A 57,289-nucleotide genomic window follows, 5' to 3' on the forward strand; every position below is an offset into this window, starting at 1 on the left:
AAACTGACGCGTAATAAGGCTGAAACGCTCGCTGCTCTTGAAAAACAGATTAAAACCACCAGCGCCTCGTTAACGGAAACCAACCGTATGCTGGCTAATACTCAGGTAGGCTTAAACAAAATGCATACCAACCTAGCCAGCTATGATAAATACTTAAAGGATGGTCTGATAACTAAAGATCAGTATAACTATCAGCACTCGCTATATTTTCAACAGCAAAGCGCCTATCAATCCCTGGTGACCCAAAAGATGCAGCTGGAATCTCAGCTCACGCAAACCAGCAGCGATAAAATTACCAAAGCAGCAGACTTTGATAATCAGATTTCCAGCCAGCATAACCAAATCAATGATTATAAAAATCAGCTGGTAGAATCGAACGCTAACGGTAATCTGATTATTAAAGCAACGACCAACGGTAAGATCGAATCGCTGGCCGTGACTAAAGGGCAGATGGTAGAGAACGGCAGCAGCCTGGCGCAGATCAAACCTACCGGTGATATTGAGTATTATCTGATCCTCTGGTTACCCAATAATACCATCCCCTACGTGAAACCCGGGGACACCATTAATATTCGCTATGATGCTTTCCCTGCCGATAAATTTGGCCAATTTCCAGGTAAGGTTGTTTCTATTTCCTCGGTACCGGCGTCACGTCAGGAGATGGCAGAATATACCAATGTCAGCAACGGCACTAATCAGCAGGAATTAGCGCTCTATAAAGCAATTATAAAAATCAAGGACAAGACCTTTAGCTACAATGGAAAAACGCTCACGCTCTCTAACGGTCTGAAGGCTCAGGCGGTAGTTTTCCTTGAAGAACGCCCGCTTTACATGTGGATGTTTACTCCTTTCTATAAGATGACGCAAAGCGTGAGTGGCCCGATCGATGAATAAAGAACTGTTTAAAACCATTACCGATAAGCTTAATTTCTCATTCCGCCATAAAACGCCGGTTATTTTACAGTCGGAAGCCGCCGAATGCGGTATCGCCTGTCTGGCAATGGTTTGCGGCTTTTACGGACTTAATATCGACCTGTTCAACTTCCGCCATCGTTACGGTAGCCCTTCTCAGGGCGTTACGCTCATGTCGCTGAGCAAAACGGCGGAACATGCCGGTCTGAAAAGCCGGGCCCTCTCTCTGGATCTGGATGAAATCAAGCAGCTGAAGCTACCCTGTATTATCCACTGGGGAATGAATCATTACGTCGTGCTCACTAAGGTACGTAAAAACAGCTTTATTGTTCACGATCCGGCGCTGGGTAAGCGGGTTATTGGTATCCAGGAAATGTCCAATAACTTTACCGGCGTTGCGCTGGAACTATGGCCGGACCAAAACTTTCAGCAAGAACAGGCAAAATCACGCCTGCGTCTATTAGACCTGATGCGCAATATTGTGGGACTTAAATCGGTCCTGCTAAAAATCTTTGCCTTTTCGGTAGTGGTTGAAGCTATCGGCCTGCTATTACCTATCGGTACGCAGCTGGTGACTGACCATGTCATCATGGCGCACGACCAGAGCCTACTTTCGGTTATCTGTATCGGCCTGGTCTTCTTCACGCTTTTCCGCACCTTTATTAGTATGTTGCGAGCGTGGACCTCATTAACGCTAAATACGCTGACGAACATCCAATGGAAAACCACACTGTTCGATCATCTGACGAGCCTGCCGTTATCCTTTTTTGAAAAACGTCATTTAGGGGATATTCAGTCTCGTTTTTCGTCGCTGGATACTATCCGTTCCACCTTCACCAATAGCATTGTTACCGGCATTATCGACTCAATCATGACGATTGGCCTGCTGGTCATGTTAACGCTGTACGGCGGCTGGCTGGTTTGGGTCGTGGTTGGATTCACCTTATGCTATGCCATCATGCGCTTTGCCACCTACAGCTTCTACCGTCGCGTTGCCGAAGAGCAGGTTATCAAGGGCGCACGCTCCAGCTCGCACTTTATGGAGTCCCTATACGGTATTTCCACCATTAAAGCGCTGAACTTAAAAGAGCGTCGTTCGCAGCACTGGTTAAATATCAACATTGACGCCTGCAATGCCGGTATCAAACAGACTCGCTTTGATATGATGTTTGGCGGTATTAATACTTTTATTACCTCCATCGATCAGGTCGCCGTACTCTGGCTGGGCGCGATCATGGTCATTGATAACAATATGACTCTCGGTATGTTTATGGCTTTTAACGCCTATCGTGGGCAATTCTCCCAGCGCGCATCAAGCTTGATCGACCTGGTTATGCAGCTGCGCATGCTGTCGTTACATAATGAGCGTCTTTCAGAAATTGTATTTAGCGAGCCGGAAAAAGAGCTGCCTGCACGCCGGGTTTTTGCAGAAAATACTGGCGTGAAATTAGAAGTGAAGAATCTCAGCTATCAGTACGATCCGTTCTCACAACCTATTTTTTCTAATTTAAATATTACCGTTGAGCCCGGCGAATCCATCGCGCTGGTTGGCCCTTCCGGCGTTGGTAAGACCACGCTGCTGAAAGTCATGTGCGGTCTGTTAGCGCCCACCAGCGGTGACGTGATAGCGGATAACCTTGATATTCAAAAAATTGGCATCAATAACTTTCGTCTCGGAACGGCCTGCGTCCTTCAGGAGGACCGCCTTTTCTCAGGCTCGCTTATCGATAATATCAGCGGCTTTGAAGATAATGCCGATATGGACTTTATCGTTGAGTGCGCACGCAGATGTAATATCCATGATGAAATCATGAAAATGCCGATGGGGTACGAAACGATTGTCGGCGAGCTTGGCTTAGGTATCTCAGGTGGACAAAAACAGAGAATTTTAATCGCTCGCGCGCTCTATCGAAAACCCAGCATTCTGTTTATGGATGAAGCCACCAGCCATCTCGACCTGAAAAATGAATCGGTCATTAACCAGTCTATCTCTGGTTTAAGCATTACCCGAATCATTGTTGCCCATCGGCCATCCACCATTGCCTCAGCCGATCGCATCATTGATATGTCACAGCTCCATATGCAGGCACCAGCGTAACCACCAGGAAAAGGAGATCCGTATGCAAGGAACATTTATTGGTTTTAATACCGCATCTATTAAATATGATGACAAATTTTTGGCTTTAATGCTCAAAGTCAAACTGAGTAATCAACTCTGTCAGTCTTATTATCTTCAGGCGCCGATTCTTGCGGATCTCCTGTTAGTTCTGCAGCACAGAATGGCCATCGTCCTGCAGCGCTTAAATGCTGAAGGTGAAAGTTATAAGAATGAACTGGTGGCCTTTAATGAACGCCTTATAGAAAATACACCGGCGATCGATATACCTGAAGTACAGCACCCTAATCCGGAAAGACGTATTATGTCGATAACGTTAAAACCCGGCGACACCTGGTCAACGCTCATTCTGGTGCTGCAAAATGAGCAAATTGCTACGCTGCGTATTGATGATATGCAAGTTGAAGCGCTGCTGGTGGGCATTCAGCAGTCTCTTAAACACACGGGAGATAGCGATCTGATTAATTATTTAACTTCCTCGCTGGAAGGCCTGATGCTTTATGCGGTGGATTTAACGAATACCAGCAACGTTGATTATCAGCAGTATCTTCAGGATGAATGGAAGCTCAATCTGTTTTCCCATTATCTCGGCGTGTTGTACTGTTGTGACACGGAGGAAGGGCGAAAAATCATCTCCGGCGCAGTGATTAAAACCAATGCCGCTCATCCATCAGAACAGGAAAATATCGTTGTAATGCGCTTAATTGAGAGAAGCCCAAAGCTGAAAGAAGTGCATACCCAGCGCCAGCCCAGCCAGATTTTTAGCCAAATCATCCCTTCTCAGCCAGGAAGAATGATGACGCTGGAGGAGTGTCTGCGTCCTTTGCATGCGTTCTACCAGCAAACTCAGGCGCAACTCAGCAAGCAATAAAAAGAGATCAAGAGGGTGCCTCAATTTAGGCAAGAGAGGCACCGGTTAAATCAGTTCGGGCACTTATAAACCTGGCCGTTCATTTGGCTATCGGTCGGCACAAAGCTGGACAGCAGATTCTGCGTCGGGCTGCTGACGCCGTAAATGACGTTGCCACCCATCTCTGCGGCCTTGTTACGCAGGGCGTTTGCCGCGCCGCGCATGGAGCCGCCTTCGTCACCATTCTGTCCGGACAGCCAGTTGCTCTGCGTGCCGCTTGCGGTACCTAACAGCTGGCATTCAGAGCCTGGTTTATCTTCAACAAAGCGTACGTTCTGGCCACCAGAGGTCAATTCGTTGCTGGAGCTGCAACCTGCTAACAACAATGCTGCGCCGACAATCCCTGCTAAATATTTTACCTGCATGTTATTCCCCACGATCAATGAGCTGGACGCACTGGCCCGGATGTACAACCTTATACTAAAAAGACGACAAAAAGAAAAACCCCCGAGCATTTCTGCCCGAGGGTTTCTTTATATCTAAGGGGTATAGCGCACGATTACATCATGCCGCCCATACCGCCCATGCCACCCATGCCGCCAGCAGCACCTAAGTCAGGCGCGTCGCTTTTCGGCAGGTCGGTGACCATGCACTCGGTGGTGATCATCAGACCAGCAACGGATGCTGCGTACTGCAGAGCAGAACGAGTCACTTTAGTTGGGTCCAGAATACCGAAGTCGATCATGTTGCCATACTCTTCGGTTGCAGCGTTGTAACCGTAGTTACCTTCACCACCTTTCACAGTGTTCGCCACAACAGACGGTTCTTCACCGGCGTTGGAAACGATCTGACGCAGCGGAGCTTCCATTGCGCGCAGCGCAACTTTGATACCGACGTTCTGATCTTCGTTCTGAGCGGTCAGGCCAGCCAGTTTAGCGGCAACGCGAACCAGCGCTACGCCACCACCGGCAACCACGCCTTCTTCAACCGCAGCACGGGTCGCGTGCAGGGCATCGTCAACGCGTGCTTTCTTCTCTTTCATTTCAACTTCGGTAGCCGCGCCCACTTTGATTACTGCAACGCCGCCTGCCAGTTTAGCCACGCGCTCCTGCAGTTTTTCACGGTCGTAGTCAGAAGTTGCTTCTTCAATCTGCTTACGGATCTGAGCAACGCGGCCCTGGATCGCAGCTTCTTCGCCCACGCCATCGATGATAGTGGTGGTGTCTTTGTTGATAACAACGCGTTTCGCCTGACCCAGATCTTCCAGAGTCGCTTTTTCCAGCTCCATACCGATCTCTTCAGAGATAACGGTACCGCCGGTCAGAGTTGCGATGTCCTGCAGCATAGCTTTACGACGGTCGCCGAAGCCCGGTGCTTTAACCGCAGCGACTTTAACGATGCCGCGCATGGTGTTCACTACCAGGGTCGCCAGCGCTTCGCCTTCTACGTCTTCAGCGATGATAACCAGCGGTTTGCCCGCTTTTGCTACGGCTTCCAGAACCGGCAGCATTTCGCGGATGTTGGAGATTTTTTTGTCAGCCAGCAGGATGAACGGGCTTTCCAGTTCAACAGCGCCGGTTTCCGGCTTGTTGATGAAGTACGGAGACAGGTAGCCGCGGTCAAACTGCATACCTTCAACCACGTCCAGTTCGTCTTCCAGACCAGTACCGTCTTCAACGGTGATCACGCCTTCTTTACCGACTTTGTCCATCGCTTCAGCGATCAGTTTACCTACGGTTTCGTCGGAGTTAGCGGAGATGGTACCAACCTGAGCAATGGCTTTAGAGTCAGAGCACGGTACGGACAGCGCTTTCAGTTCTTCAACAGCGGCTACGACAGCTTTGTCGATACCACGTTTCAGATCCATCGGGTTCATACCCGCAGCAACGGCTTTCAAGCCTTCAGCGATGATAGCCTGAGCCAGTACGGTTGCGGTGGTGGTACCGTCGCCTGCAGCGTCGTTCGCTTTAGAGGCAACTTCTTTCACCATCTGCGCGCCCATGTTCTCGAACTTGTCTTCCAGCTCGATTTCACGCGCTACGGAAACGCCGTCTTTAGTGATAGTCGGCGCACCGAAGGATTTGTCCAGAACCACGTTACGGCCTTTCGGGCCCAGGGTTACTTTAACTGCGTCTGCCAGTACGTTTACGCCGCGCAGCATTTTCACACGAGCGTCGTTACCGAATTTTACGTCTTTAGCTGCCATTTTATCTTTCCCTTAAATTCGTATGTTCAGTGTCGTTCGCGGATTAAGCTTCAACAATTGCCAGAATGTCGCTTTCGGACATGATCAACACTTCTTCATTGTCGATCTTCTCGGATTTCACGCCGTAGCCATCGTTGAAAATTACGATGTCACCAACTTTAACGTCCAGAGGCTGCACGGTTCCGTTTTCCAGGATGCGGCCCTTACCGACAGCGATGATTTCGCCACGAGTTGATTTTGCTGCCGCAGAACCGGTCAGAACGATGCCGCCAGCAGATTTCGTTTCAACTTCTTTACGTTTGACGATCACACGATCATGTAACGGACGAATACTCATTGATAGCTCTCCTTTGAGAAAGTCATTATCAGTTATGGATGACGCCGGTCCGCACACGGTTTTCCGGCTAGTGCCCTGAGAGATGGGGGTGGGGTTTTACCGCTTCAAGGGGAAAAGTAAAAAAAAATTTGTCCTCGTGCTCAGACGCACACAAATTTGCCGCCGTTGCCTGACGTCATAAGCAAAAGCGATTGTGATACCATCCCTTTTTTGCCGGGCGCAGGGTTGAAACATGAGTGGTTTAAAACAGGAGTTGGGGCTTGCCCAAGGAGTGGGGTTACTCTCCACATCATTACTGGGAACCGGCGTCTTCGCCGTTCCGGCGCTGGCCGCATTGGTCGCTGGCGACAACAGCCTGTGGGCCTGGCCGGCGCTGATTTTACTGGTGTTTCCCATCGCTATCGTCTTCGCCACGCTGGGTCGGCACTTTCCCAGCGCCGGCGGCGTGGCCCATTTTGTGGATATGGCTTTTGGACCGCGTCTGGCGCGCGTCACCGGCTGGCTCTTTTTATCAGTGATCCCGGTCGGATTACCCGCGGCCCTGCATATCGCCACCGGCTTCGGTCAGGCGCTTTTTGGCTGGCACGATAGCCAGCTGCTGCTGGCTGAACTGGGAACGCTGGCGATTATCTGGTGGGTCGGCTCTCGCGGAGCCAGCTCCAGCGCCAATCTACAAACGCTGGTTGCCGTGCTCATTGTCGCCCTGATCGTCGCTATCTGGTGGCGCGGCGGGATCAACCCCACGCAGATCCCCTTCCCGGCGCCCGCTGAAATCGATAGTTCGCAGCTTTTCTCCGCACTTTCGGTGATGTTCTGGTGTTTTGTCGGTCTGGAGGCTTTCGCTCATCTGGCCTCTGAATTTAAGCAACCGGAGCGCGATTTTCCCCGCGCGCTGATGATCGGCTTATTACTGGCGGGTTCGGTCTACTGGGCCTGTACCGTGCTGGTCCTGCACTTTCATGCCTTTGGTGAGGAGATGGCCGCCGCCGCGTCGCTGCCCAATATCGTCGTACGCCTGTTCGGCATTCAGGCGCTGTGGATTGCCTGCGTTATCGGCTATCTCGCCTGCTTCGCCAGCCTCAATATCTATATCCAGAGCTTTGCCCGCCTGGTGTGGTCGCAGGCGCAGCATAAGCCTGAGAGCTATCTGGCCCGCCTGTCGCCGCGACAAATTCCGCGCAATGCGCTGAACGCGGTACTCGGCTGCTGCGTGATTAGCGCCTTGTGCATTTACGCGCTCAATATCAACCTGGACGCCCTGATCGTCTACGCCAACGGCATTTTTATTATGATCTATCTGCTGTGTATGCTGGCGGGCTGCCGGTTGCTGCATGGGCGTTATCGCGTGTTAGCGGCGTTTGGCAGCGTGCTGTGCCTGCTGCTGCTGGCGATGGTGGGCTGGAAGAGCCTGTACGCGTTTATCATGCTGGCGGTACTGTGGCTGTTTTTACCAAAGCGCAGGCTCGCGGAGAGAGTCACCAGGCCGGAGTGACCGGCCCGGACAATGCTAAATGTTAATCACGACGATCGTCTTTATGTTCGAGGCGGTCGCGCTCGTCATCTTTGCGCTGATATTCACCTTCAAAGGTATCGCCGCCACCGGTTCCGGCGCTAAACCCGCCGCCCGGCATCCGACTAAAGCGCAGATGCGGCATCAGTTTTAAGGTCAGATGTTTCTGTACCGGAGGCAGCAGCAGCAGCAGCCCCAGGAAATCGGTAAAGAACCCCGGCAGAAGCAACAGCAAACCGGCGATGATCAGCGACACGCTTTTGATCATTTCAGCGGCCGGGCTCTCTCCCGCCGCCATCTTCTGCTGCATCAGCATGAGGTTTTTAAAGCCCTGGTTTTTTACCAGCGATATCCCCACGACCGAGCTAAAGATCACCAGAATCAGCGTCAGCAGGACGCCAAGCACGTGGGCGACCTGGATAAAGATCGATATCTCAATGTAAACGTATAAAAAAACGGCAATTAACGGAATCCAACGCACCGGCGTCTCCTTCATTAACAGGCGCCAGCGTCGGCGCCCGTAGTCATAGATATGCTATTCGCATCGAAAAGATGTTGGGCCAAAACGTCGCTTTTCAATCGTAAAAAAAGCTTATTTTTTTCAAGAATAGAAAACCGGTGACTCATTTCACAGATTAATAATTCTTATAGGATTCACTACATAATAAGTGATCAGGGTGACTGATATTCGCTATTATCAGCATATGATCGTGGGCACCGGGCCGATTAAGGAAATAATCTGCGGCCAGAAAATGCGCGAGATCCCATAAATTCTGCGTATTTGGTGAATTCATAGGCAGCTTGAAAGAGAAGGTTCACATGTTAAACAACATTCGTATCGAAGAAGATCTGTTGGGCACCAGGGAAGTTCCAGCTGACGCTTACTACGGCGTCCATACTCTGAGAGCGATTGAAAACTTCTACATCAGCAACAACAAAATCAGCGACATTCCTGAATTTGTCCGCGGAATGGTGATGGTGAAGAAGGCCGCTGCGCAGGCTAACAAAGAGCTGCAAACTATCCCTAAAAGCATCGCCAACGCCATTATTGCCGCCTGCGATGAGGTGTTGAATAACGGCAAATGCATGGACCAGTTCCCGGTTGATGTGTTCCAGGGCGGGGCAGGCACCTCCGTTAACATGAACACCAACGAAGTCCTGGCGAACATCGGCCTTGAGCTGATGGGCCATCAGAAAGGCGAATATCAGTATCTCAACCCCAACGACCACGTTAACAAATGTCAGTCCACTAACGATGCTTACCCGACCGGTTTCCGCATCGCGGTCTACGCCTCCATTCTCAAACTGATCGATGCAATCAACCAGCTTGGCGAAGGTTTCCAGCAAAAGGCCGTTGAGTTCCAGGACATTCTGAAAATGGGTCGTACCCAGCTGCAGGACGCGGTGCCGATGACCCTGGGGCAGGAGTTCCACGCGTTTAACGTTCTGCTTAACGAAGAGACCAAATGCATTCTGCGCACCGCTGAGCTGCTGCTGGAGGTAAACCTCGGCGCGACCGCTATCGGCACCCGCCTGAACACTCCGGATGGTTATCAGCAGCTGGCAGTTCAAAAACTGGCGGAAGTCAGCAACCTGCCGGTTGTGCCAGCCGAAGACCTGATCGAAGCCACCTCCGACTGCGGCGCCTACGTGATGGTCCACAGTTCCCTGAAGCGGCTGGCGGTAAAACTGTCCAAAATCTGTAACGACCTGCGCCTGCTCTCTTCCGGCCCGCGCGCCGGCCTGAACGAAATTAACCTGCCCGAACTGCAGGCGGGCTCTTCGATTATGCCAGCCAAGGTAAACCCGGTGGTCCCCGAGGTCGTCAATCAGGTGTGCTTCAAAGTGATTGGTAACGATACAACCGTCACCATGGCTTCCGAAGCGGGGCAGTTGCAGCTGAACGTGATGGAGCCGGTGATTGGCCAGGCGATGTTTGAATCTATCCATATTCTGACTAACGCCTGCTACAACCTGCTGGAAAAATGCGTGAGCGGCATCACCGCCAACAAAGCGGTATGCGAAAGCTACGTCTACAACTCCATTGGCATCGTCACCTACCTCAACCCGTATATCGGCCACCACAATGGCGATATCGTCGGCAAGATTTGCGCCGAGACGGGCAAGAGCGTCAGAGACGTGGTGCTTGAGCGCGGACTGCTGACCGCGGCGGAGCTGGACGATATCTTCTCCGCGCAAAACCTGATGCATCCGGCCTATAAAGCGAAGCGGTATACTGATGAAAGCGAACAGTAAAGTTTCAGGTTAAACTAATCACGGGCATGTCAGCGATGACATGCCTTTTTTGTTCTTATTGATCTACTAAATTACAACAATCCAATATCAACTTGTTAATAAAACAAGGAAGGCATATATGTTTGGTGCAGAACTCGTTATTGTCCTGCTGGCTATTTATCTGGGAGCCAGACTCGGGGGTATCGGCATCGGTTTCGCCGGTGGCCTGGGCGTCCTCGTCCTGACCCTCTTTTTTCAAATTAAACCCGGCGCGATCCCCTTCGACGTCATCGAAATCATTATGGCGGTTATCGCCGCTATTGCCGCCATGCAGGTCGCCGGAGGGATGGACTACCTGGTCAGTCTCGCCGAACGTATGCTGCGACGTCACCCCAAATACATCACCTTTCTCGCCCCGCTGGTCACCTGGTTTATGACCATACTGGCCGGAACCGGACACACTGCTTTCTCTACGCTTCCGGTGATCACCGAAGTAGCGAAAGAGCAGGGTATTCGCCCCTCGCGCCCTCTTTCCATCGCCGTGGTCGCCTCACAGATTGCGATCACCGCCTCGCCGATTTCCGCTGCGGTGGTCTTTTTTGCCGGCATCCTTGAACCGCTGGGCGTCAGCTACCTGACTCTGCTGGCAATCTGTATTCCGGTTACCCTGATTGCCGTGATGCTCACCGCCATCGTCTGTAACTTCCTCGGCTGTGAGCTAAAAGACGATCCGATTTATCAGGAGCGGCTGGCGAAAGGGGAAGTCAAGCTGCGCGGCAGCCAGGTTTTCGAGCTTAAGCCGCACGCCAGACGCTCTGTGCTGCTGTTCCTGATTGGTATCGTCGCGGTAATGTTTTACGCCACCGCCATCAGCGACACCGTCGGCCTGATTAAAGATCCGGTTCTGCCGCGCAACGAAGCGATCGTGGTATTTATGCTGACTATCGCGACATTGATCAGCATCACCTGCAAAATCGACACCGGTGAAGTACTCAACGCCAGCACGTTTAAATCCGGCATGAGCGCCTGCGTTTGCGTTCTCGGCGTCGCATGGCTGGGGGATACTTTCGTTAAAGCCCACATCAGCGATATCCAGACGGTAGCAGGCGACCTGCTGCACAACTATCCGTGGCTGCTGGCGGTCGTGCTATTCTTCGCCGCAACCCTGCTCTATTCCCAGGCAGCCACCACCAAGGCGCTGATGCCCGCCGCGCTGATGCTGGGCGTAAGCCCTCTCACCGCCATCGCCTCATTTGCCGCCGTCTCTGCGCTGTTCGTTCTGCCAACCTACCCAACCCTGCTGGCGGCGGTCGAAATGGATGACACCGGCTCCACCCGCATCGGTAAATACGTCTTCAACCACGCCTTCCTGATCCCCGGCGTCATCGCCATTACGCTATGCGTGATCCTCGGGTTTATTTTTGGCGGCATCATGCTGTAAATCTCTTCAAATTCGGGCCAGATCCTGGCCCGTTTCGTTAATCCTCCCTATCTTGCGTGCTATAGTGCCTCTTTTCGCTGATACGAGGTTCACGATGACTACGCCTGATGCTGTTGTTGTACTCTGTACCGCGCCGGATGAAGCGACCGCCCAGGACCTGGCGGCCAAAGCATTGGCGGAAAAACTCGCCGCCTGCGCCACGCTCCTGCCGGGAGCGACGTCGCTCTATTACTGGGAAGGAAAACTGGAGCAGGAGTATGAAGTGCAAATGCTGCTGAAAACCGACCTTGCCCATCAGCAGGCGCTGCTGGACTGTCTGAAGTCCCATCACCCGTATCAAACCCCTGAACTTTTGGTTCTGCCCGTTATTCACGGAGACAATGATTACCTCTCATGGCTCAACGCATCATTACGCTGATCCTGCTGCTTTGCAGCACATCGGCCATTGCCGGCCTGTTCGACGCCCCCGGTCGTTCGAACTTTGTTCCTGCTGACCAGGCTTTTGCCTTCGATTTTCAGCAGAATCAACACGATCTCAATCTGACCTGGCAAATCAAGGAGGGTTACTATCTTTACCGCAAACAGATCAAGCTGACCTCCGCCGATGCGACGTTTATCGAACCCTCGCTGCCGTCAGGCGAATGGCATGAGGACGAGTTTTACGGTAAAAGTGAAATTTACCGCCAGCGCCTGACCGTCCCGGTCACTCTGACGCACGCCGCCGCTGGCGCAACCCTTACCGTCACCTGGCAGGGCTGCGCGGATGCGGGTTTTTGCTATCCGCCAGAAACCAAAATCGTGCCGCTTGGCAAAGCGCTGGCGCGCTCCAGTAACGATGCGCACGCCGGGCAACCCAGGCTGAACCCGCCGCTGCCGCTGGAAACGCGCCCGGCGCTGCCGGTCGAGTCGCCCGACCTTCCTTCTCCCGTCGCGGACAACCACAGCGCCGATCTCCCCTTTAGCGCGCTTTGGGCGCTATTAATTGGTATCGGCATCGCCTTTACCCCCTGCGTTCTGCCGATGTATCCGCTGATTTCCGGCATCGTGCTGGGCGGTCAAAAACGCCTCTCCACCGCCCGCGCGCTGCTGCTGGCCTTTATCTACGTTCAGGGAATGGCGTTAACCTACACCGCGCTGGGTCTGGTCGTCGCCGCTGCGGGCCTGCAGTTCCAGGCAGCGCTGCAGCACCCTTATGTGCTGATCGGCCTGTCGGTCGTGTTTATCCTGCTGGCGCTGTCGATGTTTGGTCTGTTTACGCTCCAGCTGCCTTCGTCGCTGCAAACGCGTCTGACGCTGATGAGCAATAAACGCCAGGGCGGTTCACCCGGCGGCGTATTCGCCATGGGGGCGATTGCCGGATTAATCTGCTCGCCCTGTACCACCGCGCCGCTGAGCGCCATTCTGCTGTATATCGCCCAGAGCGGTAATCTGTGGCTGGGCGGTGGAACCCTGTACCTCTACGCGCTCGGAATGGGGCTGCCGCTGATCCTGGTGACCGTATTTGGCAACCGCCTGCTGCCGAAAAGCGGCCCGTGGATGGCTCACGTGAAAACCGCTTTTGGCTTCGTGATCCTCGCGCTGCCGGTATTTTTACTTGAACGCATCCTGGGAGACCTGTGGGGCCTGCGGCTTTGGTCGCTGCTTGGCGTCGCCTTTTTTAGCTGGGCGTTTATCACCTCGCTGGGCGGCACGCGCCCCTGGCTGCGTCTCGTACAAATCGCCATGCTCGGCGCCGCGCTGGTCAGCGCCCGTCCGCTGCAGGACTGGGCTTTCGATGCACCGGTCGTGCAACGGCAGTCCCATCTCCAGTTTACCCGTATCCATAGCGTCGATGAGCTCAATCAGGCGCTGGCGCAGGCGAAAGGCAAACCGGTGATGCTTGATCTTTACGCCGACTGGTGCGTGGCCTGCAAAGAGTTCGAGAAATACACCTTTACCTCACCTGAGGTTCAACAGGCCCTGAAAGATACCGTTCTGCTACAAGTGGATGTCACGAAAAATAGCGCACAAGACGCGGCGCTGCTGAAGCACCTCAGGGTGCTTGGCCTCCCCACGATTCTGTTCTTCAACGAACAGGGCGAGGAGCAGCCCGCGCAGCGTGTCACCGGGTTTATGGATGCCGCGGCATTCAGCGCCCATTTGCGCGATCGATAACCGTGAGCGACACTTTAGGAGGGAAAATGGAGGAGAAGACCGTGCAACGTGAAGAAGTCCTGGGTGAAGCCATCCAAATCCTCGAAATCGAGGGTATCGCTAACACCACGCTGGAAATGGTCGCCGAGCGCGTGGCTTACCCGCTCAATGACCTCAAACGTTTCTGGCCCGATCGCGAGGCGCTGCTGTATGACGCGCTTCGCCATCTTAGCCATCAGGTCGATGCCTGGCGCCGTCAGCTTTTACTCGACGAGTCGCTAAGCGCAGAGCAGAAACTGCTGGCCCGCTACGCCGCGCTGACCACCTGCGTTAGCAACCATCGTTATCCCGGCTGCCTGTTTATCGCCGCCTGTACTTTTTACCCGGACGCTCAGCACCCGATCCATCAGTTGGCCGAGCAGCAGAAGCAGGCTTCTCTGGCCTATACTCACGAACTGCTTAGCCAGCTGGAGGTTGACGATCCGGCGATGGTCGCGAAGCAGATGGAGCTGATCATCGAAGGTTGCCTGAGCCGCCTGCTGATCAAACGTAGCCAGACTGACGTCGATACCGCACGTCGCCTGGCAGAAGATATTTTGCGTTTTGCCCAGTGCCGGATGGGCGGTGCGCTGACCTGATTCCGATATCTTAACCGATTCATCGCGCATATAATTCCCCACTCATCGATATGCTGACAGGGTTTGATATGCGCTCTCTTCTTTGGGCTGCCATTATGGGGCTGTGTTCGACACCGCTTCTGGCAGCCTCTCCGCAAGGTTTCTCTTTCGCGCATAAAGACTGGGAGCTCGCCTGCGACAACACCGGCACCTGCCGGGCCGCAGGCTATGGCGTCACCATGGGCGAAGTCAGCGTTCTGCTGACCCGCAATGCGGGCGCGGCGCAGCACGTCGTCGCCGTTGCGACCTTCGCGCAAACCGAACGCGATATTCCGCCCGACGCCACGGTCACTCTGTTCATCGACGATCGCGACAACGGCGCCCTCGAAGCCGTCGACGAGAGCCATTTTCGCTTTGATGATAGCCAGACGTCGGCCCTGATTCAGGCCCTGGAGCATAACGGCAAAATTGAGCTGGCGATTAACGGCGAGCGCAAGGTGCTGTCCAGCGCAGGCAGCAGCGCCGCATTTCTGAAAATGGATGAGTTCCAGCAGCGCCTGGGCACCGCCGATGCGCTGATGCGTCAAGGAGATGCCGGCGATGACAACGTTTTGCCGGCGGCGCCCGCGCCGGAAATCATCGCCGCGCCGGTCATTAACAATGCCGCTGCCGCGACGCTGACGGCAAAACAGCGGCAGAAGCTTCTTCCGCAGCTAACCCCCGTGCTTAACAGCCATTGCGACGACTGGCAAAACGCCGACATCCCGGCCTCCGAGCGTCAGCTCACCGCCACCCCGCTGGATAAAAACCACACCTTGATTCAGGCCCTTTGCTGGCGCGCGGCCTACAACGACGGCTACGCCATATGGGTGGTCGACAAAGCATTTATGACTCAGCCTCAGCTGATCGCTACCGACGCCTCCAGCTATGGCGATGGCGTGCTTACCTTTTTCAACAAGGGCCGCGGTATTGCCGACTGCATCAGCGGAGAAGAGCGCGTGTGGGACGGCCGGACCTTTGTTCAGAGCCTGAAATACACCACCGGCGACTGCCGGGAAATCGCCCCCGGCGGCGCATGGATGCTGCCCACTTTCGTCAGTCAGGTTATCCCCAGGCAGCAAAAAGAAGCCGATAATAATGCGCTGAAAGCGCTGTATAACGCCGTGTTAAAAGAGCAGAAGGTCAACCCTGAACTGGATCTGAATAAGATCGCCGAACAGTTTCCCCTCGGCGGCAAGGTCAGCCATTTTACGCTGACCTACGCGGACGACTCTCTGGTCTCGACGAGCAAACCTTCCGCCGATATCAGCGATGATGAGTGGCAGGCGTTTCTCCAGTCTGATATCAGCGCCGACTCCGAAAACGGCAAAGTCAGCTTCACCCTGGTGGATCTCGACGGTGACGGCAGACGCGATTTAATTATCGATAGCTACGTCGGCGGCACTGGACTCTTTAGCTATACCGGAGTCTTAAAACGCAACGACGACGCTTTCGAAACGGTCAACAGCGACGATAGCGGCAACGGCGATGATTTTGACGCAGGGGTTCCCGGCGCGCTTTTTTCCCTTAACGGCCGCGGCGCCAACCAGTGGAGCCAGTGGGTACGCATTAATGGCCAGGTTTATGCCCTCTGGTACAACGGTCAGTTTGGCGAAGATAATCTCTATTTATTGCGCCCGTTTGCCCCCTCGGGCAGTAGCGCGCCTGCGGTGACGATCCGCTATCGCTACACTCTCAATGACATCCGCTCGCCGGAAAAAGGCCAGCCGCTGACGCCCGCGTTAAGCGACGGGGAAAAAACGGATCTGCTGAAGTCGCTGGAGGTGATGCAGAGCAGCCTGCTTAAGGATAAGCCGCAGAGCGACGGCGAAGCGCCAATCTGCCCTATTCCCCCGGGCACGTCGGCCGACGATGCGGAAAGTTACTATAGCGGCGTGGCGTCTAACTATATTTATGAAACCGTCGCCTATATTCCGGTCTGGCTGAATGATAAATGTTTTATCGGCACCATCTTTAGCCACCACGGCGCATATCGTCACGGCGTCGACGCGGAAATTACCATCAGCTCGCCGCGCGATGACGAAGACGTCGTCGGCGACTACGCGATCTCCGGACTTCGCCGCGCGATCTCAGTGACCAGCGGCTGGAAGAACCGCGAAGGCGATAACGGCATGATGTAATTTCCCGCAGAATAGCGCGCTCAGACGCAGAATTGCCGCAAAGTTAAGCAACCGGTAGATAAATCGAGAAATTTGATTGACGGAGCGTACGGATTACGGTTTAATGCGCCCCGTTGCCCGGATAGCTCAGTCGGTAGAGCAGGGGATTGAAAATCCCCGTGTCCTTGGTTCGATTCCGAGTCCGGGCACCACTATTCAGAGAACCCAGCCTATGGCTGGGTTTTTGCTTTTCTGCGAGCGGACTCTCCATCGAACTTCGTTCGATTATTCGCCGCACGGCGGCTCACCCCTTCGGGGCCAGCGCGACAAGCGCGCTGTTCAACGCCTCTGGCGTTAGTCCGAGTCCGGGCACCACTATTCAGAGAACCCAGCCTATGGCTGGGTTTTTGCTTTTCCGCGAGCGGACTCTCCATCGAACTCCGTTCGATTATTCGCCGCACGGCGGCTCACCCCTTCGGGGCCAGCGCGACAAGCGCGCTGTTCAACGCCTGCGGCGTTAGTCCGAGTCCGGGCACCACTATTCAGAGAACCCAGCCTATGGCTGGGTTTTTGCTTTTATGCTTTCAGTTAAATATCGTCTTCCCTAGCTGATACCCCGCCTCAAGATGCGCTTTCGCCGTTTCCAGCTCCGGTAACAGCAGCAGCTGCGAACTGGCCACCGTCGCCCCGCAGTAATCAAAAATGCCGTGGGCGATCTGCGCATGAAAAGCAGCGGTAAACCCATGCTTATCATACGTTTTCTGATTGGCTGCGCCTAACGCAACCAGGTGCACTCGCAGGCGCCCGAGCTTCTTCACCACCTCGCCCCCGGCGGTTTCCTCATAGGCCCAGCCGTTGGCAAACACGCGGTCGATCCAGCCCTTCAGCAGCGCAGGCATCGACCACCAGTAAACGGGAAAGACCAGCACCAGTGCGTCGGCTCGATCGAGTCTGGCCTGCTCAGCAACCACATCGGGCGGCGTGGAGCCGGTTTGCAGAAATGCGGCGATATCCGGCTCAGTAAACACCGGGTTAAAGCCTTCCTGCGTTAAATCTGCTATTTCAGCAGTGTGCTGCTGGCCGGATTCGGCAATCCCTTGCGCAATAGCCGTCGCTACGCTGTGAGTCAGAGAAGTATTAAGAGGATGAGAAACCACGATTAATGCATGCATGACGGATACCCCAGTTGCGCGATAACGATATTGGACGTAGTCTAATATACTAACAGTAACCTACTCATGGTAACTTACCTTTGGTATATTAGCATGTCAACGGGAGAATCCTTTTATGTCTCAACCCCTCGTACGGCAGCGTTTAACGCGAGAAGAGCGGCGCAAGCAGCTAATAGACGTCGCCTGGCATATTATTCGCGAGGAAGGAACCGACGCCCTGACGCTGGGCTATCTGGCGACCCAGGCGGGGGTGACTAAACCGGTGGTTTACGATCATTTTGACAGCCGTTCGGGACTTTTCGCGGCGCTGTATGCGGAATACGACCAGCGCCAGAGCGTAAAGATGGATGAAATTCTGCGCAACACCGAACCCAGGGCGGAGACACTGGCTTCGGCGATCGCTAATGCCTACATTGAGTGCGTCCTGCTCCAGGGCCGCGAAATGCCCAGCGTGATGGCCGCGCTGGCCGGGACGCCTGAGCTGGAGAAAATCAAGCAGGAGTGCATAACCGCATTTACCGCGAAATGCCGGCAATATTTTTCGCCGCTTTGCGAGAGTGAAAACCTCAGCGAAGCAGCCATTCTCGCCATGCTTGGATCCGCCGACGGGCTATCGGCTGCGGTAGTAAACGGCGTCATCACGGAGCAGCAGGCGAAAGATGAGCTATTTCAGGTGATTATGTCGATGCTGCAGCGCTGCTGCCGTGGCGAAGAAGCGCTACCCGGTAGCGGCTAGCGCTTTATATGGCCGACAAAACTTATCAGATCATCTAATGATGAGTTTTCCGTGGGCGGCTTTAATTATCAGCCGCCCGCTTTCTTAATCGCCGCATCCAGCGAGGCTTTATCCGCCAGCCCAGGGAATACGGTGATCGCCGCCTCCGTGGCGCCGGTCGTCGGCATTACGATAACGCCGGGCGTACCGCTTAAACCGATCTCCTGCGCCAGCTGGTTGGTACTTTCCAGTACCGACTCAACGTCCGCCGCTTTCTTCGCATCGAAATTGACCTTCTTCGCCTGCTGCTGCACGTCAGCGGCGGTTAGCTTGCCTTCGTTATGCCCGGTGGAATAGATGCCGTTATGGTAGGTCAAATAGGCCTCTGCGCCCTTCTGCTGATAAATCTGCAGCCCAGTTTTCGCCGCCTCCAGCGAGGTTTCCCAACGGCTGCCAAAAATTGGCCACTCTTTGAAAGCAAAGCGGGTCTGCGGGTTCTCTTTAATAACCTGCTCCATGACCGGAGCCAGACGGCTGCAGTAAACGCATTGATAATCAAAGAATTCAATAACGGTCACTTTGCCCTCTTTCGGGCCATAGGTTGGGGTGTTTTTATCCTGCGTCAGCGCAGCCGCGTTCTTCAGTACCGCCTGCGTCGCGGCGCTGGCCTGCTGCTGTTCCTGAATTTGCTGCAGCTTCTGGCTGGCCTGCAGCAGCACTTCCGGATGCGCGACTAAATAGTCCGCGGCAATTTTGCCGATACGGGCTTCCTGTTCGGGCGTGAAGGTGGGTGCATCAGCGGCAGTTGCCATCACCGGAAGCAGTGCGGCGCCAATAAAGGCGAGTGTCAGTAAATTCTTATGGCCGGGCATGTGGGTAGTCCTTGCGATGGGTGAACGGCAGGTGTGTCTTTACGAACAAAATATCATCCTTTGCCCGCGAATCATCCCCGGACGAGGCAATGATTAGTAACTATATTTTTCAATAACTCAACGCGCCCTCGCGATTTAGCGGGTGGTCAACGCGCGTGAACGGGAGTACGCTTCGCCCCCTGCTTTTCCCCCCTGGGCCTCTTTTTAGTTAGATGAGTTAGGTATGAATGAGTTTTTCAGTCAGTGGGACGTAGCGGTTATCCTGCTGCAAATTATCGCTATCGACCTGTTATTAGGCGGCGACAACGCGGTGGTGATCGCGATGGCCTGCCGTAAGCTGCCGCCGCATCAGCGGACCAAAGCGATTATTATCGGCACCTTTGGTGCGATAGCGGCGCGCGTGCTGCTCCTGGCCGTGGCTATTTATTTGCTCTCATTGCCGTGGTTGAAAGTGGTTGGCGCTCTGATGCTGTTGTGGATCGGTATCAAGCTGGTCACCAATCAGGAAGAAGAGAATGAAATCAGCAGCTCCAGCAGCCTGTGGCGTACTGCGGTCACCATTACCGTTGCCGATGTCATTATGTCGCTGGACAACGTACTGGCCGTCGCCGCCGCCGGAAAAGGCCATCTGCTGCTGGTCGCGCTGGGGGTGCTGATCAGCATCCCGATTATTGTCGCGGGCAGTAAACTGGTGTTGGCGATCCTTAACCGCTTCCCGTCGGTGGTGATGCTGGGCGGCGCGCTTATCGGCTGGATAGCCGGCTCAATGATGGTGAGCGATGTCACCATCGTTCATCTGTTCCCCAACGCGCCAGCCGCCCTTCCGTTGATCGGCGGTGCCATTGGCGCTGCCCTGGTGCTGCTGGAAGGGCTGCGCAGGAACCGCAGCAGGCCTTCTGCCGAATAGGGTTATCCACGTTTTGTCGCCGTCGATCCCGACGGCGTCAAGTTTGCGCCACTTTTCCGCCACATCCGTCCTCATTTGCCCTACGCTTAATAAAGACACCTGTTCCAGGGATCTGTAACCGTAATATTGCGCATAAATGAGATAACATCATGGAATTAAAGGATTATTATGCCATTTTAGGGGTTCAGCCAACGGACGATCTGAAAACCATTAAGACCGCCTATCGCCGTCTGGCACGCAAATATCACCCCGATGTCAGTAAAGAAAACGATGCCGAAGCCAGGTTCAAAGATCTCGCCGAAGCCTGGGAAGTGCTTAAAGATGACCAGCGCCGCGCTGAATACGACCAACTGTGGCAGCACCGCAACGATCCGCACTTTGGCCGTCAGCAACAACACTCCCACGAGCAGAGCTACAGCCAGCAGGACTTTGACGACATTTTCTCCTCCATGTTTGGCCAGCAGGCGCATCATAGCCGCCGCCAGCAGGGCGTGCGCGGCCATGATTTAGAGATAGAAGTCGCGGTTTTCCTTGAAGAGACTTTAGCCGAACAGACGCGCACTATCAGCTATAAGCTGCCGGTGTATAACGTCTTTGGCATGGTAGAAAGCGAAACGCCGAAAACCCTGAACGTAAAAATTCCCGCAGGCGTCGTCGACGGCCAGCGCATCCGCCTGAAAGGTCAGGGTACCCCCGGCGAGAATGGCGGCCCGAACGGCGACCTGTGGCTGGTGATACATATCGCCCCGCATCCGCTGTTTGATATCGTCGGACATAACCTTGAAATTGTCCTGCCGCTGGCGCCATGGGAAGCGGCATTAGGCACCAAAGTCACTATCCCGACGCTCAAAGAGAGCATTCTGTTGACCATCCCGCCGGGCAGCCAGGCCGGACAGCGCCTGCGCGTCAAGGGCAAAGGGCTGGCCAGCAAAACCACCACTGGCGATCTGTACGCCGTGATTAAAATCGTTATGCCGCCAAAACCGGATGAGAAGAGCCGCGAGCTCTGGCAGCAGCTGGCCGATGCGCAATCCAGCTTCGAGCCGCGTAAGACATGGGGGAAAGCCTGATGGCTAAGATAACAGTGACGTTTACGATTACCGAGTTTTGTCTCCACACCGGCCTTTCCGAGGAGGAGCTGAACGAAATTGTCGGCCTCGGCATGATCGAGCCGCGCCAGCCGCAGCGGGAAAAGTGGCTGTTTGACGATAGTGCGGTGACAATTGTTCACCGCGCCGTACGCTTACGCAAAGAGCTGGAGCTGGACTGGCCGGGGATCGCCGTCGCCTTGACGCTGCTTGACGAGAACGCGCGCCTGAGCCGTGAAAATCAAATTCTGCAGCAGCGGCTGGCGCGCTTTCTGACGCATGGTTAAACCCCATCCGCAGGCGGTGGTAAATCCGTAGCCCGGTTAAGCGCAGCGCCACAGGGAAGATAATCTGAAGCAGCATTGCGCGCTATTCCCCGGAGGCGGTGCTTGACGCGCTTTGTCCGGGCTACGTGTACGCAGATGGCGGTAAACCCGTAGCCCGGTCATACACAGCGCCATCGGGAAAGACGGTGGTAAACCCGTAGCCCGGCTAAGCGCAGCGCGAGCCGGGAGAAAAACGCAAAGCCACCTCCAGGCGGATAGGGCGCTAGCCGTCATCCGGCACAATACCTGATTAGCCATGCACCCACGCCGGCAGCCAGTCGCCGTGGCTGTCGATCAGATCGTCCACCAGCGCATAGATCTCCTCAATGCCCAGCACCGCCGCCGTATGCGGGTCCATCATCGTCGCATAGTAGATATAGTCGCGATTTTCCGTGAGTATCGCCTCCGTCAGCAGGGTCTGAACGTTGATATTGGTTTGCATCATTGCCGCCAGATGGGCAGGCAGCTTGCCCGCTTTGGTCGGTTGAATGCCGTTAGCGTCCACCAGACAGGCCACCTCCACACAGCAGCCCTGCGGCAGGTTATCGATAAGATTATCGTTACGCACGTTGCCGTAGATCACGCTCGGCTCGCCTGTCCAGATGGCGTTCATAATGGTGCTGGCGTACTCGCGCGAGGGTTTGACCTCAATGCGCTCGCTGGTTTTATACCGTTCCAGCTCTTTGTGCCAGTTCGCCACCTGCTCTACGCAGCGTTTCGGATACTCATCCAGCGGCACCTGATAGCGCGCAATCAGATCCTCACGCCCCGGCTTGATAAACCAGGGAGTGTATTCCGCGAAGTGCTCGGACGACTCCGTGACAAAATAGCCCAACTTTTTAAACATCTCATAGCGGACGATGTTCTGGCAGCGCGAATCTTCGCGATGCTTCGGCGCGCGTCCTTCGGCAAATGCCTGCAGCATCTCCGGGTAAATACTGGCATAGCTGCCGTCGCTGAGCTTTTTCTCCAGCGACAGGTAAAAGGCCATATGATTGATACCGGCACAGCGGTAGCGTAAATCCGCCGGGTCGAGATCCAGATCGTGGGCCAGCTCCTCCGCCGTCCCCTGCACCGAATGACACAGTCCGACCTGCTTAATATGCGGATAGCGGGCGTACATTGCCCAGGTATTCATCGCCATCGGATTGACGTAGTTAAGCATAGTGGCGTTCGGGCAAACTTCGGTCATATCGTCGCAGATGCGCCACAGGTGCGGAATGGTGCGCAGCGCGCGCATAATTCCGCCCGGGCCAAGCGTATCGGCAATAGTTTGCTCCACGCCATGCAGCTTACAGACTTCAAAATCGGTGACCGTACAGGGCTGATAGCCGCCAATCTGGAAGGCCACCACCACAAAATCCGCGTCCTGCAGCGCCGCTTTCTGGTCGCGATGGCAGCTGATTTCCCCCTCCGCGCCCAGAGAATCCATCAGTTTGCGCACCACAATATGCGACTCCTCCAGACGAGTCGCATCGATATCCATCAGGGCGATATGCGCGGACTTTAGCGCCGGGCGCTGAAACACATCGCCGAGTATATTTTTGACGAATACCGTCGAACCGGCGCCGATAAAGGTAATTTTGGGGGCAGACATAGGGTGCTCTCCGTAGGGTTAGTGAACGTTAACAGAGTGGCATGCCGGACTACCGGCGGGCTGCCCTCTTCCCGCCGGAGCATTCCCGAAAACTCAGATCGGCTACCGGCAAGCATGAAAACTGATTTTTCGGGAATAAATGGGCGAAAAAGAAGAGAAAACGGGCCTTTAATTCGACTAAGATAAGCGCTGACTGGCGTCAAAAATCGGCAAGAATGATGATTCAGGAATCCACATCATGATCGATAAACCCCGCGCAGCGCATCCCGCCGACGCGTATATGAGCAGCAGCGACGATCGACTGCCCCGCAGCCCGCTGGCGCTCTACTCTGAATACCAGCGGATGGATATCGAGCTGCGTACTCCTTATGCCATGACCGCCAGCCACTGGCACGGTCAGGTGGAGGTGAACGTCCCCTTCGACGGCGATGTCGAGTATCTGATCAACGATGAAGCGGTACGTATCGAGCAGGGCTATATCACCCTGTTCTGGGCCTGTACGCCCCATCGCCTTACCCGACCAGGGGCCTGCAGGCAGATGGCTATCTTCAACCTGCCGATGCATCTGTTTTTATCCTGGCCGCTGGATCGGGAGCTTATTAACCACGTCACCCACGGTATGGTGGTGAAATCGCTGGCTGCCCAGCAGCTCAGCGTATTTGAAGTCCAGCGCTGGCAGCAGGAGCTGAACAGCGAAAATGAGCAAATCCGCCAGTTAGCGATCGATGAAATCGCTCTGATGCTCAAGCGCCTGAGCCTCTCCGGCTGGCAGCCGATTCTGGTGAACAAGACTTCACGCACGCATAAGAACAGCGTTTCGCGCCACGCCCAGTTTTACGTCAGCCAGATGCTGGAATATATTGCCATCCACTACGATCGGGCGCTCACCGTCAACGATGTCGCCGAGCATGTGAAGCTGAATGCCAACTACGCGATGGGGATTTTTCAGCGGGTGATGCAGCAAACCATGAAGCAGTACATTACCGCGATGCGCATTAATCACGTTCGGGCGCTGCTCAGCGACACCGATAAGACCATCCTCGATATCGCCCTGACCGCCGGTTTCGGCTCCAGCAGCCGCTTTTACAGCACTTTTAATAAATATGTCGGCATGCCGCCGCAGCAGTATCGCAGGCTGAGCCAGCAGCGTCGCCATAATCTGGCGCCCGCCGGGGCATAAAAAAATGCCGCCGGGGAAGCCCACGGCGGCATTGATTAACAGCAAAACGGTTTAGTCGTTGATGCGCGGATGCTGCTGCACCAGACGAGAGCGTTTTTCCTGCAGATCGGCGATCTCCTGATCGATATCTTCGATTTTATGCTCGATGTTATCGTAGTGCTCGCCGAGAATTTCTTTCGCTTCCTGAATATCCGAAGCCGCTGGCGTCGCCCCTTTCAGCGGACGATTGGCGGTCTCTTTCATCGACAGGCCGGTAATCAGACCGATAACTGCAATTACCATCAGATAGTAAGCCGGCATCATCAGGTTCTGCGTGCTTTCTACCAGCCACGCCGCCAGGGTTGGCGTCAGACCGGCAATCAGCACCGAGATGTTGAAGGCGCTGGCCAGGGCGCTAAAACGAATGTGGGTCGGGAACATCGCCGGCAGCGACGAAGCCATCACTCCGATAAAGCAGTTCAGCACAACCGCCAGCACCAGCAGACCGGCGAAAATCAGGCCGAGAACGTTACTGTTAATCATGATGAATGCCGGAATCGACAGCGCGAACAGCGCCACGCTACCAATCAGAATGAACGGGCGACGGCCAAAACGGTCGCTGAGCATACCGATAACCGGCTGAACGAACAGCATCCCGACCATGATGGCGATGATGATCAGCACCCCGTGGTCTTCTGAATAGTGCAGGTTATGCGACAGGTAGCTCGGCATGTAGGTCAGCAGCATGTAGTAGGTCACGTTGGTGGAAATCACCAGACCGATACAGGTCAGCAGGCTACGCCAGTGTTTAGTGGCAATCTCTTTAAAGGAGACTTTCGGCCCGTCCTGCAGGCCCTCGCGGTCGCCCTGCTCCATTTTATCAACGTGCTGCTGGAACGCCGGCGTCTCTTCCAGCGCATGGCGCAGATAAAGACCAATAATGCCTAACGGCAGCGCGAGGAAGAACGGAATACGCCAGCCCCAGTCGAGGAAGTTCTCTTCGCCTACCATGCTGGAAATGAGTACCACCACGCCCGCGCCCATCACGAAGCCCGCTATCGAACCGAAGTCCAGCCAGCTGCCCATAAAGCCGCGTTTACGGTCAGGCGAGTATTCCGCCACAAAGATCGATGCCCCGGTATATTCTCCGCCCACCGAGAATCCCTGCGCCATTTTACACAGCAGCAGCAGAATCGGCGCCCAGATACCAATGGTGGCATACGACGGAATAAGACCGATACAGAATGTACTTATCGACATAATGACGATGGTTATCGCCAGAATTTTTTGTCGACCATATTTATCGCCCAGCATCCCGAAGAACAGGCCGCCTAATGGACGAATTAAGAAGGGAACCGAGAAAGTACCGAGCGCGGCAATCATCTGCACGCTGGGGTTGGCATCGGGGAAAAAGACCTTACCAAGAGCATACGCAACAAAACCATATACCCCAAAATCGAACCACTCCATCGCGTTACCCAGCGACGCTGCGGTAATCGCTTTCTTCAGTTTGCTATCATCAATGATGGTCACATCCCGAAGCGTGATGGGTTTTACTTTTTTCCTTTTAAGCATAATTATCCTCTTTTGCTCTCGCCTTGAGCGCACGAATCTCCGCCGAATGACAAGGTCATTCGCGTCATGCGTTGGGAGCGGCGAATTGCTGTGCTCCACATTTCAAGCGTAGCAGGTTTGCCTGCACTGTCTGCTGACAGTCCGTACAACCGAACCTGTTGACGCCTGCTCTGGCCATAATGAATATGCGGAGCCGCTAATAAGTGTAGTGAATTTGCGTTCTCGCCTTTTTACCCTAACAGCGTTTAAATTTGGGATCAACTTCACAAAAATTTACCTACCCTTAAACAGAGTCGGCGAAAACCAATAAGTTCAATGAATATTGGAACTTAGCGATACATTTCCGGAAATATCTGGCGGTTTTTATGGAAATAACCCCGTCGTTCTTCACGGGGTATATTCATTTTCTTCCCGGCAGTAACTCATAAAAAAGGCCCGACAAAAGTGCGGGATTGCGCTATAATCACTTACACTTTCGGCTATCAGCCGCCATTTAATGGACCAACGTCCTGTTTTACCCAGTAATCGCGAGGAACGTCATGCAACTGCCACACTGCCCGAAATGCCATTCTGAATACACTTATGAAGATGGCGGCATGTTTATCTGCCCGGAATGCGCCCATGAATGGAACAATGCCGAGCCTGCGGATGATAACGACGCGCTGGTGGTCAAAGATGCCAACGGTAATTTACTCACCGACGGCGACAGCGTCACCGTAGTAAAAGATCTTAAGGTTAAAGGCAGTTCTTCAATGCTAAAAATCGGTACTAAAGTGAAGAATATCCGCCTGGTTGAAGGCGATCATAATATTGACTGCAAAATTGATGGTTTTGGCCCGATGAAGCTAAAATCCGAATTTGTTAAAAAGAACTGATTTTATTCCCCCGGCGCCTGTCGTCGGGGGGAAATATATTTTCCCGTGCCGTTATGCGAATTGTCCGATCGTCTTCCGCCTCTTCTTGCGTCTTCCCTCGCTGCCGCCTGGCTTAATTTTGCAATCCCCTTCTACGCTTAATGGAATATTCGTTACCTGAGGTAATGCTTATGCCCCTGAGTCCCTATATCGCTTTTAGCGGCAACTGCGCGGCCGCCATCGCGTTCTACCAGCAGGCGCTGGGCGCTGAACTGCTCCATAAAATTACCTGGGGCGAAATGCCGCAGGATATTCATGACGCAGAGGATGGCTGCCCCTCCGGCCAGCATCTGGCCGCCGACGGCATCGCCCACGCCAGTCTGCGCATCGCCGACAGCATCCTGATGCTCAGCGACAGCCCCTCCAGTAAAATGGAGCGCTACGCCGGGTTTACTATCGTGCTTGATCCGCAAGATGTTATCGAGGGTAAACGCTGGTTTGACGGCCTCGCCGATGGCGGGCAGATAGAGATGGTCTGGCAGGAGACATTCTGGGCGCACGGCTTCGGTAAAGTGATCGACCGCTTTGGCGTCCCGTGGATGGTCAACGTGGTGAAAGAACCTTAACGCTGACCTTTTCCCCTCCCCCTAACCCTCTCCCCGAAAGGGAGAGGGTACCCGGCGGTGCAGTTTGTTACCCCTGCGCCGCTCTGCAGCCCCCACGCACAGCTGACTCCGCACCCGGATTTTTCCTCTCCCTTCAGTAGAGGGCCTCTGTGCGTTCATTCCCTCTTACCTGTCATCCCTTCGGCATTAACTCTTCATCCCCCGGTCATCAGGAGTTAACCGAAACGTAACAAAAAACCGTCAGGATTGGCTCACGCTCAGAGGAAAACTCCTTCTTGTCCTTAGTGAGGCTTGATTGCCATGTACTTATCCAGACATCCGACCAGTTACCCCACGCGATATCAGGAAATTGCCGCCAAACTGGAGCAAGAGCTTTGCCATCATTACCGCTGCGGCGACTATCTGCCCGCCGAGCAGCAGCTGGCGTCCCGCTTTGAGGTTAACCGCCATACCCTGCGCCGGGCCATCGATCAGCTTGTCGAGCGCGGCTGGGTCCAGCGCCGTCAGGGCGTCGGCGTGCTGGTACTGATGCGCCCGATAGATTACCCGCTCAGCGCCCAGGCGCGCTTTAGCCAGAATCTTCTCGAACAGGGCAGCCACCCGACCAGCGAAAAGCTGCTGTCGGTGCTGCGTCCGGCCAGTAGCCAAGTTGCCGACGCGTTTGCCATCAGTGAAGGCGATAACGTCATTCACCTGCGCACCCTGCGCCGCGTGAACGGCGTCGCCCTGTGTCTGATAGACCACTACTTTGCCGACCTGCAGCTATGGCCGGTTCTGCAAACCTTTACCCACGGCTCGCTCCACGATCTGTTGCGCAATCGTCTTGATATCGAACTGACCCGCGTACGCACCAAAATCAGCGCCCGCCGCGCGCAGGCCAAAGAGAGCCGCATTCTCGGCATTCCCAATATGGCGCCGCTGCTGTGCGTGCGCACCCTGAATCATCGCCAGGGCGAGCAGAGCGCGACGGAGTACTCCGTCAGCCTGACCCGCGCCGACATGATTGAATTCACCATGGAGCACTGAATGCACTTTGATACCGCTACCCGCCAGCGCTGGATGTCCGTGCTGGCCCACAGTGACCCACAAGAACTGGCGGCGCGGATGCAAACGCTGCAGCTCGCGCCGCAGTATGAACTGATTCGCGCCCCGGAAACCGGGCTGGTCCAGCTGCAGGCGCGCATGGGCGGCATCGGCGATCGATTTTTCGCCGGAGACGCCACCTTAACCCGCGCCGCTATCCGCCTGGCCGACGGCACGCTCGGCTATAGCTGGATTTTAGGCCGCGATCGTCCGCACGCTGAACGTTGCGCGGCCATCGATGCCCTGATGCAGTCGCCACACCATTTTCACACCCTGATGGAAACCCTGATAACCCCGCTGGAAGAACAACGTAGCGCGCGCATTGAAGCCCGACGCGCCGAAGTCAACGCCAGCCGGGTCGACTTCTTTACTCTGGTTCGCGGAGATAACGCATGACCTTACAACCCGCTTTTACCCTGGCTGTGCAGGATGCCCAGCACAGTTTCCGCCGCCTGCTGAAAGCGATGAGCGAGCCGGGCGTGATTGTCTCCCTGCAGCAGCTTCAGCACGGCTGGCAGCCGCTGAACGTCGCCACCACCAGCCTGCTGCTGACGCTGGTGGATCACGAGACGCCGGTCTGGCTCGCTCCGACGCTGCATAACGATCTGGTCGGCCAGAATTTACGCTTTCATACCGGCGCGCCGCTGGTTGAGCAGCCGCAGCAGGCAACCTTCGCCGTCGCCAGTGACAGCATCAGCGCCGAACAGCTCAACGTGCTCTCCGCCGGTACCGTCGTCGCCCCGGAGACCGGCGTTACGCTGATTGTTCAGCTCGCCAGCCTCAGCGGCGGCCGGATGCTGCGCCTGACCGGCGCCGGGATCGCCGAGGAGCGGATGATCGCCCCGCAGCTGCCGGAATGTATTATTGCAGAGTTAACCGAGCGCCCGCATCCGTTCCCGCTGGGTATCGATCTGATTCTCACCTGCGGCGAACGCCTGCTGGCGATTCCGCGCACCACTCACGTCGAGGTCTGCTAATGTACGTAGCCGTCAAAGGCGGCGAGAAGGCGATCGTCGCCGCTCACGCCCTACAGGAACAGCAACGCCGAGGCGATGGACGGCTTCCTGAAATCAGCGTTGACCAGATTAGCCAACAGCTCAATCTGGCGGTGGATCGGGTCATGACCGAAGGCGGTATCGCCGACCGGGAGCTGGCGGCGCTGGCGCTGAAGCAGGCCAGCGGCGATAGCGTCGAAGCGATTTTTCTGCTGCGCGCTTACCGCACCACGCTGCAAAGACTGGCGGTCAGCGAGCCTGTCGACACCGCCGCTATGCGCCTTGAGCGCCGGATCTCGGCGGTCTATAAAGATATCCCCGGCGGCCAGATGCTCGGCCCGACCTACGATTACACCCACCGTCTGCTCGATTTTACCCTACTGGCCAACGGCGAAACGCCGCCGCTGGCGACCGATAGCGCGCCGCAGGAAGCCACGCCGCACGTTTTTAATCTGCTCGTCCAGCAGGGACTGGCGAAGGCGGAGCAGGATACTGACGCGCAGCCCGACGACATCACCCGCCATCCGCCGGTTTATCCCTGTTCACGCTCGTCGCGCCTGCAGCAGCTGGTGCGCGGCGACGAGGGTTACCTGCTGGCGCTGGCCTACTCCACCCAGCGCGGCTACGGGCGCAACCATCCGTTTGCCGGGGAAATTCGCAGCGGCTACGTCGCGGTGGAGATCGTCCCGGAAGAGCTGGGCTTCACCGTCACTATTGGCGAACTGTTGATGACCGAATGCGAAATGGTCAACGGCTTTGTCGACCCTCAGGATGAACCGCCGCACTTCACCCGCGGCTACGGCCTGACGTTTGGCATGAGCGAGCGCAAAGCGATGGCGATGGCGCTGGTTGACCGCGCGCTCCAGGCGCCGGAGTACGGCGAAGAGGCGGCGGGTCCGGCCCAGGACGAAGAGTTTGTGCTGGCTCATGCCGATAACGTCGAGGCGGCCGGTTTCGTTTCGCACTTAAAACTTCCCCACTATGTCGATTTCCAGGCCGAACTGGCGCTACTTAAACGCCTGCAACGGGAGAATCAACGTGGCTAACGCACTGACCGGCTACAACTTTGCCTACCTCGACGAGCAAACCAAACGCATGATCCGCCGCGCCATCCTGAAAGCGGTAGCCATCCCCGGCTACCAGGTACCCTTCGGCGGTCGCGAGATGCCGATGCCCTACGGCTGGGGAACCGGCGGTATTCAGCTTACTGCCAGCATTATCGGCGAAAATGATGTGCTGAAGGTGATCGATCAGGGCGCCGACGACACCACCAACGCGGTATCGATTCGTCAGTTTTTCAAACGCGTAACCGGCGTCGCAACCACCGAACGTACCGAGGACGCCACGCTGATCCAGACCCGCCACCGGATCCCGGAAACGCCGCTAACCGAAGATCAGATTCTCATCTTCCAGGTGCCGATCCCGGAACCGCTGCGCTTTATCGAGCCGCGCGAAACCGAAACCCGCACCATGCATGCGCTGGAGGAGTACGGCGTAATGCAGGTGAAGCTGTACGAAGATATCGCCCGCTTCGGCCATATCGCCACCACCTACGCCTACCCGGTGAAGGTCAACGGCCGCTACGTCATGGACCCATCGCCGATTCCGAAATTTGATAATCCGAAGATGCATATGATGCCTGCGCTACAGCTGTTCGGCGCCGGGCGCGAAAAACGCATCTATGCGGTGCCGCCTTATACCCCGGTGGAGAGCCTCGATTTCGACGATCATCCGTTTACCGTTCAGGAGTGGGATGAACCCTGTGCTATCTGCGGCTCACGCCACAGCTATCTTGATGAAGTGGTGCTCGACGACAGCGGCAAGCGGATGTTTGTCTGCTCCGATACCGACTATTGCCGCCAACAGTGCGAGGAGCAGAAAAAATGAGCTATCCGTTACTGGCGGTGAATAACCTGACCCACCTCTATGCGCCGGGTAAAGGCTTCAGCGACGTATCGTTCGAGCTGTGGCCGGGAGAAGTGCTGGGTATCGTTGGCGAGTCCGGCTCCGGTAAAACCACCCTTCTACAGGCGATTTCCGCCCGCCTGAGGCCGCAGCAGGGTGAAGTGCGGTACCAGAATCGTTCTCTGTACGCGATGAGCGAAGCGGATCGCCGCCGCCTGCTGCGCACCGAGTGGGGCGTGGTGCATCAGCATCCGATGGACGGGCTGCGTCGCCAGGTGTCGGCCGGCGGCAATATCGGCGAGCGCCTGATGGCGATCGGCGCCCGTCACTACGGCCACATTCGCACCACCGCCGGGCAGTGGTTACAGGAGGTGGAGATCCCGCCTTCGCGCATTGACGACCTGCCCACCACCTTTTCCGGCGGCATGCAGCAGCGTCTGCAAATCGCCCGCAATCTGGTGACGCAGCCGAAGCTGGTGTTTATGGATGAACCTACCGGCGGGCTGGACGTGTCGGTGCAGGCGCGCCTGCTCGATCTGCTGCGCGGCCTGGTCGTGGAGCTCAATCTGGCGGTAGTCATTGTGACCCACGATCTCGGCGTTGCCCGCCTGCTGGCTAACCGTCTGCTGGTGATGAAACAGGGGCAGGTGGTGGAAAGCGGCTTAACCGACCGGGTGCTCGATGATCCCCATCATCCTTACACCCAGCTGCTGGTGTCGTCGGTATTGCAGAACTGAGCGTATGTCCACTCCCGGCGGCGCTGCGCTGACCGTGCTACGGGTGACGGACCGTCTGCGAGCCAGTAGCCCGGACAGGCGCAACGCGCCGTCTCCGGCGATCCCCGGTCGCGCTTCGTGAATCAATGCATCAGGTAGCCCGGATAAGGCGTTCACGCCGCGATCCGGGGAAATTCAGGCACGATGAGGCTAAAAATGAACGCCATTCGCGTGGAAAACATCCATAAAACCTTTGTTCTGCACCAGCAGAACGGCGTGCGTCTGCCGGTACTCGCCGACGCCTCGCTGAGCGTAAACGTCGGCGAATGCGTGGTGCTGCACGGCCACTCCGGCAGCGGAAAATCGACCCTGCTGCGTTCGCTGTACGCCAACTATCTCCCCGATAGCGGCCACATCTATATCCGCCACGGCGATGAATGGGTGGATCTGGTCACCGCCACGCCGCGCCAAGTCCTGGAAGTGCGTAAAACCACCATCGGCTGGGTTAGCCAGTTTCTGCGAGTGATCCCGCGCATCTCCGCCCTCGACGTCGTCATGCAGCCGCTGCTCGAGCTGGGCATCCCGCGCGAAGAGAGCGCCGGTAAAGCCGCCCGCCTGCTGACGCGCCTGAACGTGCCCGAACGTCTGTGGCACCTCGCCCCCTCGACCTTTTCCGGCGGCGAACAGCAGCGGGTCAATATCGCCCGCGGCTTCGCGGTGGACTACCCGATCTTGCTTCTCGACGAACCCACCGCCTCGCTGGACAACAAAAACCGCGCCGCCGTGGTGGAACTGATCCAGGAAGCCAAAGCCCGCGGCGCGTCGATCGTCGGCATTTTCCACGACGAGGCCACGCGTAAACAGGTCGCCGACCGCCTGCACCCCATGGGGATTTCAGCATGATTATCAACAACGTAAAGCTGGTCCTCGAAGACGAGGTGGTTAACGGTTCGCTGAAGGTGCGGGACGGCAGAATTTCAGCCTTTGCCGAAAGCCAGAGCCGGCTGGCGGAGGCCATTGACGGCGACGGCGGCTGGCTGCTGCCGGGACTTATCGAGCTCCATACCGACAACCTGGACAAGTTTTTCACCCCGCGACCGAAGGTGGACTGGCCCGCCCACTCGGCGATGAGCAGCCACGACGCGCTGATGGTCGCCAGCGGCATCACCACCGTGCTGGATGCCGTGGCTATTGGCGATGTCCGCGACGGCGGCGATCGTCTGGAGAACCTGGAAAAGATGATCAACGCCGTGGAGGAGACGCAAAAGCGAGGCCTCAACCGCGCCGAACACCGGCTGCATCTGCGCTGCGAACTGCCGCATCACACCACTCTGCCGCTGTTCGAGAAGCTGGTTGGCCGCGAACCGGTGAGCATGGTCTCCCTGATGGATCACTCCCCTGGCCAGCGCCAGTACGCCGACCGCAGCAAATACCGCGACTACTACCAGGGCAAATACCATCTGACCAACGAACAGATGGACGCCTTCGAAGAGGAGCAGATGGCGCTGGCGGCTGCCTGGTCACAGCCCAACCGGCAGCGCATCGCCGCGATCTGCCGCGAGCGGAATATCGCGCTGGCCAGCCACGATGACGCCACCTGCGAACATGTGCTCGAGTCACGCCAGCTTGGCAGCGTTATCGCCGAATTTCCCACCACTATCGCCGCAGCGCAGGCCTCGCGCCAGCATGGGATGAGCGTCCTGATGGGCGCACCGAATATCGTGCGCGGCGGCTCGCACTCCGGGAACGTCGCCGCCCATCATCTGGCGGCCAGCGGACTGCTGGATATTCTCTCCTCCGACTATTATCCCGCCAGCCTGCTGGATGCCGCTTTCCGCATCGCTGACGACGAGGGCAACGCTTTTACCCTCGCGCAGGCTATTCGTCTGGTAAGTCAAAACCCGGCGCAGGCGCTGGGGCTGCACGACCGCGGGGCGATTGCCGAAGGTAAGCGGGCGGACCTGGTGCTGGCGCGCCGTCACGGCGAGCATATCCATATCGATCACGTCTGGCGGCAAGGTAAGAGGGTCTTCTGATGACAGGAAAACTGATTTGGCTGGTCGGTGCCTCCGGCTCCGGTAAAGACAGCCTGCTGGCGGCGCTGCGCCAGCGTGAGCATCCGCAGCTGCTGGTAGCGCACCGCTACATTACTCGTTCGCCCAATGCGGGTGGTGAAAACCATATCGCCCTCAGCGAGCGAGAGTTTTTTACCCGCGCCGAGCAGCATCTGTTTGCCCTCAGCTGGCATGCAAACCACCATTACTACGGTATTGGCATCGAGATTGACCTGTGGCTGCACGCCGGGTTCGACGTGGTCGCTAACGGTTCACGCGCGCACCTTGCGCAAGCGCAGGCGCGCTATGCTGACGCCCTCCTGCCTATCTGTTTGCAGGTTTCACCGGAGGTGCTCAGACAACGCCTGGCGCGGCGCGGGCGGGAGAACGAAACAGAAATCGCCCAGCGCATGGCGCGCGCGGCGCGCTATACGCCGAGCGCGTGTCTGACGCTAAATAACGATGGTCGCCTTAGCCAGTCGGTGGACGCTCTGGTTTCGCTGATTCGCATTCACGGCAACCGACGCGAACGGCAGCCAGCCTGACGCGCGAGGAGAAAGCATGAGCCTGAGTATCCGCTTAACCGGCACCGGCGGCGCGCAGCTGGTGCCGGTTTTTGGCTGCGATTGCCCCGCCTGTCGCCGCGCCCGCGCCGACGAAGCGCATCGTCGTCGCCCCTGTAGCGCGATAGTTAAATTCAATAGCGCGGTGACGCTGCTCGATGCCGGGCTGCCGGATCTGATGACGCAGTGGCCCGCCGGCAGCTTTCAGCAGTTTCTGCTCACCCATTATCATATGGATCACGTACAGGGGCTGTTCCCCTTGCGCTGGGGCGTGGGCGAATCCATTGCGGTATACGGCCCCCCGGATGATCAGGGCTGCGATGACCTGTTTAAGCATCCGGGCCTGCTGGATTTCAGCCACACCGTCGAACCATTTGTGCGGTTTGAACTTCAGGGATTGCGCGTCACGCCGCTGCCGTTGAATCACTCAAGGCTCACGTTTGGCTATCTGCTGGAGTCGGCCCATAGCCGGGTCGCCTGGCTCTCCGATACCGCCGCGCTGCCGGAAAAAACGCTGAAGTTCCTGCTGAATAATCAGCCGCAGCTTATCATCATCGACTGTAGCCACGAGCCGCGCCCGCAGCCGCCGCGCAACCACTGCGACCTGAACACCGTGCGGGCCATTAACCAGGTCATCGGCTGCCCGCGAGTGATCCTCACTCATATTAGCCACCGCTTCGACGCGTGGATGATGGAGCACTCTCTGCCGGCGGGGTTTGAAGCGGGATTTGACGGCATTGAGATTGTGCTGCCTTAACCAAACTTCATCATCCCTTCACTTAACCTCACTATCTTCCCTGCGGACTTAACCATCTGAAGGGATTCACATGACCACAACACGACGCACGCTTCGCCATGCCTGCTGGTATGCATTCATTGGCCCCTATATTGGCCTGCTGTGGGCCATCGTCGCCATCGTCATACAGTCGCGCCGTTCGGTGGGTAGTTTCTTTGAATTTGTCTTTTCTGAACTGCCGTATTTTCTCATCGTCCCCTGGGCTGCTGGCGCCATCCCGGCGCTACTGACCGGGATCGCCGTCGCTTTTTTGCCCACGGGTATTCATGCGATTCATTACCGGCGTATCCTCGCCAGCGCGACCATTGGCCTGGCCATATGCGCGGCAATACCGCTAACCGGCGTGCTGCTTTTCTCCGATACCGATCTGACAACCTTTATTCTGCGTGGTCATGGGTTCCGGGTAATCGCAGGTTCTGGCCTGTTCTCCGGACTGATTATGGGATGGCTGATAGCCTATCTGCCGGGCAGGGAGCAGAGAAAAACGCCAAATGAATAAGTTCCTGCATCATATCGGCTGGTTTGCGGGGCTCGGGCCGATGATTCCCAGGCTTCCGCCGCGGATCGCGGCACATCGGTAACCCTTATCCAGACGGCCCGGATCCTCCGACGACCGCACACCAGCAGCCCCTGCCCCGGTATTCAACACGCGTGAAAACGCTGGATAAAAAGCCCCTGGCAGCGTTAACATAGCGGCGCTTTCCTCTCCGTATTATCGCGGCTGCTGAACCCGATTAATCTGAGAGAGAAAAGACCATGGAAACAACCCGTAGCCGGGGCTGGCGCATGGCGCAAAAGCAGCGCAATAAGTCTCGCGATGTTCACACCGCCCTCTTACGTTTTCGTCGCGAGAAAAACTGGAAGCATCTCTATTTGCGTTCAGAAAAATTGCTACGCGCCGCGCAGCTGGGAATGGAATATCCCCGTAAAACTCGTCGCCAGCTGGCGCATCAGGGAATGGAAGAGCTGTTATCGAATTGATCAACGTGCTGTTTGTTTGTAGCCGCAATCAATGGCGAAGCCCGACGGCGGAACAGGTGTTCCGCCGTTATCCTGGCATGAACGTGCGCTCTGCGGGCACGAGCCGGAACGCCAGAAAACCCCTTACTCCTGAACTGATTAACTGGGCGGATATTATCTGCGTGATGGAGCAGAAACATAAAAATCGACTGGTCGCTGAATATCGTCGCCTGGTCGAAAATAAACCGCTTTACGTGCTGGATATCCCCGACGACTACCGCTATATGGACCCCGAACTTGTCGCCCTGCTGAAAGAGCTGGTCCCCGCCCTGCCCGAACTGAGCTAATTTTCTATCACCGTTTTACCCTGACTTCATCCTCGCTTCACAGTAGTGAAATACCTTTCCCGACGGACAAAAAAACAGGGAAGGAAACGATCGTGACAGGACGAATGATTCATCATGCAGGCTGGTTCGTGGCCCTTGGGCCGTTAATACCGCTACCGCTCATTCTCTTTTTACCCAGGGTCATCTCAGTTGATGAGCTCCTCAATCATCTTCCGGAAGTATTATCCCTCACCTGGGGTATTGGCTTTTTACCCGCATTGTTAACCGGCATTTTCATGGCTATCCTGACGGGCCACGCTGATTGCGCCTGGTACTATCGGATGCTGGCAGGCGGGATTGCCGGGCCTCTGATAACGGCCATTTGCTGCGGCATCATCGGCGCCTTTATTCCGATGTTTTTCTATTTAATCCCGCTGTTGCTTATCTCGGCGCTGCCGTCCGGCATCGTTATGGGGCTGCTGATTCCCTGGCTCCCGCCGCGGATCGCCCGGCATCAGTAATCATCATCCAGACGACGCCAGTCGTTTTCTAACTGTCGCCGATCGCTGTCCAGCTGGCGCTGACGCTCGTCAAGCTGGCGGCGGCGATCTTCAAGCTGTCGTCGTCTGTCTTCATACTGCCGCTGGCGATCGGCGCTTTGCTGACGGCTGCCCTGATAGCGCCCATCATCATAGTCATCGTCGTCGGAACGGCTATCGCCCGGGTGGTAAGCATCGTTAATAGCCTGCTGAATATTGCCGATAGCGTCGTCGATCACATCGGCGTGCGCCAGCTGGCCGGCGAGGGATAGGGTGCAAAAAAGCAAAGCGGTAGTATAACGTTTCATAAAGCCAGTCTCATCGGTGGGCTGGCTTTACGTTAATCAAGCGCTACCGCGGCGAGTAGCGGAGGAATCTCAAATCCGCTGCTGCTCAATCGCGCCGATCGCGTCTACCCGCCCCTGGTGGCGCCCCCCCTCGAATTCGGCATCCAGCCAGGCATCGACGATCATTTTTGCCAGTTCAAGGCCGATCACCCGCGCGCCAAAGGCCAGAATATTGGTGTCATTATGCTGCCGTGAAAGCTGCGCCGAGTAGGGCTCGCTGCACACCACCGCCCGAATACCGGGATGCTTATTGGCAGCGATAGAGATGCCGACGCCGGTGCCGCAGATCAGGATCCCGCCGTCGACCTCACCAGCGGCAACGGACTCAGCGACGGCGCTGGCATAGCGCGGATAATCGGTACGTTCCGTAGACCATGCGCCTTTATCCACGACGTCAATCCCGCGCTGGCGCAGATGCGCAACGATATCGTCTTTCAGGATAAAACCGACATGATCGCAGCCAAATGCAATCCTTTTCATACTTAGCCTCGCCTGTTGTTAACTTTACAAGGATGGTTGGCGTTGTGATTTAAACGCCTAAAAATGCCCCTGGAAACGCTGAAAATAGCATCATCCGGCTCCTTTCTACACGCTGATATTTTACAAATCAAGTCGAAAACGTTATTTAACGCCATATGCACTTTTCAGAAAAAGAACCATATAAATCACACAATAGTATGATTTATAATGAATTTATTGCATGTAAAAGTAAAAATGAATTTTAGCAAAACTTCACAATAAACATAACTTTATAAAAAAATAAATTTTGTGAAGTTGGCGGTATCTTTTTTGTTTTGCCTGTGGTGATATAGTGTCGTCTTCATTTTATGGACAAAGAGAAAGCGATGAGTCAGTCAGAATCCAGTTCGCTCCCTAACGGTATCGGCCTTGCCCCCTGGCTTCGCATGAAGCAGGAAGGCATGACCGAAAACGAGAGCCGTATCGTCGAATGGTTGCTTACCCCCGGCAATCTCAGCGATGCGCCGGCCATTAAAGACGTCGCGGAAGCGCTGTCGGTATCAGAAGCCATGATCGTTAAGGTTTCTAAGCTGCTCGGGTTTAGCGGTTTTCGTAACCTGCGCAGCGCGCTGGAGGCCTACTTTTCGCAATCTGAGCAGGTGCTACCGACCGAGCTCTCCTTTGATGAAGCGCCGCAGGATGTGGTGAACAAGGTGTTTAACATCACTCTGCGCACCATTATGGAAGGCCAGTCGATCGTTAACGTCGACGAGATTCACCGCGCGGCGCGCTTTTTCGCTCAGGCTAACCAGCGCGATCTTTACGGCGCGGGCGGCTCCAACGCCATCTGCGCCGACGTGCAGCATAAATTTTTACGTATCGGCGTGCGCTGCCAGGCCTACCCGGACGCGCATATCATGATGATGTCCGCCTCGTTGCTGAAAGAAGGCGATGTGGTGCTGGTGGTTTCACACTCCGGGCGCACCAGCGATATTAAATCCGCGGTGGAGCTGGCTAAAAAGAACGGGGCAAAAATTATTTGCATCACCCACAGCTATCATTCGCCGATTGCCAAATTAGCTGATTTTATTATTTGTTCGCCAGCACCAGAGACACCTTTATTAGGCCGAAACGCCTCAGCGCGTATATTACAACTGACATTATTAGATGCATTCTTTGTTTCCGTTGCCCAGCTTAATATTGAACAAGCGAATTTAAACATGCAAAAAACCGGCGCAATTGTTAATTTCTTTTCTCCAGGCGCGCTGAAGTAAATAAAAAGCCGATCCCACATCAGTGGGATCAATAAAATTGTATCTTACACCGAGAGTATTGATATGAATAAATATCTGAAACTTTTCAGCGGCGCGGCTATGGGCGTAATGTTATCCACCAGCGCCTTTGCCGCCGCCGATTATGCCGTGGTCTTAAAAACCTTATCCAACCCATTCTGGGTTGATATGAAAAAGGGTATTGAAGACGAAGCCAAAACCCTGGGCGTGAGCGTCGATATTTTTGCCTCACCTTCTGAAGGGGATTTTCAGTCGCAGCTGCAGCTGTTTGAAGACCTGAGCAATAAAAACTACAAAGGTATCGCCTTTGCCCCCCTCTCATCGGTAAACCTGGTGATGCCGGTGGCTAAAGCCTGGAAAAAGGGTATCTATCTGGTCAACCTCGATGAAAAAATCGATATGGATAACCTGAAGAAAGCCGGCGGCAACGTAGAAGGTTTTGTCACCACCGATAACGTGGCGGTCGGGGCAAAAGGCGCAGAGTTTATCATCGACAAACTGGGTGCTGAAGGCGGCGAAGTCGCTATTATCGAAGGCAAAGCCGGTAACGCGTCCGGTGAGGCCCGCCGCAATGGCGCCACCGAAGCTTTCAAAAAAGCGAGTCAAATCAATCTGGTTGCCAGTCAGCCTGCCGACTGGGACCGCATCAAGGCGCTGGACGTCGCCACCAACGTGCTGCAGCGTAACCCGAACGTTAAAGCGATCTACTGCGCCAACGACACCATGGCAATGGGCGTCGCCCAGGCCGTCGCTAATGCCGGCAAAACCGGCAAGGTACTGGTAGTCGGTACCGACGGCATTCCTGAAGCGCGCAAAATGGTCGAAGCCGGACAGATGACCGCCACAGTCGCCCAGAACCCGGCGGATATTGGCGCTACGGGTCTTAAGCTGATGGTCGATGCTGAGAAGAGCGGCAAAGTCATCCCTCTGGATAAAGCCCCGCAGTTTAAGCTGGTGGACTCCATTCTGGTGACGAAATAAGACTAACCTTGTACTGACGGTTGCCCCCACCCCGACCCTCTCCCCCACGGAGAGGGTGAAAATATAAGGAAAATCTATGCTCACGCCATATATTTCAATGGCGGGGATCGGCAAATCCTTTGGCCCGGTTCACGCATTAAAATCGGTTGATTTAACTATTTACCCCCATGAAATACATGCGTTATTAGGGGAAAATGGTGCCGGTAAATCAACGCTGATGAAAGTTCTGTCGGGAATACATGAACCGACCAAAGGCACCATTACGATTAATAACGTTAACTACGACAAGCTTGATCATAAATTAGCGGCCCAGCTCGGCATTGGAATTATTTATCAGGAACTCAGCGTCATTGATGAATTAACGGTGCTGGAGAATTTATATATTGGCCGCCATCTGACGAAAAAAGTCTGCGGCGTCAACGTGATCGACTGGAAAGAAATGCGCGTGCGGGCGGCGATGATGCTGCTGCGCGTCGGGCTAAAGATCGACTTAGACGAAAAGGTGGCAAACCTCTCCATCAGCCACAAGCAGATGCTGGAAATCGCCAAGACGCTGATGCTTGATGCCAAAGTTCTGATCATGGATGAACCGACCTCCTCGCTGACCAATAAAGAGGTGGACTATCTGTTTCTGATCATGAATCAGCTGCGGAAAGAGGGCACCGCCATTGTCTATATCTCACACAAGCTGGCGGAAATACGCCGCATCTGCGACCGCTACACGGTCATGAAAGACGGCAGCAGCGTCTGCAGCGGGATGGTCAGCGAAGTGAATAACGATGACATCGTTCGTCTGATGGTTGGCCGCGAACTGCAAAACCGCTTCAACGCCATGAAAGAGAGCACCGGCAATATCGCCCGCGAGACGGTGTTTGAAGTGAAAAACGTCACCAGCCATGACAAGAAAAAGGTACGCGATATCTCGTTTAGCGTGAATCGCGGCGAAATTCTCGGTTTTGCCGGACTGGTCGGTTCCGGGCGCACCGAGCTGATGGACTGCCTGTTTGGGGTTGATAAGCGTAGCAGCGGTGAAATTTACCTCAACGGCAAAGCGATCTCCCCCCGCTCGCCGCTGGACGCCTTAAAGAAAGGCATGGGCTACATCACCGAAAGCCGCCGGGAAAACGGCTTTTTCCCCAATTTTTCTATCGCCCAGAATATGGCAGTCAGCCAGAGCCTGAAGCGCGGCGGCTACAAAGGGGCCATGGGGTTGTTCCGCGAAGGCGACGAACGCAAAACGGCGGAAGAGCAGCGCAAGCTGCTGGCGCTGAAGTGCCATTCGGTCGATCAGAACATTACCGAGCTATCCGGCGGTAACCAGCAGAAGGTGCTGATATCGAAATGGCTATGCTGCAGCCCCGAAGTGATCATTTTTGACGAGCCGACGCGCGGTATCGACGTGGGCGCAAAAGCCGAAATTTATAAAGTGATGCGCCAGCTGGCCGATGACGGAAAAGTCATCCTGATGGTGTCATCCGAACTACCTGAAATTATCGCCGTCTGCGACCGCATTGCCGTGTTCTGCGAAGGGCGACTGACGCAAATCCTGACCAATCGCGACGATATGAGCGAAGAGGAGATTATGGCATGGGCACTACCACAAGAGTAAAAGGCGATATGGACGAGAAAAAACCGTTTAACTTCGCGCTGTTCTGGGATAAATACGGCACCTTTTTTATCCTCGCTATCATCGTCGCCATCTTCGGCACCCTGTCGTCAGAGTACTTCCTGACGACCAACAACATTACGCAGATCTTTGTCCAGAGTTCGGTCACCGTGCTGATCGGCATGGGCGAGTTCTTCGCGATCCTCGTCGCCGGGATCGACCTGTCGGTCGGGGCGATCCTCGCGCTCTCCGGGATGGTCACCGCCAAGCTGATGCTGGCGGGCGTTGACCCGTTCCTTGCGGCGCTGATCGGCGGCGTGCTGGTCGGCGGCGCGCTGGGCGCCATCAACGGCTGTCTGGTCAACTGGACCGGGCTGCATCCGTTCATTATTACCCTCGGCACCAACGCCATCTTCCGCGGTATCACGCTGGTTATCTCTGATGCCAACTCGGTGTACGGCTTTTCATTTGATTTCGTTAACTTCTTTGCCGCCACGCCGCTGGGCATCCCGGTGCCGGTGATCTTCTCGCTGATTGTGGCGCTGATCCTGTGGTTCCTGACCACCCGTATGCGCGTCGGCCGCAATATCTACGCGCTGGGCGGCAACAAAAACTCCGCTTTCTACTCCGGTATCGACGTCAAGTTTCACATGCTGCTGGTGTTCATCATTTCCGGTATTTGCGCCGGACTGGCGGGCGTGGTCTCTACCGCGCGTCTCGGCGCAGCAGAGCCGCTGGCCGGTATGGGCTTTGAAACCTACGCCATCGCCAGCGCCATCATCGGCGGTACCAGCTTCTTCGGCGGCAAAGGACGCATCTTCTCGGTGGTCATCGGCGGCCTGATTATCGGCACTATCAATAACGGACTGAACATTCTGCAAGTACAAACCTACTACCAGCTGGTGGTAATGGGCGGATTAATCATCGCGGCTGTCGCCCTCGACCGTCTTATCAGTAAGTAAGGAATTTATCATGAAAATTGCTCCCTCTTTAATGTGTATGGATCTGCTGAAATTTAAAGAACAGATCGAGTTTATCGACCAGCATGCAGACTATTTTCACATCGATATCATGGACGGTCATTTTGTGCCGAACCTGACCCTGTCGCCGTTTTTCGTCGGCCAGGTCAAAAAGCTGGCCAGCAAACCGCTGGATTGCCATCTGATGGTCACCCGCCCGCAGGATTACATTAGCCAGCTGGCGCAGGCGGGGGCGGATTTTATCACCCTGCATCCGGAAACCATCAACGGCCAGGCCTTCCGCCTGATCGAAGAAATTCGACGCCACGGCATGAAAGTCGGGCTGATCCTTAACCCGGAAACCCCGGTTGAGACCATGAAGTACTACATTCATAAAGCCGACAAAATCACGGTAATGACCGTCGATCCGGGCTTTGCCGGACAGCCATTTATCCCGGAAATGCTGGAGAAAATCGCTGAACTTAAAGCCTGGCGCGAGCGCGAAGGGCTGAACTACGAGATCGAAATCGATGGCTCCTGCAATAAAGCCACCTATGAAAAACTGATGGCGGCGGGCGCGGACGTCTTTATCGTCGGCACTTCGGGCCTCTTTAATCACGCCGAGAAGATTGAAGAGGCGTGGCAGATCATGGTCGAGCAAATTCTGGCGGCAAAAAACGAGGTACAGCCTCATGCAAAAACAGCGTAACGTCGTCGCGGGCGTGGATATGGGAGCGACTCATATCCGTTTTTGCCTGCAAACGGCGCAGGGCGAAGCGCTGCACTGCGAAAAGCTGCGTACCGCGGAGGTGATTAACGCCGACGGCCTGGTTAACGGCATTAAAAACCTGCTACAGCAGCAGCTAAACCAACATGATGCCCGCTGCTGCGGGCTGGTGATGGGGTTTCCGGCGCTGGTGGCAAAAGACAAGCGGACGATTATCTCCACCCCCAACCTGCCTCTGGCCACTGACGATCTGTATAACCTGGCGGACCGGCTGGAAGCGGCGCTGGGCTGCCCGGTGGAGTTTTCCCGCGATGTGAATCTGCAGCTCTCTTTTGATGTGCAGCAGAACGGCCTGCAGGAGCAGGAGGTGCTGGCGGCCTATCTTGGCACCGGTATGGGCTTCGCGGTCTGGCTAAACGGCGGGCCGTGGACCGGCGCCCACGGCGTGGCGGGCGAGCTGGGGCATATCCCCCAGGGCGATGACGCCCTCACCTGCGCCTGCGGCAACCCCGCCTGTCTGGAAACCGTCTGCTCCGGCATTGCGCTAAAGCGCTGGTATGAACAGCAGCCGCGCGCGTACGAACTGGGCGAGCTGTTCGTTCATGCCGCACAGGAGCCGTTTGTGCAGCAGTTGCTGAATCATGCCGCCCGCGCCATCGCCACCAGTATTAACCTGTTCGACCCCGATGCGGTGATCCTCGGCGGCGGAGTAATGGATATGCCCGCTTTCCCGCGCGACGCCCTAATCACCAGGGTTAAAACCTACGTTCGCCGTCCGCTACCGTATCAGGCCGTACGCTTTATCGCCGCTTCCTCCTCGGCGTTTAACGGCGCCCGGGGCGCGGCGGCGCTGGCGAGAAGCCGTTATTTGACCTAGCCCAATAAGCGCAGCACCGCTTTCAAGCCTGCCCGCTATCCTCCCCGGAAGCGGAGCTGCGCCCCTCCCGGGCTATCCATCATCGTCTGTCCGAGCGCGTCACCTGCTCCCGCGTCGACACGTCAAAACTGACGATAGCCTGTTTTTCGTCAGCATTTCGCCCAAAAAAACAACGTATCATCAGGCGATACCCACAATGAAAACATGGCATAGAAGATGCATAGTGACGGCGCGATAGCGCGTATGCGCCAATTGATTAACTGGAGCAAGACCGATGAAAAAAGTCGTCACGGTTTGTCCGTATTGCGCATCAGGTTGCAAAATCAACCTGGTGGTCGATAACGGCAAAATCGTTCGGGCGGAAGCGGCACAGGGGAAAACCAACCAGGGAACCCTGTGTCTGAAAGGCTATTATGGCTGGGACTTCATTAACGATACCCAGATCCTTACCCCGCGCCTGAAAACCCCTATGATCCGTCGCCAGCGCGGCGGCAAGCTGGAATCCGTCTCCTGGGATGAGGCGCTCGATTACGTCGCCACTCGCCTCAGCGCTATTAAAGAGAAATATGGCCCGGACGCGATTCAGACTACCGGCTCGTCCCGCGGAACGGGTAACGAAACCAACTATGTGATGCAAAAATTCGCGCGCGCCGTTATTGGTACCAATAACGTCGACTGCTGCGCTCGCGTCTGACACGGCCCATCGGTTGCAGGTCTGCACCAATCGGTCGGTAACGGCGCTATGAGTAATGCCATCACCGAGATCGACAATACCGATCTCGTGTTTATCTTCGGGTATAACCCGGCAGATTCACACCCTATTGTGGCGAATCACGTGATTAACGCCAAACGCAACGGGGCAAAAATCATCGTCTGCGATCCGCGTAAAATTGAAACCGCGCGCATTGCCGATATGCACATTGCGCTGAAGAACGGCTCGAATATCGCGCTGCTCAACGCTATCGGGCACGTGATTATCGAAGAAGACCTCTACGATAAATCCTTCGTCGCCAGCCGTTCTGAGGGCTTCGAAGAGTATCGCAAAATCGTCGAAGGCTACACGCCAGAGTCGGTGGAAGAGATCACCGGCGTGAGCGCCCAGGAGATCCGCGCCTGCGCCCGTATGTATGCCAGCGCGAAATCCGCCGCGATCCTGTGGGGCATGGGCGTGACCCAGTTCTACCAGGGCGTGGAAACCGTACGTTCGCTGACCAGCCTGGCGATCCTCACCGGCAACCTCGGCAAGCCGAGCGTCGGCGTCAACCCGGTGCGCGGCCAGAACAACGTTCAGGGCGCCTGCGACATGGGCGCGCTGCCGGATACCTATCCGGGCTATCAATACGTTAAGTTCCCGGAGAACCGCGAGAAGTTCGCCAAAGCCTGGGGCGTCGATAGCCTGCCGGCGCACACCGGCTACCGCATCAGCGAGCTGCCGCACCGCGCGGCGCATGGCGAAGTGCGGGCGGCGTATATTATGGGGGAAGATCCGCTCCAGACCGACGCCGAGCTGTCCGCAGTGCGTAAGGCATTCGACGATCTGGAACTGGTTATCGTCCAGGATATTTTCATGACCAAAACCGCCTCAGCGGCCGACGTTATCCTGCCGTCCACCTCGTGGGGCGAGCACGAAGGCGTCTATACCGCAGCGGACCGCGGCTTCCAGCGCTTCTTTAAAGCGGTAGAGCCGAAATGGGACCTGAAAACCGACTGGCAGATTATCAGCGAAATCGCTACCCGGATGGGCTACAAGATGCACTACAACAACACCCAGGAGATCTGGGACGAGTTGCGGCATCTGTGTCCGGATTTCTACGGCGCCACCTACGAGAAAATGGGCGAGCTAGGCTACGTCATGTGGCCGTGCCGCGATGAGTCCGACGCCGATCAGGGGACCTCTTATTTGTTTAAAGAGAAGTTCGATACCCCGAACGGTCTGGCGCAGTTCTTCACCTGCGACTGGGTCGCGCCGATTGACAAACTCACCGAAGAGTACCCGATGGTGCTGTCGACGGTGCGCGAAGTCGGCCACTACTCGTGCCGTTCGATGACCGGTAACTGTGCGGCGCTGGCCGCGCTGGCGGATGAACCTGGCTATGCGCAAATCAACACCGCCGATGCCGAACGTTTGGGCATTGAGGATGAGGCGCTGGTGTGGGTGAACTCGCGTAAGGGCCGTATTATCACCCGCGCGCAGGTCAGCGATCGTCCGAATAAAGGGGCGGTCTATATGACCTACCAGTGGTGGATTGGCGCCTGTAACGAGCTGGTTTCCGAGAACCTGAGCCCGATAACCAAAACGCCGGAGTACAAGTACTGCGCCGTCAACGTTGAGCCGATTGCCGACCAGCGTGCCGCTGAGCAGTACGTCATTGATGAGTACAACAAGCTGAAAGCCCGCCTGCGCGAAAGCGCGCTGGGTTAATCGGACCGCCTCCCCGGAGGCGGTGCTTCGCACCTGGCCGGGCTACCGGACCGCAGAAGACTGTGAATCAATCCCCCCGGATGGCGGCTAACACCTTATCCGGGCTAACGGACCGCAGACGACTGTGAATCTGTAGCCCGGGCAAGGCGCGTCGGCGCCGCCCCCGGGGAAACAGACGGCACGATTATTCGGATAAACCATAAGTATCCCCCACGAGTTCCCGGCGTTTTCTTCTTCTTCCCCTGCCTTTATACTGCTCGTTATGTCCTCTACCGATAATAAAAAATGAAATACCTCTATTTACTGCTGGTGATAGCAAGCTTCACCTCAGGCGCCATGGAACCAGGTAGCCAGTATAGACAGCAGGCCGAAGCCGGCGATCCACGTGCACAATATTACCTGGCGGATACTTACGTCAGCTTCGGCGATTTTCCCCAGGCCGAATTCTGGGCGCAGAAAGCCGCAGACAACGGCGATGGCGACGCGCTGGCGCTGCTGGCCCAGCTCAAAATCCGCAATCCTCAGCAGGCCGACTACCACCAGGCTAAAGTGCTGGCGGAAAAGTCCGTACAAACAGGCAGCAAGGCGGGGGAAATTGTTCTCGCCCGGGTGCTGGTGAACCAGCAGGCCGGTACGCCGAACTACCCCCACGCCATCACTCTGTTACAGCACGCCGCGCAGGATCCGGAAAGCGATTCAGCCGTTGACGCTCAGATGCTGCTGGGGCTGATTTACGCCAGCGGCGTTCATCTTCCGGAAGATGATGTCAAAGCGACGCAGTACTTTAAAGAGAGCTCTGCCCTCTCCCGTACCGGCTACGCCGAATACTGGGCCGGGATGCTTTTCCTGCAGGGGGAAAAAGGCTTTATCGAACCGAACCGGCAGAAAGCGCTGCACTGGCTCAACGTTAGCTGTCAGGAGGGGTTTGATACCGGCTGTGAAGAGTTCGACAGGATAAGTAAAAGATAAGAAAAAGCCCGGCGCAGTCCATACGCCGGGCTTGTTGGAGATGTTCACCAGCCGTTCTGGCTGGAGTGTTTCGGCCGGGTCAGGCGTTAGCCGCCGACAGAAACGCGACGCTTTTCTCTCAGGCCCGGTGCGATGTCACCGGGCTTTCTGTTTTATTGCGCCGTTTTATCAAATTTGCCCAGCACTTCACGCTCATACGCCAGCGCTTTTTTGCGGTCAAATTTGTGTTCCCACTTGGCGATAACCAGCACCGCCAGCGCGTTGCCCACCACGTTCAGCGCGGTACGCGCCATATCGAGGATACGGTCAACGCCGGCGATAAACGCCAGACCTTCCAGCGGAATGCCCACGCTGCCCAGCGTCGCCAGCAGCACCACGAAGGAGACGCCCGGTACGCCGGCAATCCCTTTCGACGTCACCATCAGCGTCAGCACGAGGGTAATTTCCTGCCAGATGGACAGATCAATACCGTACAGCTGGGCGATGAAGATAGCCGCAATACTCTGATACAGCGTCGAGCCGTCGAGGTTAAAGGAGTAGCCGGTCGGCACCACGAAGCTGGTGATCGACGCTGGCGCGCCGTAGGCTTCCATCTTCTCGATAATACGCGGCAGCACGCTCTCGGAGCTGGCGGTAGAGTAGGCCAGAATCAGCTCATCCTTCAGAATGCGGATCAGGGTCCAGATGCTCAGTCCGCATACCCGCGCCACGATGCCAAGCACCACCAGCGCGAAGAACAGAATGGCGAAATAAACCAGAATCACCAGCTTCGCCAGCGGCCACAGTGAAGCGAAGCCGAAGGTCGCCACGGTCACCGAGATCAGCGCGAACACGCCCACCGGCGCGTAGCGCATCACCATATGCGTCACTTTAAACATGGTTTCAGAGATAGAGCGGAACACCGTGACCAGCGGTTCACGATGGGTAGCGGGCAGCGAGGAAAGGCCGAGACCAAATAGCACCGAGAAGAAGATGATCGGCAGCATGTCGCCCTTCGCCATCGAAGCCACGATATTGGTCGGTACCAGCGAGAGGATGGTGCCCATCAGGCCATGCGCGTGGCTCTGTACTTCTGCCGTGGTGTTTTGATATTTCGAAATATCCACCGCCGCCAGCTGCGACATATCAATGCCGCTTCCTGGCTGAAAGACGTTAGCCAGGGTAATCCCCAGCACGATGGCCACCGTGGTGATCACTTCAAAATAGATAATGGTTTTCGCGCCGATACGGCCCAGCTGCTTCGCATCGCCTACGCCGGCAATGCCGACCACCAGGGTCGAGATGACGATCGGTACGACGATCATTTTAATCAGATGGATAAAGATATCGCCCGCCGGGGTCAGCAGGTTCGAGATTAACCAGTCACGGCTTTCGGCGTGGTAATGCAGGTAACTGCCCAGAAGTATGCCCAGCACCAGAGCCAGCAAAATTTGCCAGGCCAGGCTGACTTTTGTTTTTTTCTTCACTACAGACTTCCTCGATGAAAGGCGCCATTCCAGGAGGTAATGGCACCCACTGAAAGGGGTATGAATTGTGTTGCGTTGCTTTATGGGGTTATTTAACGCGCAATATCAGTATCATTTGCACGGCATGCTGCGCAAGTCTTTAAGAACAGCGGTTTACTCTGGTTTTATGCATAAACTCGCTAATATCCCCAACTTATCTTGCATAAGTATTTGTTATAAAAAATATTTAATAAATTCATTTTCTATAAATCCATTTCAGAAATTATTTCACCTCAAAGTTTCATTTGATTGATTTTCATTCAGTTCAATCAATGCGTGATCTGTCCCCCAAATAGCAAACAAAGCCGCCAAAGCCCCTACTATTAACGTTTATTTGACATATATTTAACAACCTACAGGAGAAAAAAAGCCATGAGCCAAATACATAAACACTCTATTCCCGCTAATATTGCGGAACGCTGCCTGATTAACCCGGAACAGTACGAGGCGCAGTATCAGCAGTCCGTCACCGACCCAGATGCCTTCTGGGGCGAACAGGGCAAAATTCTCGACTGGATCAAGCCCTACACGCGCGTGAAAAACACCTCGTTCGCGCCGGGTAATATCTCCATCAAATGGTACGAAGACGGCACCCTTAACCTGGCCGCTAACTGTCTCGATCGCCATCTGGCGGAGCGCGGCGACCAGACGGCCATCATCTGGGAAGGCGACGACGCCAGCCAGAGCAAAAATATCACTTATCGCGAACTCCACCGCGATGTCTGCCGCTTTGCCAATGTCCTGCTCGACCTCGGCATTAAAAAGGGCGATGTCGTGGCTATCTATATGCCGATGGTGCCGGAAGCCGCGGTGGCCATGCTGGCCTGCGCCCGCATCGGCGCTATCCATTCGGTGATTTTCGGCGGCTTCTCACCGGAAGCAGTCGCCGGACGTATCATAGATTCCAACTCCCGCCTGGTGATCACCTCTGATGAAGGCCTGCGCGCCGGTCGCGCGATCCCGCTGAAGAAGAACGTCGACGACGCGCTGAAAAACCCGCACGTGAAGAGCATCGAAAACGTGGTGGTGTTTAAACGTACCGGCGGCAAAATCGACTGGCAGGAAGGCCGCGACCTGTGGTGGAGCGATCTGATTGAGAAAGCCAGCGCGGAACACCAGCCTGAAGAGATGAACGCTGAAGATCCGCTGTTTATCCTTTATACCTCCGGCTCGACCGGTAAGCCAAAGGGCGTACTGCATACTACCGGCGGTTACCTGGTCTATGCGGCCTCAACGTTTAAATACGTTTTTGACTACCATCCGGGCGACATCTACTGGTGCACCGCCGACGTCGGCTGGGTCACCGGCCACAGCTACCTCCTGTACGGTCCGCTGGCCTGCGGCGCGACGACGCTGATGTTCGAGGGCGTACCGAACTGGCCAACCCCGGCGCGCATGTGCCAGGTGGTCGACAAGCATCAGGTCAACATTCTTTATACCGCCCCCACGGCGATCCGCGCGCTGATGGCGGAAGGCGATAAGGCTATTGAAGGCACCGACCGCTCTTCCCTGCGCATTCTCGGCTCCGTCGGCGAACCAATTAACCCGGAAGCCTGGGAGTGGTACTGGAAGAAGATCGGCAACGAGAAGTGCCCGGTGATGGACACCTGGTGGCAAACCGAAACCGGCGGCTTTATGATCACCCCGCTGCCCGGCGCCATTGAGCTGAAGGCCGGTTCCGCGACGCGTCCCTTCTTCGGCGTTCAGCCGGTGCTGGTGGATAACGAAGGCACGCCGCTGGAAGGCGCCACCGAAGGTAACCTGGCGATCGCCGACTCCTGGCCGGGCCAGGCGCGTACGCTGTTTGGCGACCACGAACGCTTCGAACAGACCTACTTTTCGACCTTTAAAAATATGTACTTCAGCGGCGACGGCGCGCGCCGTGACGAAGATGGCTACTACTGGATCACCGGTCGCGTCGATGACGTGCTGAACGTTTCCGGCCACCGTCTCGGAACCGCCGAAATCGAATCGGCGCTGGTGTCGCATCCGAAAATCGCCGAAGCGGCGGTGGTCGGCATTCCGCATAACATCAAAGGCCAGGCCATTTACGCTTACGTCACTCTCAACCATGGCGAAGAACCGACGCCGGAGCTCTACGCCGAGGTGCGCAACTGGGTCCGTAAGGAGATTGGCCCGCTGGCGACGCCGGACGTGCTGCACTGGACCGATTCGTTACCGAAAACCCGTTCGGGCAAAATCATGCGCCGTATACTGCGCAAAATTGCCGCGGGCGATACCAGTAATCTCGGCGATACCTCAACGCTTGCCGATCCTGGCGTGGTGGAAAAACTGCTCGAAGAGAAGCAGGCCATCGCTATGCCATCATAAACTAACCGATCCCCTACACCCTCTCCCCACCAGGGGAGAGGATATAAATACCCACTCCCCAAGGATTTCAGGTAGCAGGAAAGCGGTAAACAGGCTGACTCCCGACAGTTAACTGCCGGGGGGATAAGTGTTGCCGACGACCGGCGCGTGGATGACAAAAGGGAACCTCTGGAGACGCTATGATGAACGATCAGATTTGTCAGCGGATAGAAAATAGTGCGCATTTTAAGGAGCTTGTTGCAGCCCGGCAAAGGTTTGCCGCCATCCTGTCACTGATTATGCTGGTGATTTATGTGGGTTTTATTCTGCTTATCGCCTTTGCCCCCGGCTGGCTGGGCACGCCGCTGCATGCGGGAACCAGCGTCACCCGGGGTATTCCGATTGGTATCGGCGTGATCGTTATCTCTTTCGTATTAACCGGAATATACGTCTGGCGGGCAAATGGTGAATTTGATCGGCTGACAAAAAGCATTCTCAGCGAGGTTAAAGCATCATGAAGAAAGTCCTGACGGCGCTCGCCGCCACGCTCCCTTTGACCGTCAATGCCGCAGATGCCCTCACCGGCGCGGTACAGCGCCAGCCGACCAACTGGCAGGCGATCATCATGTTCCTGATTTTTGTCGCCCTGACGCTGTATATCACTTACTGGGCGTCAAAACGCGTACGGTCACGCAGCGACTACTACACCGCTGGCGGCAACATTACCGGTTTCCAGAACGGTCTGGCGATTGCCGGCGACTTTATGTCGGCGGCCTCGTTTCTCGGTATTTCCGCACTGGTTTACACCTCCGGCTACGACGGGCTGATCTACTCGCTCGGTTTCCTCGTCGGCTGGCCGATTATTCTGTTCCTGATCGCCGAACGCCTGCGTAACCTCGGCCGCTACACGTTTGCCGACGTGGCCTCCTATCGTCTCAAACAGGGGCCGATTCGCACCCTTTCCGCCTGCGGTTCGCTGGTGGTAGTGGCGCTCTACCTCATCGCCCAGATGGTCGGCGCGGGTAAGCTGATTCAACTGCTGTTCGGCCTCAACTACCACGTCGCGGTAGTGCTTGTCGGCGTGCTGATGGTGCTCTACGTCCTGTTTGGCGGCATGCTCGCCACCACCTGGGTGCAGATTATTAAAGCGGTCCTGCTGCTGTTCGGCGCCAGCTTTATGGCCTTTATGGTGATGAAGCACGTCGGCTTCAGCTTCAATAATCTGTTCACCGAAGCAATGGCGGTGCACCCGAAAGGCTCGGCGATTATGAGCCCCGGCGGACTGGTAAAAGATCCGATATCGGCGCTCTCGCTCGGCCTCGGGCTGATGTTCGGCACCGCGGGTCTGCCGCATATTCTGATGCGTTTCTTCACCGTGAGCGATGCCAAAGAAGCGCGTAAGAGCGTGTTCTATGCCACCGGCTTTATGGGTTACTTCTATATTCTGACCTTTATCATCGGCTTCGGCGCCATCATGCTGGTGGGGGCGAATCCGGCGTTCAAAGACGCGGCCGGGCAGCTTATCGGCGGCAACAATATGGCGGCAGTGCATCTGGCGGATGCGGTCGGCGGCAACCTGTTCCTTGGCTTTATCTCAGCGGTCGCCTTCGCCACGATTCTGGCGGTGGTTGCTGGCTTGACGCTGGCGGGCGCATCGGCGGTGTCTCACGACCTGTATGCTAACGTGTTCCGCAAAGGCGCGACCGAGCGTCAGGAACTCAAGGTGTCGAAAATTACCGTACTGATCCTCGGCGTGGTGGCGATTCTGCTGGGTATCCTGTTCGAGAATCAGAACATCGCCTTTATGGTCGGCCTGGCATTCTCCATCGCCGCCAGCTGTAACTTCCCGATTATCCTGTTGTCGATGTACTGGTCGAAGCTGACCACGCGCGGGGCGATGATTGGCGGCTGGCTGGGTCTGCTGACCGCGGTGATTTTGATGATCCTCGGTCCGACTATCTGGGTGCAGATCCTCGGTCACGAAAAGGCGATATTCCCATATGAATATCCGGCGCTGTTCTCTATCGCCGTGGCCTTTATCGGTATCTGGTTCTTCTCTGCTACCGATAGCTCCGCGGAAGGCGCGCGCGAGCGTGAACTGTTCCGCGCCCAGTTTATTCGTTCTCAGACCGGGATCGGTATTGAGAAAGGTCAGGCGCATTAATGATTACCCCTACCCCGGCCTGACGGCTGGGGTAGGGGTGATTCTAGTTATAGGTAAATGTTATCGTTCCGCTGGCGTTGGCCGTTCCAGGCGTCACTTCAGCCCCGGTTTTGTAATAGTTAGTTGAAAAGATGAGCGAGTTCGATGCAGCAGCGCCGCCGGGATTATTCGGGTAGGTGAAGGTTGCGTAGCTGGCCTCAGCTCCGGCATTCAACGTTACACTTCTGCTGGATGTACTTAAATAAAAACTGGTGTTTAACGGTATGACCTTCCCGTTGAGGCTTAACTGCACACCCACACCGGTTGCTACGTTTTCCCCCGCCGTTAACGCAATAACGCTCCTGTTCGGATTATCGCCTTCGGCTTCAGTCGCCGTCACACGCATTGATATATTGGTTCCGGGTTCGCAGGAAAGCATCAGCGTTTGCTGGGCGGAGCCGGCTGTCGAGGAAAGAGTAAACTCACTCGTTTTCACGGAGCCCATAGGGAAATTCAGCGCGGTCGTACCTGCCGTACAGCCCATCGGCGTCAGCTTGATTTGCGTCGTACCGCTGATGTGCAGTTGGGAAATAACCATCGTGCCAGTGCTATCTTTAAGCGAAACCGATGAGATAGGGTCCTTTATCGACAGAGAGCTGTTGCTGGCGATTGCGCCTCCCGTGGCCACCAGCTGTAGCTGGTAGGCGGGTGAATAGTTTGTTGTGGCATAGATATCTAAAAACCCCCCTGGTTTTCCAAGATAAAACTCTGAGTCGCCAATATAATGCTCAGTGTAATCAGGGAGAAAATCGTCAGTATCGCCATCATATTCACCGGTAATATTCAGCCAGACTTTCACTCTTAAACCAATACCCGGTACGGATGTCGTATAGATATGATCGCCAGTAAGTGCGCCTGCATTTGCTGAAGACCATTCAAAACGGGCATACATCTTCCCCTCACAGTTCCAGACCTGAGTATTCGAACGCGTTATTCTCCCGGAGTCATAAAGGACCGTTCCGGCAGAATAACTCCCCGCATTAATTAATATTTGTTCGGGTAGATTTGCCATCGTCACATCACCATAATTGGCCCCAGAGCTACAGGACCAACCATAAATAGGGAAAACCAACATCAATAGTAATAAAAAATATTTATTCATATATATCCCTAAACACCTTCCGTCATTTGTATGACACGTTGAAAGTGACCGTATAGGCAACGTTTCCTGGCGTTACTTTGCCGTATGGCGTATACATTCTGGCCGCCATATCAAAGGCGTGTCCGCCAGGGGAGGCCGTAAATGCATAGGTATAACTCTCGTTTGGACCCAGCGTTTTCCCATCCGCGGCACTCACAAGCTGTAAGCCAACATCCTTTGCCCCATCAATCAGCTCACTGACATAAATTGTGGGATAAGTACTATCAAACGGAGCGCCGCTAAACGTTATCGTCACTGAAGACGTACCGGTTGAGCAGTTATCAAATGCCAGGGAAACGGTTGTGGTATCGCTACTGGCCCCCGGTTTACCGGTCAGACGCTGAGAAGAAACCGTCCCCAGGCTGATAGCATTGGACGGTTTTACAAAAACCTCACAGACAGGCTCTTCAATATTGCCGGTGACATTAAAATTGACGGTACTCGTAGCGTCATAGGCCCAGGCAGATGAAGCACTGGCCAGTAGCCCTACTATTGCAGCTATCGCTAGCCGCAATGGCGATTGAGCATGGCGTATCCGCATCGCTATCATTTTAGTGGTGTGCTCAAAACACAATATATTGAGATTGTTCATCGGCAATCCGCCGTATAAAAAACAATATCGTCAATTGATTTGTTAGATGATAAATCATAATTGACATAACACTGGCTAGTTAAAGCATCGCCCCACTTCACAAATAAGCGGCCTTTTTCTGGCAGCCCGGTCAAATAGGCCTGCCCGGAATCACCGACAATAGCGCTGCGTTTTTGTTTATACTCCTGACTTTCATCCTCTAGCGTAATCACCGCGCCAAACGGCACATCTTTATGATGAAATTGCAAGGTCATCATGGCCTTATAGCCAATCCAGGTATCATATTTAACTTTTACGATCGCATTGCGCGTCGGGACCACCGTTCTGACGATATTATCTATTTCCGCTCCCGAGACCTGCTGTTCATCAAGGGAGAGATTGTTTTCATGATAAGGGCGAACGAAAGGCACTACGGCATACCCGGCAGAATCGGTCATGACGTTAGTCTGCCCGCGTACCGCGATATCCCTGACGCCAGGCGCTTCAATCAGCGCAACGCTCTCGCCCAGATAGCGTGACAGCGTTATCCCGCCGGAATGGGCGAGCATCCCACCGCGTAGCGAATAATTATAGTGGGCGCTGTTGCTGTCATAACCGTATCCGGCGGTGACTTCACCTTTTGAGCCCTGGTAGTTGAGGTTGATGTTCCCTGAGGTGCTTTTATCGCTGGCGTTATATCCCTCCTGCACGTTCCAGTTCAGAGAACGATCGGCGAAAGCGGAGCCATTTAAACCAAGACTGTGAGTGGTGTCTCCCACCCGGCTGCTGTTCATATTGTAGCTGGCTGATATATCGGCGCCGAAAGGAATACTCACGGTTAGCGAAATAATGCTGTCGCTGGAAGGCGAGCTATTTTCATTCTGGCCGCTGCTCTGCACATTGCGGTTATAGGCGTAGTTAATGAAGTAGGACATCCGGCTAAACGTATTGCTATAACTCACGCCCAGCGACTCCATCCGCGAGTTATCCCAGTAAGACTCACTGACCAGCGAAAGGGAGAGTGAACCGAATCCGGAGAAAATCTGCGACGCTGAAGCGTCAAAGCGGTCTTTAGTCCGACCGGATGACGAACAGCAGGCGCGATGAGAGTCCGCCCGATCGATAAAGTTCTGCAGAGAATAATAACCATGCGTTGAGTAACGGTACCCGGCAACGGAAAAGTTTGTCCCCGTCTGTGGAAAATCTTTACTAAAGCGCACGCGGTATGACTGCCCTTCGCTGGATGAGGCGTTATCCGATGAGGAATTTTCTTTTATGTCAGCCCAGGACTGAGAAGCATCAAAAGAGAGCGCCCCGACTGAACCCAAATTAAACCCGGCCCCCAGCAGGAGATTACTGTATTTATCCTCTAATTGCTGAAAGCCGCCGTACAGCGTGACGTTGCTCAACGCTCCCCAGGCAACGTTGGATTGCAGAAGCTGATACTCCTTTCCGCCCGCGCTTCCCGAGCGCGTCTTGCCGCCGCTGAAAGCGTAATCAACCTGCCCTTCACGTTGTAATATTGCCAGTGAAGCAAACGGCACCACAAAGCTCTGCTCACTACCGTCTGATTCTT

General features: G+C 55.5%; 56 protein-coding genes and 1 tRNA gene (2 of these 57 cut by a window edge). 43 read left to right on the forward strand and 14 right to left on the reverse strand.

Annotated features, from left to right (window positions below; genetic code table 11):
• The 3 genes in view from ACSIPU_RS12065 to yjeJ are tightly spaced (at most 22 nt apart) and all read left to right on the forward strand, a layout consistent with a single transcriptional unit that may run on beyond the window.
• On the forward strand, window positions 1-894 hold the 3' portion of the coding sequence (locus ACSIPU_RS12065) for an HlyD family secretion protein (protein WP_004109226.1). 393 nt of this gene lie to the left of the window's left edge; 894 of the gene's 1,287 nt are visible here — the last part of the coding sequence; the start codon falls outside the window, past its left edge; the stop codon is at window positions 892-894.
• A complete protein-coding gene (locus ACSIPU_RS12070) occupies window positions 887-3,010 on the forward strand; it encodes a peptidase domain-containing ABC transporter (RefSeq protein ID WP_016809376.1) in 2,124 nt (707 codons plus the stop codon). The genes ACSIPU_RS12065 and ACSIPU_RS12070 overlap by 8 nt, the downstream gene beginning before the upstream one ends.
• Before the next feature lie 22 nt (window positions 3,011-3,032).
• Window positions 3,033-3,899, forward strand: a complete 867-nt coding sequence (gene yjeJ, locus ACSIPU_RS12075; RefSeq protein WP_004109233.1) for a YjeJ family protein — start codon at window positions 3,033-3,035, stop codon at window positions 3,897-3,899.
• A gap of 50 nt (window positions 3,900-3,949) precedes the next feature.
• On the opposite strand, the gene ACSIPU_RS12080 is transcribed toward yjeJ, so the two are convergent.
• From ACSIPU_RS12080 to ACSIPU_RS12090, 3 genes are all read right to left on the reverse strand, one after another.
• Window positions 3,950-4,303, reverse strand: coding sequence for a DUF4156 domain-containing protein (locus ACSIPU_RS12080; protein ID WP_004109236.1), 354 nt, complete (start codon window positions 4,301-4,303; stop codon window positions 3,950-3,952).
• 134 nt (window positions 4,304-4,437) lie between these two features.
• A complete protein-coding gene (gene groL, locus ACSIPU_RS12085; protein WP_004109240.1) occupies window positions 4,438-6,084 on the reverse strand; it encodes a chaperonin GroEL in 1,647 nt (548 codons plus the stop codon).
• Between the two features lie 43 nt (window positions 6,085-6,127).
• Complete coding sequence (locus ACSIPU_RS12090; protein WP_003855929.1) at window positions 6,128-6,421, reverse strand: co-chaperone GroES; 294 nt, start codon at window positions 6,419-6,421, stop codon at window positions 6,128-6,130.
• Between the two features lie 232 nt (window positions 6,422-6,653).
• Here ACSIPU_RS12090 and yjeH point away from each other — a divergent pair, with 232 nt between their 5' ends.
• A complete protein-coding gene (gene yjeH, locus ACSIPU_RS12095) occupies window positions 6,654-7,913 on the forward strand; it encodes an L-methionine/branched-chain amino acid transporter (RefSeq protein ID WP_016809377.1) in 1,260 nt (419 codons plus the stop codon).
• 22 nt (window positions 7,914-7,935) lie between these two features.
• Here yjeH and ACSIPU_RS12100 read toward each other — a convergent pair whose 3' ends face one another.
• A complete protein-coding gene (locus tag ACSIPU_RS12100) occupies window positions 7,936-8,412 on the reverse strand; it encodes an FxsA family protein (protein ID WP_004109245.1) in 477 nt (158 codons plus the stop codon).
• A gap of 338 nt (window positions 8,413-8,750) precedes the next feature.
• On the opposite strand from ACSIPU_RS12100, the gene aspA reads away from it, so the two are divergent.
• The 7 genes from aspA (at window position 8,751) to ACSIPU_RS12135 (ending at window position 16,728) form a co-directional block, all read left to right on the forward strand.
• Window positions 8,751-10,187 (forward strand): aspartate ammonia-lyase, encoded by a 1,437-nt coding sequence (aspA, locus tag ACSIPU_RS12105; protein WP_004109248.1) that lies wholly within the window; start codon window positions 8,751-8,753, stop codon window positions 10,185-10,187.
• Window positions 10,188-10,305: 118 nt separating this feature from the next.
• Window positions 10,306-11,607, forward strand: a complete 1,302-nt coding sequence (locus ACSIPU_RS12110) for an anaerobic C4-dicarboxylate transporter (protein WP_004109251.1) — start codon at window positions 10,306-10,308, stop codon at window positions 11,605-11,607.
• Window positions 11,608-11,701: 94 nt separating this feature from the next.
• Window positions 11,702-12,025, forward strand: coding sequence for a divalent cation tolerance protein CutA (gene cutA, locus ACSIPU_RS12115; protein ID WP_004109254.1), 324 nt, complete (start codon window positions 11,702-11,704; stop codon window positions 12,023-12,025).
• Window positions 12,001-13,761, forward strand: coding sequence for a protein-disulfide reductase DsbD (locus ACSIPU_RS12120; RefSeq protein ID WP_004109256.1), 1,761 nt, complete (start codon window positions 12,001-12,003; stop codon window positions 13,759-13,761). Before cutA ends, ACSIPU_RS12120 begins: the two co-directional genes overlap by 25 nt.
• Before the next feature lie 41 nt (window positions 13,762-13,802).
• Window positions 13,803-14,378, forward strand: a complete 576-nt coding sequence (locus tag ACSIPU_RS12125) for a transcriptional regulator (RefSeq protein WP_048257700.1) — start codon at window positions 13,803-13,805, stop codon at window positions 14,376-14,378.
• Between the two features lie 68 nt (window positions 14,379-14,446).
• Window positions 14,447-16,537: a DUF1176 domain-containing protein gene (locus ACSIPU_RS12130; protein ID WP_004109261.1), complete on the forward strand. Its 2,091-nt coding sequence runs from the start codon at window positions 14,447-14,449 to the stop codon at window positions 16,535-16,537.
• A gap of 115 nt (window positions 16,538-16,652) precedes the next feature.
• Window positions 16,653-16,728, forward strand: a tRNA-Phe gene (locus tag ACSIPU_RS12135).
• A 372-nt stretch (window positions 16,729-17,100) separates the two neighbouring features.
• On the opposite strand, the gene ACSIPU_RS12140 is transcribed toward ACSIPU_RS12135, so the two are convergent.
• Window positions 17,101-17,688, reverse strand: a complete 588-nt coding sequence (locus tag ACSIPU_RS12140) for an NAD(P)H-dependent oxidoreductase (protein WP_004109375.1) — start codon at window positions 17,686-17,688, stop codon at window positions 17,101-17,103.
• Between the two features lie 115 nt (window positions 17,689-17,803).
• Between ACSIPU_RS12140 and ACSIPU_RS12145 the strand changes: the two genes are divergently transcribed.
• Window positions 17,804-18,424 carry a TetR/AcrR family transcriptional regulator gene (locus tag ACSIPU_RS12145; protein ID WP_017145110.1) on the forward strand — a complete coding sequence of 207 codons (621 nt, stop codon included), beginning with the start codon at window positions 17,804-17,806 and terminating at the stop codon, window positions 18,422-18,424.
• Window positions 18,425-18,492: 68 nt separating this feature from the next.
• Here ACSIPU_RS12145 and ACSIPU_RS12150 read toward each other — a convergent pair whose 3' ends face one another.
• Window positions 18,493-19,275, reverse strand: coding sequence for a DsbA family protein (locus ACSIPU_RS12150; RefSeq protein ID WP_196557771.1), 783 nt, complete (start codon window positions 19,273-19,275; stop codon window positions 18,493-18,495).
• A 223-nt stretch (window positions 19,276-19,498) separates the two neighbouring features.
• Here ACSIPU_RS12150 and ACSIPU_RS12155 point away from each other — a divergent pair, with 223 nt between their 5' ends.
• From ACSIPU_RS12155 to cbpM, 3 genes are all read left to right on the forward strand, one after another.
• A complete protein-coding gene (locus tag ACSIPU_RS12155; RefSeq protein ID WP_004109381.1) occupies window positions 19,499-20,182 on the forward strand; it encodes a TerC family protein in 684 nt (227 codons plus the stop codon).
• Window positions 20,183-20,331: 149 nt separating this feature from the next.
• A complete protein-coding gene (gene cbpA / locus ACSIPU_RS12160; RefSeq protein ID WP_023320189.1) occupies window positions 20,332-21,252 on the forward strand; it encodes a curved DNA-binding protein in 921 nt (306 codons plus the stop codon).
• Window positions 21,252-21,557, forward strand: coding sequence for a chaperone modulator CbpM (gene cbpM / locus ACSIPU_RS12165; protein ID WP_004109388.1), 306 nt, complete (start codon window positions 21,252-21,254; stop codon window positions 21,555-21,557). The genes cbpA and cbpM overlap by 1 nt, the downstream gene beginning before the upstream one ends.
• A 289-nt stretch (window positions 21,558-21,846) precedes the next feature.
• On the opposite strand, the gene ACSIPU_RS12170 is transcribed toward cbpM, so the two are convergent.
• Window positions 21,847-23,193 carry an alpha-glucosidase/alpha-galactosidase gene (locus tag ACSIPU_RS12170; RefSeq protein WP_032728782.1) on the reverse strand — a complete coding sequence of 449 codons (1,347 nt, stop codon included), beginning with the start codon at window positions 23,191-23,193 and terminating at the stop codon, window positions 21,847-21,849.
• Between the two features lie 238 nt (window positions 23,194-23,431).
• Here ACSIPU_RS12170 and melR point away from each other — a divergent pair, with 238 nt between their 5' ends.
• On the forward strand, window positions 23,432-24,373 hold the full coding sequence (melR, locus tag ACSIPU_RS12175) for a transcriptional regulator MelR (RefSeq protein ID WP_004109390.1): 942 nt from the start codon (window positions 23,432-23,434) through the stop codon (window positions 24,371-24,373).
• A gap of 51 nt (window positions 24,374-24,424) precedes the next feature.
• Here melR and proP read toward each other — a convergent pair whose 3' ends face one another.
• Window positions 24,425-25,927: a glycine betaine/L-proline transporter ProP gene (gene proP, locus ACSIPU_RS12180; RefSeq protein WP_004109391.1), complete on the reverse strand. Its 1,503-nt coding sequence runs from the start codon at window positions 25,925-25,927 to the stop codon at window positions 24,425-24,427.
• A gap of 539 nt (window positions 25,928-26,466) precedes the next feature.
• Between proP and ACSIPU_RS12185 the strand changes: the two genes are divergently transcribed.
• The 16 genes from ACSIPU_RS12185 to ACSIPU_RS12260 all read left to right on the forward strand — a co-directional run bounded on the left by ACSIPU_RS12185 (window position 26,467) and on the right by ACSIPU_RS12260 (window position 37,326).
• Window positions 26,467-26,802: a zinc ribbon domain-containing protein YjdM gene (locus ACSIPU_RS12185; protein ID WP_004109392.1), complete on the forward strand. Its 336-nt coding sequence runs from the start codon at window positions 26,467-26,469 to the stop codon at window positions 26,800-26,802.
• Window positions 26,803-26,972: 170 nt separating this feature from the next.
• Window positions 26,973-27,407 carry a VOC family metalloprotein YjdN gene (yjdN, locus tag ACSIPU_RS12190; protein WP_004109393.1) on the forward strand — a complete coding sequence of 145 codons (435 nt, stop codon included), beginning with the start codon at window positions 26,973-26,975 and terminating at the stop codon, window positions 27,405-27,407.
• Window positions 27,408-27,707: 300 nt separating this feature from the next.
• On the forward strand, window positions 27,708-28,433 hold the full coding sequence (gene phnF / locus ACSIPU_RS12195) for a phosphonate metabolism transcriptional regulator PhnF (protein WP_023329131.1): 726 nt from the start codon (window positions 27,708-27,710) through the stop codon (window positions 28,431-28,433).
• Window positions 28,434-28,886 (forward strand): phosphonate C-P lyase system protein PhnG, encoded by a 453-nt coding sequence (gene phnG / locus ACSIPU_RS12200; RefSeq protein WP_004109395.1) that lies wholly within the window; start codon window positions 28,434-28,436, stop codon window positions 28,884-28,886.
• Window positions 28,883-29,467, forward strand: coding sequence for a phosphonate C-P lyase system protein PhnH (gene phnH, locus ACSIPU_RS12205; protein WP_004109396.1), 585 nt, complete (start codon window positions 28,883-28,885; stop codon window positions 29,465-29,467). The genes phnG and phnH overlap by 4 nt, the downstream gene beginning before the upstream one ends.
• Window positions 29,467-30,531, forward strand: coding sequence for a carbon-phosphorus lyase complex subunit PhnI (locus ACSIPU_RS12210; RefSeq protein WP_004109397.1), 1,065 nt, complete (start codon window positions 29,467-29,469; stop codon window positions 30,529-30,531). The genes phnH and ACSIPU_RS12210 overlap by 1 nt, the downstream gene beginning before the upstream one ends.
• Entirely contained in the window at window positions 30,524-31,372 is an 849-nt protein-coding gene (locus tag ACSIPU_RS12215; RefSeq protein ID WP_004109398.1) for an alpha-D-ribose 1-methylphosphonate 5-phosphate C-P-lyase PhnJ, read from the forward strand. Before ACSIPU_RS12210 ends, ACSIPU_RS12215 begins: the two co-directional genes overlap by 8 nt.
• Complete coding sequence (gene phnK, locus ACSIPU_RS12220) at window positions 31,369-32,127, forward strand: phosphonate C-P lyase system protein PhnK (RefSeq protein WP_017145112.1); 759 nt, start codon at window positions 31,369-31,371, stop codon at window positions 32,125-32,127. Before ACSIPU_RS12215 ends, phnK begins: the two co-directional genes overlap by 4 nt.
• A gap of 195 nt (window positions 32,128-32,322) precedes the next feature.
• Entirely contained in the window at window positions 32,323-33,009 is a 687-nt protein-coding gene (gene phnL / locus ACSIPU_RS12225) for a phosphonate C-P lyase system protein PhnL (protein WP_070557065.1), read from the forward strand.
• On the forward strand, window positions 33,006-34,142 hold the full coding sequence (gene phnM, locus ACSIPU_RS12230; RefSeq protein WP_108704305.1) for an alpha-D-ribose 1-methylphosphonate 5-triphosphate diphosphatase: 1,137 nt from the start codon (window positions 33,006-33,008) through the stop codon (window positions 34,140-34,142). The genes phnL and phnM overlap by 4 nt, the downstream gene beginning before the upstream one ends.
• Window positions 34,142-34,705: a ribose 1,5-bisphosphokinase gene (gene phnN, locus ACSIPU_RS12235; protein ID WP_004109402.1), complete on the forward strand. Its 564-nt coding sequence runs from the start codon at window positions 34,142-34,144 to the stop codon at window positions 34,703-34,705. Before phnM ends, phnN begins: the two co-directional genes overlap by 1 nt.
• Before the next feature lie 16 nt (window positions 34,706-34,721).
• Window positions 34,722-35,480 carry a phosphonate metabolism protein PhnP gene (gene phnP / locus ACSIPU_RS12240; RefSeq protein WP_032728780.1) on the forward strand — a complete coding sequence of 253 codons (759 nt, stop codon included), beginning with the start codon at window positions 34,722-34,724 and terminating at the stop codon, window positions 35,478-35,480.
• A gap of 70 nt (window positions 35,481-35,550) precedes the next feature.
• A complete protein-coding gene (locus ACSIPU_RS12245) occupies window positions 35,551-36,018 on the forward strand; it encodes a hypothetical protein (protein WP_023329128.1) in 468 nt (155 codons plus the stop codon).
• Window positions 36,019-36,275: 257 nt separating this feature from the next.
• The gene (locus ACSIPU_RS12250; RefSeq protein ID WP_004109405.1) at window positions 36,276-36,500 is read left to right on the forward strand and encodes a hypothetical protein; all 225 of its coding nucleotides are present in this window, start codon (window positions 36,276-36,278) and stop codon (window positions 36,498-36,500) included.
• On the forward strand, window positions 36,500-36,826 hold the full coding sequence (locus ACSIPU_RS12255; protein WP_026055915.1) for a low molecular weight protein tyrosine phosphatase family protein: 327 nt from the start codon (window positions 36,500-36,502) through the stop codon (window positions 36,824-36,826). Before ACSIPU_RS12250 ends, ACSIPU_RS12255 begins: the two co-directional genes overlap by 1 nt.
• A 92-nt stretch (window positions 36,827-36,918) precedes the next feature.
• Window positions 36,919-37,326, forward strand: coding sequence for a hypothetical protein (locus ACSIPU_RS12260; protein ID WP_004109407.1), 408 nt, complete (start codon window positions 36,919-36,921; stop codon window positions 37,324-37,326).
• On the opposite strand, the gene yjdP is transcribed toward ACSIPU_RS12260, so the two are convergent.
• Together yjdP and rpiB are read right to left on the reverse strand one after the other, a co-directional pair.
• A complete protein-coding gene (yjdP, locus tag ACSIPU_RS12265; protein WP_004109408.1) occupies window positions 37,320-37,652 on the reverse strand; it encodes a DDRRRQL repeat protein YjdP in 333 nt (110 codons plus the stop codon). The genes ACSIPU_RS12260 and yjdP overlap by 7 nt on opposite strands.
• 69 nt (window positions 37,653-37,721) lie before the next feature.
• The gene (rpiB, locus tag ACSIPU_RS12270) at window positions 37,722-38,171 is read right to left on the reverse strand and encodes a bifunctional allose-6-phosphate isomerase/ribose-5-phosphate isomerase RpiB (protein WP_064343608.1); all 450 of its coding nucleotides are present in this window, start codon (window positions 38,169-38,171) and stop codon (window positions 37,722-37,724) included.
• 365 nt (window positions 38,172-38,536) lie between these two features.
• Between rpiB and ACSIPU_RS12275 the strand changes: the two genes are divergently transcribed.
• The 8 genes from ACSIPU_RS12275 to ACSIPU_RS12310 all read left to right on the forward strand — a co-directional run bounded on the left by ACSIPU_RS12275 (window position 38,537) and on the right by ACSIPU_RS12310 (window position 47,983).
• Entirely contained in the window at window positions 38,537-39,424 is an 888-nt protein-coding gene (locus ACSIPU_RS12275; RefSeq protein WP_004137474.1) for a MurR/RpiR family transcriptional regulator, read from the forward strand.
• Window positions 39,425-39,487: 63 nt separating this feature from the next.
• The gene (gene alsB, locus ACSIPU_RS12280) at window positions 39,488-40,423 is read left to right on the forward strand and encodes a D-allose transporter substrate-binding protein (RefSeq protein ID WP_070557068.1); all 936 of its coding nucleotides are present in this window, start codon (window positions 39,488-39,490) and stop codon (window positions 40,421-40,423) included.
• 76 nt (window positions 40,424-40,499) lie between these two features.
• On the forward strand, window positions 40,500-42,032 hold the full coding sequence (alsA, locus tag ACSIPU_RS12285; protein ID WP_004109412.1) for a D-allose ABC transporter ATP-binding protein AlsA: 1,533 nt from the start codon (window positions 40,500-40,502) through the stop codon (window positions 42,030-42,032).
• The gene (gene alsC, locus ACSIPU_RS12290; protein ID WP_004109413.1) at window positions 42,011-42,991 is read left to right on the forward strand and encodes a D-allose ABC transporter permease; all 981 of its coding nucleotides are present in this window, start codon (window positions 42,011-42,013) and stop codon (window positions 42,989-42,991) included. Before alsA ends, alsC begins: the two co-directional genes overlap by 22 nt.
• A gap of 10 nt (window positions 42,992-43,001) precedes the next feature.
• On the forward strand, window positions 43,002-43,697 hold the full coding sequence (gene alsE / locus ACSIPU_RS12295; protein WP_004109415.1) for a D-allulose 6-phosphate 3-epimerase: 696 nt from the start codon (window positions 43,002-43,004) through the stop codon (window positions 43,695-43,697).
• Window positions 43,681-44,592, forward strand: a complete 912-nt coding sequence (gene alsK / locus ACSIPU_RS12300) for an allose kinase (RefSeq protein WP_032728779.1) — start codon at window positions 43,681-43,683, stop codon at window positions 44,590-44,592. The genes alsE and alsK overlap by 17 nt, the downstream gene beginning before the upstream one ends.
• 274 nt (window positions 44,593-44,866) lie before the next feature.
• Window positions 44,867-47,014 carry a formate dehydrogenase subunit alpha gene (fdhF, locus tag ACSIPU_RS12305; RefSeq protein WP_077598860.1) on the forward strand — a complete coding sequence of 716 codons (2,148 nt, stop codon included), beginning with the start codon at window positions 44,867-44,869 and terminating at the stop codon, window positions 47,012-47,014.
• A gap of 285 nt (window positions 47,015-47,299) precedes the next feature.
• The gene (locus tag ACSIPU_RS12310; RefSeq protein ID WP_004109426.1) at window positions 47,300-47,983 is read left to right on the forward strand and encodes a tetratricopeptide repeat protein; all 684 of its coding nucleotides are present in this window, start codon (window positions 47,300-47,302) and stop codon (window positions 47,981-47,983) included.
• A 152-nt stretch (window positions 47,984-48,135) separates the two neighbouring features.
• On the opposite strand, the gene gltP is transcribed toward ACSIPU_RS12310, so the two are convergent.
• The gene (gene gltP, locus ACSIPU_RS12315) at window positions 48,136-49,449 is read right to left on the reverse strand and encodes a glutamate/aspartate:proton symporter GltP (RefSeq protein WP_004109428.1); all 1,314 of its coding nucleotides are present in this window, start codon (window positions 49,447-49,449) and stop codon (window positions 48,136-48,138) included.
• 411 nt (window positions 49,450-49,860) lie between these two features.
• Between gltP and acs the strand changes: the two genes are divergently transcribed.
• The 3 genes from acs (at window position 49,861) to actP (ending at window position 53,962) form a co-directional block, all read left to right on the forward strand.
• A complete protein-coding gene (gene acs / locus ACSIPU_RS12320) occupies window positions 49,861-51,819 on the forward strand; it encodes an acetate--CoA ligase (RefSeq protein ID WP_004109430.1) in 1,959 nt (652 codons plus the stop codon).
• Window positions 51,820-52,001: 182 nt separating this feature from the next.
• A complete protein-coding gene (locus ACSIPU_RS12325; RefSeq protein ID WP_004127871.1) occupies window positions 52,002-52,316 on the forward strand; it encodes a DUF485 domain-containing protein in 315 nt (104 codons plus the stop codon).
• Window positions 52,313-53,962, forward strand: coding sequence for a cation/acetate symporter ActP (gene actP / locus ACSIPU_RS12330; RefSeq protein WP_004109434.1), 1,650 nt, complete (start codon window positions 52,313-52,315; stop codon window positions 53,960-53,962). The genes ACSIPU_RS12325 and actP overlap by 4 nt, the downstream gene beginning before the upstream one ends.
• A gap of 43 nt (window positions 53,963-54,005) precedes the next feature.
• Here the strand turns inward: actP and ACSIPU_RS12335 are convergent, their stop codons facing one another.
• The 3 genes in view from ACSIPU_RS12335 to ACSIPU_RS12345 are tightly spaced (at most 22 nt apart) and all read right to left on the reverse strand, a layout consistent with a single transcriptional unit that may run on beyond the window.
• Window positions 54,006-55,103 (reverse strand): type 1 fimbrial protein, encoded by a 1,098-nt coding sequence (locus ACSIPU_RS12335; RefSeq protein WP_023320183.1) that lies wholly within the window; start codon window positions 55,101-55,103, stop codon window positions 54,006-54,008.
• Between the two features lie 22 nt (window positions 55,104-55,125).
• Window positions 55,126-55,734, reverse strand: coding sequence for a fimbrial protein (locus ACSIPU_RS12340; protein WP_004109438.1), 609 nt, complete (start codon window positions 55,732-55,734; stop codon window positions 55,126-55,128).
• On the reverse strand, window positions 55,731-57,289 hold the 3' portion of the coding sequence (locus tag ACSIPU_RS12345; protein ID WP_004109439.1) for a fimbria/pilus outer membrane usher protein. 1,033 nt of this gene lie beyond the right edge of the window; the window shows 1,559 of its 2,592 coding nt (coding positions 1,034-2,592); its start codon lies off the right edge, out of view; it ends in the stop codon at window positions 55,731-55,733. Before ACSIPU_RS12345 ends, ACSIPU_RS12340 begins: the two co-directional genes overlap by 4 nt.

It is taken from the genome of Klebsiella sp. HN106, assembly GCF_051209435.1.
Lineage (GTDB): Bacteria > Pseudomonadota > Gammaproteobacteria > Enterobacterales > Enterobacteriaceae > Klebsiella > Klebsiella oxytoca.

Coding starts and splice junctions, on each gene's coding strand:
- ACSIPU_RS12310 (WP_004109426.1), top strand. CDS start 47,300: ATGAAATACCTCTATTTACTGCTGGTGATAGCAAGCTTCACCTCAGGC.
- phnM (WP_108704305.1), top strand. CDS start 33,006: ATGATTATCAACAACGTAAAGCTGGTCCTCGAAGACGAGGTGGTTAAC.
- ACSIPU_RS12275 (WP_004137474.1), top strand. CDS start 38,537: ATGAGTCAGTCAGAATCCAGTTCGCTCCCTAACGGTATCGGCCTTGCC.
- ACSIPU_RS12325 (WP_004127871.1), top strand. CDS start 52,002: ATGAACGATCAGATTTGTCAGCGGATAGAAAATAGTGCGCATTTTAAG.
- groL (WP_004109240.1), bottom strand. CDS start 6,084: ATGGCAGCTAAAGACGTAAAATTCGGTAACGACGCTCGTGTGAAAATG.
- yjeH (WP_016809377.1), top strand. CDS start 6,654: ATGAGTGGTTTAAAACAGGAGTTGGGGCTTGCCCAAGGAGTGGGGTTA.
- phnP (WP_032728780.1), top strand. CDS start 34,722: ATGAGCCTGAGTATCCGCTTAACCGGCACCGGCGGCGCGCAGCTGGTG.
- ACSIPU_RS12185 (WP_004109392.1), top strand. CDS start 26,467: ATGCAACTGCCACACTGCCCGAAATGCCATTCTGAATACACTTATGAA.
- alsC (WP_004109413.1), top strand. CDS start 42,011: ATGGGCACTACCACAAGAGTAAAAGGCGATATGGACGAGAAAAAACCG.
- ACSIPU_RS12110 (WP_004109251.1), top strand. CDS start 10,306: ATGTTTGGTGCAGAACTCGTTATTGTCCTGCTGGCTATTTATCTGGGA.
- cbpA (WP_023320189.1), top strand. CDS start 20,332: ATGGAATTAAAGGATTATTATGCCATTTTAGGGGTTCAGCCAACGGAC.
- ACSIPU_RS12170 (WP_032728782.1), bottom strand. CDS start 23,193: ATGTCTGCCCCCAAAATTACCTTTATCGGCGCCGGTTCGACGGTATTC.
- phnH (WP_004109396.1), top strand. CDS start 28,883: ATGACCTTACAACCCGCTTTTACCCTGGCTGTGCAGGATGCCCAGCAC.
- phnN (WP_004109402.1), top strand. CDS start 34,142: ATGACAGGAAAACTGATTTGGCTGGTCGGTGCCTCCGGCTCCGGTAAA.
- phnK (WP_017145112.1), top strand. CDS start 31,369: ATGAGCTATCCGTTACTGGCGGTGAATAACCTGACCCACCTCTATGCG.
- yjdN (WP_004109393.1), top strand. CDS start 26,973: ATGCCCCTGAGTCCCTATATCGCTTTTAGCGGCAACTGCGCGGCCGCC.
- actP (WP_004109434.1), top strand. CDS start 52,313: ATGAAGAAAGTCCTGACGGCGCTCGCCGCCACGCTCCCTTTGACCGTC.
- rpiB (WP_064343608.1), bottom strand. CDS start 38,171: ATGAAAAGGATTGCATTTGGCTGCGATCATGTCGGTTTTATCCTGAAA.
- alsE (WP_004109415.1), top strand. CDS start 43,002: ATGAAAATTGCTCCCTCTTTAATGTGTATGGATCTGCTGAAATTTAAA.
- phnG (WP_004109395.1), top strand. CDS start 28,434: ATGCACTTTGATACCGCTACCCGCCAGCGCTGGATGTCCGTGCTGGCC.
- ACSIPU_RS12090 (WP_003855929.1), bottom strand. CDS start 6,421: ATGAGTATTCGTCCGTTACATGATCGTGTGATCGTCAAACGTAAAGAA.
- ACSIPU_RS12140 (WP_004109375.1), bottom strand. CDS start 17,688: ATGCATGCATTAATCGTGGTTTCTCATCCTCTTAATACTTCTCTGACT.
- ACSIPU_RS12070 (WP_016809376.1), top strand. CDS start 887: ATGAATAAAGAACTGTTTAAAACCATTACCGATAAGCTTAATTTCTCA.
- ACSIPU_RS12080 (WP_004109236.1), bottom strand. CDS start 4,303: ATGCAGGTAAAATATTTAGCAGGGATTGTCGGCGCAGCATTGTTGTTA.
- yjeJ (WP_004109233.1), top strand. CDS start 3,033: ATGCAAGGAACATTTATTGGTTTTAATACCGCATCTATTAAATATGAT.
- ACSIPU_RS12250 (WP_004109405.1), top strand. CDS start 36,276: ATGGAAACAACCCGTAGCCGGGGCTGGCGCATGGCGCAAAAGCAGCGC.
- acs (WP_004109430.1), top strand. CDS start 49,861: ATGAGCCAAATACATAAACACTCTATTCCCGCTAATATTGCGGAACGC.
- alsB (WP_070557068.1), top strand. CDS start 39,488: ATGAATAAATATCTGAAACTTTTCAGCGGCGCGGCTATGGGCGTAATG.
- ACSIPU_RS12335 (WP_023320183.1), bottom strand. CDS start 55,103: ATGAATAAATATTTTTTATTACTATTGATGTTGGTTTTCCCTATTTAT.
- aspA (WP_004109248.1), top strand. CDS start 8,751: ATGTTAAACAACATTCGTATCGAAGAAGATCTGTTGGGCACCAGGGAA.
- alsA (WP_004109412.1), top strand. CDS start 40,500: ATGCTCACGCCATATATTTCAATGGCGGGGATCGGCAAATCCTTTGGC.
- melR (WP_004109390.1), top strand. CDS start 23,432: ATGATCGATAAACCCCGCGCAGCGCATCCCGCCGACGCGTATATGAGC.
- ACSIPU_RS12130 (WP_004109261.1), top strand. CDS start 14,447: ATGCGCTCTCTTCTTTGGGCTGCCATTATGGGGCTGTGTTCGACACCG.
- ACSIPU_RS12155 (WP_004109381.1), top strand. CDS start 19,499: ATGAATGAGTTTTTCAGTCAGTGGGACGTAGCGGTTATCCTGCTGCAA.
- cutA (WP_004109254.1), top strand. CDS start 11,702: ATGACTACGCCTGATGCTGTTGTTGTACTCTGTACCGCGCCGGATGAA.
- ACSIPU_RS12245 (WP_023329128.1), top strand. CDS start 35,551: ATGACCACAACACGACGCACGCTTCGCCATGCCTGCTGGTATGCATTC.
- alsK (WP_032728779.1), top strand. CDS start 43,681: ATGCAAAAACAGCGTAACGTCGTCGCGGGCGTGGATATGGGAGCGACT.
- phnL (WP_070557065.1), top strand. CDS start 32,323: ATGAACGCCATTCGCGTGGAAAACATCCATAAAACCTTTGTTCTGCAC.
- ACSIPU_RS12120 (WP_004109256.1), top strand. CDS start 12,001: ATGGCTCAACGCATCATTACGCTGATCCTGCTGCTTTGCAGCACATCG.
- ACSIPU_RS12210 (WP_004109397.1), top strand. CDS start 29,467: ATGTACGTAGCCGTCAAAGGCGGCGAGAAGGCGATCGTCGCCGCTCAC.
- ACSIPU_RS12145 (WP_017145110.1), top strand. CDS start 17,804: ATGTCTCAACCCCTCGTACGGCAGCGTTTAACGCGAGAAGAGCGGCGC.
- yjdP (WP_004109408.1), bottom strand. CDS start 37,652: ATGAAACGTTATACTACCGCTTTGCTTTTTTGCACCCTATCCCTCGCC.
- ACSIPU_RS12340 (WP_004109438.1), bottom strand. CDS start 55,734: ATGAACAATCTCAATATATTGTGTTTTGAGCACACCACTAAAATGATA.
- cbpM (WP_004109388.1), top strand. CDS start 21,252: ATGGCTAAGATAACAGTGACGTTTACGATTACCGAGTTTTGTCTCCAC.
- proP (WP_004109391.1), bottom strand. CDS start 25,927: ATGCTTAAAAGGAAAAAAGTAAAACCCATCACGCTTCGGGATGTGACC.
- phnF (WP_023329131.1), top strand. CDS start 27,708: ATGTACTTATCCAGACATCCGACCAGTTACCCCACGCGATATCAGGAA.
- ACSIPU_RS12150 (WP_196557771.1), bottom strand. CDS start 19,275: ATGCCCGGCCATAAGAATTTACTGACACTCGCCTTTATTGGCGCCGCA.